Raw genomic sequence first — 56203 nt, 5'->3', positions numbered from 1 at the left:
ATGCTCAACCGCTACTACGGCTGGTACGTCGACTCCGGTGACCTCGAGACCTCCGAGGCCAAGTTCACCGCGGAACTCGACGGCTGGATGGAGCGCTACAAGCTGCCCATCATCATCACCGAGTACGGCGCCGACACCGTCGCCGGGCTCCACTCCATCTACGACCAGCCCTTCACCGAGGACTACCAGGTCGCCTACCTGGAGATGAACTCCCGCGTCTTCGACGCCTGCGAGGCCGTCGTCGGCGAGCAGATGTGGAACTTCGCCGACTTCCAGACCAAGTACGGCTTCGCCCGCGTCGACGGCAACAAGAAGGGCGCGTTCACCCGCGACCGCCGCCCCAAGGCCGCCGCCCGTTTCCTCCGCCGCCGCTGGCACGACATGGACGCCGCCCGCTACGGCCGTCGCGACCACCGGGCCCGCTGAACCCCGACAACTGAAAATGCCAAGGCACAACAATGACCACGCACACCACCTCCCCTGAGGTCGCGGCCACGGGCAAGATGCCCACCCACCGTGTGCTGTCCTACGCACTCGGTGACGTGGCGAACAACCTCTCGTTCCTCATGACCTCCATGTTCCTCATGGTGTTCATGACCGAGATCGCCGGAGTCTCCGCCGGCATCGCCGGCACCATCTACGGCGTGACCAAGATCTGGGCGGGCATCTCCGACCTGCTCGCCGGGCAGACCGTCGACCGGGCCGACACCCGCTGGGGTCGCCTCCGCCCGTGGATCCTCTTCGGATCCACCCCGCTGGCCGTCTTCTTCGTCCTGCTCTTCTCGACGCCCGCCGGTCTCTCCCCCACCATGACGGTCGCCTGGATCCTGCTTTTCGACGCCGCCTACCAGCTGATGTACTCCTTCGTGAACATCCCCTACGGCTCCCTGTCGGCGGCTATGACCCAGGACCCGGTCGACCGTTCCAAGCTGTCCGGCGCCCGCTCCATCGCCTCCTCGGTGACCGGCGTCATCCTCTCCTTCTTCGTCGCCCCGCAGTTCCAGGACACCACCTCCGACAACGTCCGCCTCAAGTTCACGCTGTCCTGCCTGGCGCTCGGCGTCATCGCCGTGGTGCTCTACCTGATCTGCTTCGCCAACTCCCGCGAGGTCGTCCCCCGCTCCCGGGGCCAGATCTCCTTCCGCTCCACGTTCCGGATGATCGGGAAGAACAAGCCCCTGCTCATCCTCTGCCTCGGCGCGTTCTTCCTGCTGGCAGCGATGTTCACCATGAACGCCGTCGCCATGTACTACGCCATCTACGTGCTCGGCAACGCCGGCTGGTTCGCCTACCTCATGCTGGCCCAGACCGTCGGCACCATCCTCATCGCCTCCCTCGTCCCGGCGATCACCATCCGCCTGGGCAAGCGCGACGGCTACGTCCTCTCCGCCGTCCTGGCGGTCCTCGGCTACGCCGTCATCCTGTTCCTGCCCTCCGGCAACCTGCCCATCGCCATCGTCGCCTGGTTCCTCCTCGGCCTGGGCACCGGCGGCACCAACGCCCTGATGTTCTCCATGCAGGCCGACACCGTCGACTACGGCGAATGGAAGACCGGCGTCCGCGCCGAGGGCGGCTCCTACTCCATCCTGTCCTTCATCCGTAAGGTCGGGCAGGGCATCGGCGGCTGGGCCGGCATGGCCGTCATCGGCGCCTTCGGCTACGTCGCCCAGGCCCCCGACCAGAGTGCCGACGCCCTGCAGGGCATCCGCTACGCCACCGGCCTCGTGCCCGCCGCCCTGGCCATCGTCGCCCTGCTGGTCATGCTCATGTACCCGCTGGGCGCAGAGCTCCACGCCCGCGTCGTCGCCGAGCTCAACGAGCGTCGCACCCAGTCCGCCGTCGCCGGCGCCAAGGGTGTCCCCGAGGAGCGCGTCCAGGTGCCGACCGTCGGCGACGGCCGTACCACCCTGCTGCGCAAGGTGGCCGAGGGCCACCCGCCGATCGTCACCGTCTTCGGGCTGCGCGGCTCCGGCGCCACCGACATCGCCCCACTCATCGCGGAGAAACTCGGCGTCCCCTACATCGGGCAGCGCTTCTCCTCCGCCGAGCTGGCCACCGTCGACCGGTCCGCGTTCATCTCCGACTCCGGCATCGAACGCTGGATGCGGGCCGTGTCGCTGACCGGTTCCCAGGACACCGACCTGGCGTTCGCCAGCAACCTGTCCGCCAACCACAAGATCGCCCAGAACAACACCCGCGAGGTCCTCAGCGCCGTGGAGAACGGCGGTGTCATCCTCGGCCGCAACGGTGCCCTCGTCCTGGGCCGCGTGGTCGGTGCGGTCCACGTCCGCCTCGTCGCCCCGCTGGGCAAACGCGTCGAACGCGTCATGCACCAGACCGGCCTCAGTGCCTCGCAGGCCACCGAGCAGATCGAGAACGAGGACCGTATCCGCGCCGAAATGTCCCGCGCCCTCTACCAGTGGGACCCGAACGCCGACGAGGACTACGACCTGGTGGTCAACACCGGATCCATGACCTACGAGCAGGTCGCCGCCATGGTCGTCGGCCTGTACGCCAGCAAGTACCCCGACGCCCGTCCCTGAAAGGAACAACCCCCATGTCCACCAAGATCGTCAACGCCGAGGTCTTCGTCACCTCCCCGTCCCGCAACTTCGTCACCCTGCGCCTGACCACCGACGACGGCGTCGTCGGCATCGGTGACGCCACCCTCAACGGCCGCGAACTGGCCGTGGCCTCCTACCTGCGGGACCACGTCGCCCAGCTCATGGTGGGCCGCGACTCCCGCAACATCGAGGACACCTGGCAGTTCCTGTACCGCGCCGCCTACTGGCGCCGCGGCCCGGTCACCATGGCCGCCATCGCCGCCGTCGACATGGCCCTGTGGGACATCAAGGGCAAGTACGCCGGCATGCCGGTCTACGACCTCCTCGGCGGTGCCTCCCGCCGTGGTTGCCGCGCCTACGGCCACGCCTCCGGCATGGACCTGGAGTCCCTCTTCGACTCCATCCGCTACGAGATGGAGGAGGGCTACAAGTCCATCCGCGTGCAGACCTCCGTCCCCGGCATCGAGAAGCTCTACGGCGTGGCCGCCCAGGCCCAGTCCTCCGGCGAACGTTATGACTTCGAGCCCGCCAACCGTGGTTCCTGGCCCGTCGAGGAGGACTGGGACACCCGCGCCTACCTGCGGCACGTCCCCACCGTCTTCGAGGCGGTGCGTAACGAGTTCGGCCCCGACCTGCCCCTCCTCCACGACGGGCACCACCGCATGACCCCGCGCGAGGCCGCCCAGCTGGGCAAGTCCCTCGAGCCCTACGACCTGTACTGGCTGGAGGACTGCACCCCCGCCGAGAACCAAGAGGCCCTGCGGTACGTCCGCAGCCAGACCACCACCCCCCTGGCCATCGGTGAGGTGTTCAACTCGATCTACGACATCAAGGACCTCATCTCCGAGCAGCTCATCGACTACGTCCGCTGCGCCTCCACCCACTTCGGCGGCATCACCCAGCTGAAGAAGGTCATGAACTACGCCGAGATGTACCAGGTCAAGTCCGGTTTCCACGGCCCCACCGACGTCTCCCCGATCGGGTTCGCCGCCCAGCTCCACGTCGGCATGACCATCCACAACTTCGGCCTGCAGGAGTACATGCCGCACTCCGAGAAGACGAAGGAGGTGTTCACGGAGTCCCTGGCCTTCGAGAACGGCTACCTCAACCCGGGCGAGACCCCCGGCCTGGGTGTCGAGTTCAACGCCGAGGCCGCCGAGAAGTACCCCTACGAGCAGGCCTACCTGCCCTACAACCGGCTTGCCGACGGCACCGTGCACAACTGGTGATGACGATGCGCAGACACATCGTGGTCATGGGGGTCTCCGGCTCCGGCAAGACCACCGTCGGCGAACTGCTGGGCGCCCGCCTGGGCCTGCCCTACCGGGACGGCGACGACCTGCACCCCCAGGCCAACATCGACAAGATGGCCGCCGGCGTCCCCCTGACCGACGAGGACCGCTGGCCGTGGCTGGAGCTGGTCGGGCAGTGGCTGGACGACCACCCCGACGGCGGCATCATCGGGTGTTCGGCGCTGAAGCGTTCCTACCGGGACCTCATCCGCCGGATGGCGCCGCAGGTGGTGTTCGTGCACGTCCACGGCACGCGGGACGTCCTGGACAAACGCATGTCGCGCCGCCCGGGGCACTTCATGCCGACGTCGCTGCTCGACTCGCAGCTCGCCACCCTCGAGCCGCTGGCCGACGACGAGGACGGCCACGTGTTCAACATCGCCTATTCGCCCGGTGAACTGGTGGACCAGGTGGCCGACTGGCTGGAGTGAACCCGACCTATGCTGGCGGTATGAACACTCCCAAGACCGCCCTTGTCATCGTCGACGTCCAGAACGACTTCTGCCCCGGCGGGTCCCTCGCGACCGACCGAGGTGATGAGGTCGCCCGGCTGATCGGCGAGTACCAGGACTCCCACGGCGACCGTTACGCCCACATCATCGCCACCCAGGACTGGCACATCGACCCCGGCTCCCACTTCTCCGACAACCCCGACTACGTCGACTCCTGGCCCGTCCACTGCGTCGCGGAGTCGAAGGGCGCCGCCCTGCACGAGGATGTCCGTGCCGACCGCATCGAGGCCTACTTCCGGAAGGGCGAGTACACCGCCGCCTACTCCGGTTTCGAAGGTGCCGCCGACGGCGTCAGCATGGCGGAGTGGCTGAAGGAACGGGGCGTCGAGAAGCTCGACGTCGTGGGCATCGCCACCGACCACTGCGTGCGCGCCACCTCGCTCGATGCCCTGGAGGAGGGCTTCGAGGTCCGCGTCCTCACCGACCTGTGCTCCCCCGTCGACGAGGCGCGCGGCGAGGCGGCGCTTCAGGAGCTGGTGAAGGCCGGCGCCCAGCTAAGCTGACACCCATGAGCCACCGCCTCGTCATCATGCGCCACGCGAAATCGTCGTGGAAGGAACCGCTGCCGGACCACCAGCGCCCGCTCAACAAGCGCGGCCGCCGCGACGGCAAGGCCGCCGGCGAGTGGCTGGCCGAACACGTCGGCACCATCGACCGCGTCCTCAGCTCCACCTCCACCCGCACCCGCCTGACCTGGGACCGCGTCGAGGCCGGCGGCGGGCACGCCGAGCACGTCACCTTCCACGACGCCCTCTACGGCGGCAGCACCGAGGACTTCCTCCGCCTCCTGCACACCCTCCCCGAGACCGTCGGCACGGCCCTGGTCCTCGCCCACTGGCCGGGCGTCGAGGAAGCCGTCCGCGAGCTCGCCCCGCGTGACGACAACCCCGGCTGGCAGGGCATCGACACCAAATTCCCCACCAGCGCCATCGCCGTCCTCGAGGTGCCCGGCACCTGGGCCGAGCTGCAGCCCGACGGCGCGCGACTGCTCGACTACGTGGTGCCGCGGGGTTAGTCAACTGGTCTGCTGACAGAAACTCCGGTTTCTGTGGATAGGTGGGGGTTGTCCACAGGCCGGGGTTGGTGCTTATCGACGTCGGCGTGGTGGGGGTTTATCGTCCGGGGCATGGACATTGACGCGGCGTTGGAGGCCCTGCGGGGCATGCGGGTGCTGGAGGCGATCACCTCCGGGCACCTGACCCGCGCCCGTCTTGACGCGCTGGGGTTCCGGGACGCGGGGGCATGGTCGAAGCTGGCCGAGGTGTATTTCGGCCCGACCCGGCACCGTCGACTGCAGAAGAAGGCCCGGCAGACAGCCGGGGATCTGTCGCTGGATGCGTTGGCGGTGATCGAGAAGCACACCCGCAAACTCCTCCGCGGCGCCGCCGTCACCGAGTGGGAGCTACGGGTGGAGTTGGTGGGGCTGCGCGGTACGGTCGCCGAGATCGACCGGGCGGCTGCGGCCCGGGTGTTGGAGCTCAATCGTGGGGTCGACGACGATGGTCGCCAGGCCTTCGGACGCCGGGGGATCAAGGGTGGGAAGAACACCGACGCGCAAGGGCTGCGCACCATCACGATCACGGGTCCGGCCCGCTACATCACCGGGTTCCTCGCCCGCCTGCGTCCTACGGCGCAGCAGTTGCGTCAGGTGGATCCGAAGCTGGGTTATGAGCAGGCGTTGTTCGACGCCCTGTTCACCGGAGACGCTGTCGGTGCGGGGGCTGGTCCGGTGGCCCCTGTCCCGTTGGTGGTGGTGGGATTGCCGGACTGGGCGAAGGTGCTGCGTCGGGAGGGTGATGAGACGATCTTCGGGATCGCCGACGGCACGACCATGACCGGTGCGCAGTTGTTGGAGGAGGTGACTGCGGAGTACTACTACGTGGGTATCTATGATCCGGTGGCTGGTCCGGTGGAGTTGTACCGGTCGAAGCGGACCGCGAGTCTGAAGCAGCGGATCCTGCTGGCTGCGGAGTCTTTGATCTGTGAGGGTCCGGAGTGTACGACGGCGGGTGATGAGTGCCAGGTGCACCACATCACCGCCTGGGACAAGGGTGGGAACACGAATGTCCAGGAGATGACGATGTTGTGTTCGAAGCACAACGGTCTCAACGATGATGATCCGGATGCCCCACCACGGAACGGGCGGGTGGAGCGGCGTCCGGGTGGGGTGGTGCACATCCCGCCGGATGGTGGGCCGCCGCGGGCGAATTCGCATCCGCTGCGGGCGTTGTCAGCCCGGGCCCTGGTCAGTACCTAGGGTGTCGGCACCCCGCCGTACATCTGCTCCATCTCCGCCATCTCGGCGGTCTGCACGTCGATCATCTCCGCTGCCATGTCCCGCAGCGGAGCGTATCCGCCGTTGTCCACCTGATCGCGGGTCATGGCGATGACCTCGGCGTGGTGGAAGTGCATGAGTTCGAGGAACCGGGTGCGCAACTCCTCGCCCTCCAGGGCGGCGTAGGTGTCGAAGACTCCCGGGGAGACCATGCCGTTGGCGATGTGGTGGGAGTGCAGGTCCATGTCGGCGTCGATGCGCCACTGGTCGGCCAGGGCGTTCATCTGGTCGTTCTCGCGCTGCTGGCCGTCGCGGATGCGCTGCGCGAGGTCGCGCACGCCGGGGTCGGTGACGTCGGAGGCGAGCAGGACGTCGGCCATGTCAATGGCCTGCTGGTGGTGCGGGACCATCATGCCGAGGAAGTGGACGTCGGTGTCGTTGGCCTCCGCCGGCATGGCGTCGGTCCGCTCGGAGATCATTGCTTCGCTGGGCGCGGGCTCAGTCGACGAGCACCCGGCGAGCAGCAGGGTGGCGGCGAGGAGCGGAGCAGCGAAAAGCGGCAGGGTGCGCATGATCCTGCAGACCTTAGCGTCACCCTGCCGGGAGGAGAAGTGATTTATGCGCGGCCGGCGAGGAGGCGCTGGATCTCCTTGAGGTCCTTGGTGCGCTTGCGGTTGCGCATGACCACGAGGGTGACCAGGCCGACGACGGCGACACCGACTCCGGCGAGGATCTTCTGCACCTGCGGGTCCTGGAGCTTGGCCTGTGCCTCGACCTTGGCGTCGGCGGCGAGGGCCTGCGGCTTGGTGCGGATGGCCAGTTCGTCGAGGGTGCTGGCCAGCTGGCGACGGGTGCGCTCGATGTCTCGCTGGATATCGTTGATGTCTCGTGCCACGTGGATCTCCCGGTTAGTTGATGGTCATCTGTTCTACTTCAGAGTAGTGTAACGCGATCTGTCGGTGGAGGGCGGTATGGTGTAGGACATGACTGTTTCCTCACGTCTTGCCGAAGGCGACACCGCCCCCGACTTCACCCTGCCCGACGACACCGGTCGGGAGGTCTCGTTGCAGGATTTCGCCGGACAGCGTGTGCTCGTCTACTTCTACCCGCGCGCGAACACCCCGGGTTGCACGACGCAGGCCTGTGATTTCCGGGATTCCATCGCGGATCTCAACGATCTCGATGTGACGGTCGTCGGCATCTCCCCCGACAAGCCGGAGAAGCTGGCGGCGTTCCGGGAGGATCACGGGCTGAACTTCATGCTGCTGTCGGACGTCGATAAGCAGGTGATGACGGAGTGGGGCGCGTTCGGTGAGAAGAAGAACTACGGCAAGGTCGTGCAGGGTGTGATCCGCTCGACGTTCCTCGTTGAGCCGGACGGCACCATCGGCCTGGCCCGTTACAATGTCCGCGCCTCCGGGCATGTCGCCCGGATCCTGCGAGAGGTCGCCGCCGCCTGATGAGCGACGACGACGGTCTGCTCGTCCCCCGTCGGCGGCCCGCCCAGGCCCGTAGCCGCGAGCGCTTCAACCGGATCCTCACGGCCGCGCGGAGCGTGCTTGTCGACGTCGGGTTCGAGTCCTTCACCTTCGACGAGGTCGCCCGGCGCGCGGAGGTGCCGATCGGCACCCTGTACCAGTTCTTCGCCAACAAGTACGTGCTCATCTGCGAGTTGGACCGCGTGGACACCGCGGAGAATGTGGCGGAGCTGCAGAAGTTCTCGGGTCGGGTGCCGGCGCCGCAGTGGCCGGACATTCTCGACGAGTTCATCGACCACCTGGCGCGTCTGTGGCGGGAGGACCCCTCCCGACGTGCGGTGTGGCATGCCGTGCAGTCGACCCCGGCGACGCGGGCGACGGCGGCGGCGACGGAGAAGCAGATGCTCGACATCATCTCCGAGGTCGTCGCCCCGTTGGCGGCCGACGCCACCCACGAGGAGCGCTATCAGCTGGCCGCGCTGCTGGTGCACACGGTGTCGTCGCTGCTCAATTTCGCCATCCGTGATGCGGAGCATGCGGATCATTTCGAGGTCATCGTGGGTGAGATCAAGCGGATGCTCGTGGCCTACCTCTTCGCCGTCGCCACGAGTTAATTCACGGCACCCTCCTGCCAAAGTGGAAAGTACTTTCCTGGACTTCCGGGTACAGACATCACCGACCCAGGGGCCATCATGAACACCCCCTCCGCACACGACGCCCGCACCCTCCTCGACCGCGCCGAGACCACCTCCCGCCAGGCCGCCGGCTTCTCCTTCGCCTGGCTGTGCTACCTCGCCCTGTGCGCGGGCGGCGCCATCACCTCGGTGGGGCTCGCCTACGCCAACGTCACCGACGCCGCCGTCCTCCCCGCCTGGCTGGCCGGCGGACTGTGGATCTTCGTCGGCGTCGTCTCCGTCGCAGCCGCCACCACCACCTCCCCACCGTCCCGCCGCGGCTTCGGCTCCCGCTGGACCATCATGATGGCGGTGTGGATCATCCTGTGGACGATCACCTCGGTCTTCTACGGGCACTTCACCCTCGGACTGGGCGTGGCGATGGCCTCCGCCTTCCTGGTGGCCGCCGTCATCGGCCTGGTGTGGGAGGTCGTCGCGCTGAAGAAGGGCGTGAAGTAGCCGTGGCCGACCATCCCCGCACACAGCTCAACCCGACGTTCACCAACCCGCTGCGCTTCTCCCTCATGGCCACGCTGGCCGGCGTCTCGGAGATCACCTTCAAGGACGCGAAGGAGTACCTGCAGACCACCGACCCCACCCTGTCGAAGCATTCCTCCGCCCTGGAGGAGCTGGGGCTGGTGGACGTGCGGGAGGGCTTCGTCGGTAAGCGACCGCAGACGCGGCTGTCCCTGACGAAGGAGGGGGAGGCGGGGTGGCGGGATCATCTCGCCGCTCTCCGCGCGATCACGGAAATTCCGTGACCGGCAACACATCAGGCGCGTAGAATAGGCACATGATCAACGACCCGAAGAACCCCAGCACCGAGCCCGCCCCGATCGCCGACTCCGAGGCCCCGCCGCAGCACCCGGACGACGACCACAAGGTCGCCGAGAATCCCCCGATCGACGATCCTGACTACCAGTCGGAGGAATCCTTCGAATAGACCAGACACGTCGCGATGGCGTAGTCCCCGTCGTGGCTGATCGACAGGCTCGTGGCCACGTCCCCGATACTGTCGGCCACGGCCTGCGCCACCGCCCCCCGCTTCTCGACGCCCACCCGGCCCCACCGGTCCGGGTGGATTTCTATGTCCCGGAAGTCGACCAGGTCGGGGCTGATGACGGGGGGCCGGCCGTAGATCGCCTGCGACCAGGCCTTGATGAAGGCCTCCTTCGCCGCCCACCGCCCCGCCAGGTGGAGCACCCGGTCGGGCTTGCGCGCCGCGACGCGCAGCTCGAGGGCGGTGAAGACGTCCTCGAAGCGGGAGCCGGGCCGCTCCAGCTGCTCGCGGAACCCGGGGACGTGCACGATGTCGACGCCGATGTGTTGCATGTCCCCCATTGTGCCCCAGACAGGCTAAAGGCCCGCACCCCCACCAGGGGAGTGCGGGCCTTCAGCGGTATCCGCTAGGAGCGGATCTCGTCGCCGGTGCGCAGGACACCGTCGACGAGGCGGGCGTCGTGATCCAGGAGGATCGCGGCCTCGCGGGGCTTGACGGCATCGCCGGTGCCGCCGAGGTTACGGTCGGCCGGACGCTCGTAGAGCGCGTCGCCGCCGTACATGGCGTCGACGATGCGGCGCAGGCCGTTCTCCTCGCGGGCCACGGACACGCGGACCCACTCGGCGGCGGCGTCCTGGCCACGCTCGTTGCGCAGGGCCTCGAGGAAGGCACCCGGGTGGACGATGGCGACCAGGGCGGACACGTGGCCGAAGCCGAGGGAGGTCACGAGGCCGGCCTTGGGGGCCTTGGCGGCCAGGTTGAGCGGGCGGCGCAGCCACACGAGGTGCTGGTGCTGCTCGAGAACCGGGTCGACGGTGTCCAGCGACATGTTCGCCGGGACGATGCCGGAGCGCAGGACCTGGGTGAGGCCGATCATCTGGAAGGCGGCGGCACCGCCCTTGGCGTGGCCGGTGAGCGTCTTCTGGGAGATGACGTACAGCGGGTTGCCGTCGGCGCGGCCGATGGAGGCGGCGATGCGCTCGTGGAGGTCGGACTCGTTCGGGTCGTTGGCGTTGGTGGAGGTGTCGTGCTTGGAGATGATGGCGACATCATTCGCGGACACCCCCACCGCGGCCAGCTGCTGCGCGAGGCGGGAGTCGGCGCCACCACGGGCGGCACCCAGGGCACCGAGGCCCGGTGCCGGGATGGAGGTGTGCGCACCGTCGGCGAAGGACTCGGCGAAGGCGACGACACCCAGGACCGGCAGGCCGAGGTCGGCGGCGACGGAGCCGCGGGCGAGCAGCACGGTGCCGCCACCCTCGGACTCGATGAAGCCACCGCGACGACGGTCGTTGGCGCGGGAGAAGTAGCGGTGCTCGATGCCCTTGTTCTCCATCTCGGTGGAGTCGGCGGTGGCCGCCATGTCACCGAAGCCGGTGATGCCCTCGATGGAGAGGTCGTCGAGGCCGCCGGCGACGACGAAGTCGGCCTTGCCGAGGGCGATCTTGTCGTATCCCTCCTCGACGGAGACGGCGGCGGTGGCGCAGGCGGCGACCGGGTGGATCATCTGGCCGTAGCCACCAACGTAGGACTGCATGACGTGGGCGGCGACGACGTTGGGCAGGGCCTCCTGCAGGATGTCGTTCGCGCGCGGCTCGGCGAGCAGGCCGTCGATGTAGAGGGAGCGCATGGACTCGACGCCGCCCATGCCGGTGCCCTGGGTGGAGGACACGCGGGCCGGGTGGACGTCGCGCAGCAGTTCCGCCGGGGTGAAGCCGGAGGAGAGGAACGCGTCGATGGTGCAGACGAGGTTCCACAGCGCCAGGCGGTCGAGGTTGTCGATCATGTCGGCGGGGATGCCGTACACGGACGGGTCGAAGCCCTCCGGGATCTGGCCGCCGACGAAGCGCGACATGGTGGTGCGGCGCGGGACGCGCACGGCGGAGCCGGCGTGGCGGACGACGGTCCACTCCCCCGCCTCCTCGTCGAAGAACGCGGAGGTGTGGTCGGGCTCGGAGTCGACGAAGGTCTTGGCCTCCTCCCTGGAGGCGACGGAGAAGGAGAGGTCCTTGTCGAGGTAGACGGTGGTCAGCTCCGGCGCGAGGTTGTCGACCATGAAGAAGTCGTCGTGGTAGCGGCGGACACCGACCTTGCCGAGGACCTCGTCGTGGAAGCGCTCGTGGATGTCCTCCTCGGCGATCTCCTGGTCGTCGGCGTCGTACCAGGCGCCGTTGTCCCAGCGGATAAGGCCCATGGTCCAGGCGAGCTCGATGACGCCGGCGGCGGTGAGGTCGCCGGAGAGCTCGGCGTCGAAACGCGTGCGGGCGGAGCCGTAGGGGCCCACCTCGCCGGCGCCGACGATGACGATCATGTCCTCCAGCTTCGTGGTCACGCCGCTGAAGTCCGGGGCGGTCCACTCGAAGCGGCGGTACGGGGTCGGCAGGGCGGTGAGGGTGCGGGGCTCCTCGGCGTCCTGCTTGTCGACGCCCGCCGCCAGCTCAGCCTCCGCCTCCGCCGCCGCTTCCGCGGCGAGCTGGGAGATGTTGACGTCGGACTCGCCGAGTCCACCGGTGTAGTCCACGATGACCGGGGCCTGGGCGGCCGCGGCGCGGACCTCGTCGGTGATCTGGGAGACGAGCAGTTCGGCCATCTCTTCGTTGGAGAAGGTCTTCACGCCCTTGGACTCGATGGTCTCGACGAGCGGGTCGTTGCCGCCCATGAGGCCGGTGCCGCGGACCCAGCCGATGAAGGCGTGGACGAGGCTGGTGCGGTCGCCCCACACCGGCTCGGCGTGCCAGCGGGTGACCAGCGCGTCGAGGGAGGCCTTGGACTCGCCGTAGGCACCGTCGCCACCGAAGCGGCCGCGGTTCGGGGAACCCGGGAGGACGACGTGGAGTCGCTTACCGACGTGGGTGTCGGTGCCGATCTCGGACAGACCCGCGATGAGGCGCTCGACGGCCCACAGCAGCAGGCGCATCTGGGACTCGGCGGCGGGGCCGGCGTCGGCAAGCGAACCCATGACGCGCGGGGCGGCGAACGGGAACAGCAGGGTCGGGATGAGGGCCTTCTTGAGGACCTTCTTCTGGCCGTTGACCGTGGCGGTCTGCTCGTTGCCGATCCACTCGATGACGCCGTCGAGGTCCGCGTAGGAGCTCAGGTTGGCGGGGACGACCCACAGTGCGGCGCCGCCGCGTGCCGACGTCGCGTACAGGTTCTTGTAGTACGTCAGGCGGGAGTGGGACAGGTTCGAGGTGGTGACCACGACGGTGGCGCCCCCCTGAAGCAGCTCGGCGACGACGCCGGCGGCGATGGAGTTCGGGGAGGCGCCGGTGACCACGGCAACATCGTCGCTGTAGGACAGGGTGTCCGTGTCACGGGCCTGGGCGGCCAGCTCGGTCAGGCCCAGGAACTCGGCCTGCTTGGCGACGTTCTCACCGGCACCCGTGACGTCGACGCCGGCGGCGTCGAGCTCACCGAGGGCGACGCGGGTGAGGTCCTCACGGGCGGAGGCCCAGCGGTCGTCGAGAAGCACGGCCTTGTCGGCGTCGAAGCTCGGGGCGACCTGGCGCGGCCAGTCGGAGCCCAGCTCGCGGGAGACGAGGTCGAACAGGGCGGCGTACTCGTCGCCCTCGTCCTCGAGGTTGTGGGACTCGACCTCGGAGATGCCCAGCTGGGAGAGGATGGTGCGGGCGGTCTCGGCCAGCACGCCCTCCTTGCCGGTGACCTGCTCCGCGAATTCGCCGAGGGCGGCGGAGTCGACGACCCCACCGGCACCCCCACCGGCGGACGGCAGGCCCACGGCGACACCGCGGCGGGCGGCGACGGCCTGGACGGCGGCGTCGATGAGCGCATCCAGGTCGGAGGCGCTCGACGGGGAGGCCGGGGTGAGGGTGGCCAGATCGCCACCCCGCAGGGAGGCACCCTCGCGGGCACCGATGACCACCTCGGCGACGACGTGGTCGGCCCAGCCCTGGCCGAGCTGCCAGGTGCCGGTCACGCGGTCGGCGATGTAGTTCGGCTTCTTGCCGGTGGGGCCGGTGATGCGACGCAGGGCGTCGGCGACGGAGTCACCGAGGACCGGGCCGAAGGCCTTGTAGCCCTTGGCCATCTTGGTGACCGTCTGCTTGAGGGCGGCCAGCTCGGCGTCGGCGGCACCGTCGATGGCGCCGAGGCCGAACTCCACGCCGAGGTCCAGCAGCAGCTGGTTACGACGCGAGGACACCCCCTCGACGAGGGTCTCGATGGAGTCGGTGGCACCCATCTGGTCCGGGCGCACCTTGGTCCAGATGGCGATGAGCATCTCGGTGGCGTCGGAGGGGGTGAACTCGATGTCGTCCGGGGTGCCGGCGCCGGCGGCGGCCACGGGCGCCGGGGCGGCGGCCGGGACGGTGTCGCCGGTGGGGGCGTTGGCGGTCACCGGGGCCGGGGCGGCGGTGGACTTCTTCTCGGCCGGTGCCTCCTCGGTGGCGGTCTCCGGGACGACGTCGGCGGCGACCTCACGGACGATCTCGTCGGTGGCGAAGACGACCGGGCGGTCGCGCTCGACGTTGAGGACCTCGATCGGGGTGCCGGCGTACTGCGGCAGGCGCAGGGTCTGGCCCATCATGTTGGCCAGGGTCGGGGCGGACCCGACACCGACCTCGACGAAGCGCTCGATGCCCAGGTCACGCAGGATGAGGTCCTGGGTCTCGATCCAGCGGACCGGGGAAGCGAACTGCCAGGCCAGGAGCTCGATGAGCAGGGTGCGGCCGAGCTTGACCGGGTTGGCGGCGGCGGCCTCGAAGTCCGCCAGGATGGTGTCGATGTACGGGGAGGAGACGACCTCGGCGATGGACTCGACGAACTCGCGGGTGAGCTCGAACGGGCGGGCCACGAGGTTCGGGATGTACCGGTCGACGAGGATGTCGAGGTTGATCTCCGCCGGGATGAGGGAGTCGAGGTGCTCGCGGAAGTCGCCCACGCCGTCGCGCAGGTGGCTGGAGTGGAACGGCACGTCGATGCCCGGGATCATGATGAACGCGCGCTGGCCGGGGGCCTTCTCCTCGGCGTCGGCCTTGAGGGCGGCGAGGCCGGCGCGGGTACCGGCGACGGCGTACTGGACGCCGGCGATGTTGTAGTTGACGATCTCCAGGAACTCGCCGGTCTTCTCCGACATCTCCTGCACGTAGCCGAAGACGTTGTCGGCGGTCAGGCGCATCTTGTTGGGACGCAGGGCGGCGAGGCCGTAGTTGGAGTTGCCCTCGGCGTCGCGCTCGACGAGGCGGTGCATCGTCAGGCCGCGGCGGTAGACGATCTCCACGACGGACTCGAGGGAGAGGACGCCGGAGTAGGCGGCCAGGGCGTTGTACTCGCCGACGGAGTGGCCGGCGAAGTAGGCGCGCTGGTTGAGGGCGTCGGCCTCGCGCATCTCGGCGATCTGGGCGCAGCCCAGGGTGGCCATGGCGACCTGGGTGAACTGGGTGAGGAAGAGCACGCCGTCCGGGTGGTGGAAGCGTTCCCCACCGACGACGACCTCGGTCGGGTTGTTCTTGACGATCTCCAGGACGGAGAAGCCCAGCTTGCCGCGGGTGTGGCGGTCGGCGCGGTCCCAGATCTCGCGGGCGGCCGCGGAGGAGGCACGGGAGTCCATGCCCATGCCCTGGGACTGGATGCCCTGACCCGGGAAGCCGTAGAAGGTGGTCGGCGCGGCCATGACGGCGGTGGCGGTGAGCACCATGTTGCCGCCCACGGTCGCGGTGACGGCGCGGACCTCACCGTGGCCCGGGCGGTTGTCGACGCCCGCGCGCTCGACGGTGAACTCGATCGTCTCGCCCGGCAGGACCGGGGCGAGCATGGTCGCGGTGTACTCGACGACGCGGCCCGGGGCGGTGGTGGCGGAGTCATCCTGGTAGCCGGCACCGGCGACGAGCTCGCCGATGGCGGAGGTCCACATGCCGTGGACGATGACGCCCGGCAGACCGGCCAGGCCGGCGGCGGTGTCGGAGACGTGGATCGGGTTGCGGTCGCCGGAGACGACGGCGAAGGGGTGCATGGACTCCGGCGCGACGACGCGGGCGTAGGCGCGGAAGGAGCGCGGGGTGTCCACGACGGACGGCAGCGCCGAGGTGTTGGTGCGCGCGGTCATGGTGCCGTTGCGGCCGCGGATGGCGAAACGCTCGGACAGCTTGGCCAGCGGCTCACCGTCGGCGGAGATCCGGGCACGGACGACGACGAGGCGACCCATGTCGGTGTCGGAGACCTCGTCGGCGGTGGCGGTGATCTGCAGGTCGACGGCGCCGTCGGCGAGCGACGGCAGCTCGCGCAGCATGGTGAGGTGGTGCTCGAGGTGGACGAGGGAGAGCATGCCCTCGACGACGGAGGCGGAGTCGGTGCCCGGGACGACCGCGGAGCGGACGGCGGCGAACACGGCCGGCCAGGCGCGGCCGACGAGGACGTCGGGGGCGGTGCCGTGGGCGGCCAGCTCGTTCGGCAGGTAGCCGGCGGTGACATTGTCGTAGTCGGCCAGGTGGCCGGCGTCGAGGGTGGTCGTCCAGGAGGCGGTGCCGTCGGCGGCGACCTCGGCGAGCTCGCCACCGGCGGCGACGCGGGTGAGCTCGGCCATGGCGGCCTCGGCATCCTCCGCGGTGACCTGCGGGTTGGCGGACAGCGGGGCGTCGGCCGGGACGGTGAAGCGGATGGTGAGGTCCGTGGTGGTGCCGGCGGCGGTGGAGCCGGCCAGCGGGACGGTGAGCACGGCGTGCTCGGCGTCCTCGGCCACGAGGCGGGCCCCGGTGGCGGCGTGGGCCGCGGACTGGCGGTCGTCGGCCAGGGTCCACTGGTCGGTGTCGCCGAGGCGCTCGATGTAGGAGGCCTGCTGGCGGCCGGCCCAGTAGGTGCCCGGGGCGGTGAGGACGCGCTCGACGATGGAGTCGGTGACCTCGACGGGCTGCTCGCCGGCGTCGAGAAGCGCGTCGATGGAGGCCTGGTTGAAGCGGCCGAGGAGCTCGGCGACCGGCTCGTTGGCGCGGGTGATGCCGGCGACGGCGGCGGTGCCCGGGATGATGCAGACCTCGTCGGCGTCGTAACGCTCGTCGTGGGCCTGCCACAGGGAGTCGGAACGCCACCAGCGGCGGACGTCGCCGTCGATGACGGGGACGAAGTTCGCCGGCTTGCCCGGGTTGAGCAGCAGCTTGGTGAACCAGGCGCGGTCGGCCGGGTGGAGGAGGTCGCGCTCGGCGAAGGGGTAGAGCTCCACGAGCTTCTCGACGGCCGCCGCCGGGTGGTCGGCGTCGACGTCGACCTGCGCCTCGAACTGGCCGTGGTCGAGGTCGGTGAGGCGGGCCTCGGCGCGCTCGACCATGTCGACGAAACGCTGGAACCAGGAGACGTCGGTCCAGGCACCCTGGTAGGGGCCGGAGACCTCGAGGTAGCGGTTCAGCCACTCGGCGTAGGTCATGGACTCGAGGTCACCGAAGTACGGCTTGCAGGTCTTGTCGATGGCCGCGATGATCTCGTCGCGGCGGGCGATCGCGGCGTCGTCGTCACCGGCGACCTCGTCGAGGAGGCGGCCGGCCTTGGCGAAGGAGTTCTCGATCTCGTAGAGGTCGGCGCCCAGCTGGGAACGACCGGAGGCGACGCCGCCGGCCTCCCGTCCCGCACCTGCCCACTCGTCGGTGCCCGGGGCGGCGACGAGTGCCTGCTTCACGGACTCGGAGGCGGTGGACTCGAGGGTGGCCATGGCGGCGGTGCCGATGAGGATGCCGTCGGTCGGCATGGCCGGCAGATCGTGCTTCCGCGCCCAGGTACCGGTGATGTACTCGGCGGCCCGCTCCGGGGTGCCGATGCCGCCACCGACCACGAGGATGACGTTGTCGCGCTCGCGGACCTCGGCGTAGGTGGCGATAAGCAGCTCGTCCAGGTCCTCCCAGGAATGGTGGCCACCGGCCTTACCACCCTCGACCTGAATGATGATCGGGATGTCCTCGACGGCGTCGGCGATCTTGAGCACCTGACGGATGTGCTTGACGGCACCCGGCTTGAAGACGATCCACGGGAAGTTGGCGTCACGCAGCTCGCGGACGAGGGAGACGGCCTCGTCGTGCGGCGGCATGCCGGCGGTGATGATGATGCCGTCGATGGGGGCACCGTTGGCGCGGGCGCGCGGCACGAGGCGCTTGCCCTCGACCTGCATGCGCCACAGGTAGGGGTTGAGGAACATGGAGTTGAACTGGGCGTTGACGCCCGGCAGCAGCATGTCCTGCAGCTGTGCGAGGTGCTCGTGGAGCACGTCCTCGGTGACCTGGCCGCCACCGGCCAGCTCGGCCCAGTGGCCGGCGTTGGCGGCCGCGGCGACGATCTTCGGGTCGACGGTGGTGGGGGTCATGCCCGGCAGGGTCATCGGGGTGTAGCCGGTGACCTCGGTGAACCTGGTCACCAGACGGACCTGGCCGCCGCGCTTCTCCAGGCGCGGGGCGAACTCGGACCAGTCACGGGGCAGCTCGGGGGCGAGGCCGGCGTCGAAAAGCTCGGCCTGGCCCTCGGTGTCGGAGACGACGAGGACGCCGACGCCGCGGCCCGCGACGATGCGGCGGGTGAGCGGGGTCATACCGGTCTCCGGGCCGACCTCGAGGATCCAGCGGGTGCCGGCGTCGACGGCGTCGCCCAGCTCGGCGGGGAAATCGACCGGGGTGGTCAGGACCAGCTCGGCGGCGACGCGGGCGATCTCCGCGTCGAGGCCGGCCTGACGCGCCCAGGTGACGGTCTGCTCGACGGCGGCCGCCATCGCCGGGTGGTGGAAGGCGGTCTGGATCGGCAGCGGGTTGAAGCGCGGGTTGAAGGGCTCGCCGCCGCGCTCCTTGTTCTCGATGGCCTTGGCGTCACGCTTGGCGAACTTGCCCAGGAGCTCCTGCACGAGCTGCAGATCGTGGGGGCGACCGACCATGACGAAGGTGTCGCGGGTGTTGCGCAGGCCGATGACCGGGCGGATCTCCTCCGGCACGTCGGCGCAGGCGTGGTCGATGGCCTGCTGCAGCTGCTCGCGGGAGACACCGATGACGGACACCATCGGGGACAGCTCACCCTGCTGGATGAGGCCCGTGATGCGTGCGGTGCGGGTCATGGCGGACCCGATGAGCTGGGCGATGGCCAGCAGGTCGTCGGACTCGGCCTGCCCCTCCAGCAGGAGGGTGGCCAGCTTGCCCTGGGAGTGGCCGACGGAGGCGACGGCCTTGTCCAGCTCGAGGCCCTGGCGGTCCAGGGACTCCAGCACGGCGAGCTGGGAGGTGAAGACACCCGGGACGCTCACGGCCGCCTGGGCGGTGTCGAAGGCCGGGTTCTCCTCGGCGCGTGCCCAGGCGACGGGGTCGAAGCCGTGGGGGCGGGTGCCGGCGAGCTCATCTGCGACAGGCGCGAGCTTCTTGGCGGCGCCGTCGACCAGGGAGGTGACGGCGTTGCCGACACCGGCGGCGACGGCCGCGCGCAGGGTCTTCAACCAGTCGAATCCCTGGCCGGAGAAGGCCAGGGCAAACGGCTCGCGGTCGAAGCGGTTGATCAGTCGATCCGTCCCGAAGGAGGTGCTGTATTCGGTCACGTGGAACTCGCTCCTGTGTTTCCTACTTTGTGCATGACGAAACTCAGGGCACAGAAGTGCCCACAAGTTTTGATAGCCAAATATGCCACAAAAACCTGAGGAAAGCGTCATCTTTGTGGCGGGTGTCGCTGCCCGGTGGGGCGGCAGAGGGTCACGGGACGGCTACGGTCCGGTAACTTTCGGTGGCGTCGGTTCGTGTGCAAAACCACCCGTGTGCAGTATCGCTGCCGGTCGCCGGGGTCGCCTCCCGGCATCCCGGAACGAAGCCCCGATGTGACTATCACCACTGCCCGGGATTCGGGAGGATGATTGTCACATCGGGGCTGTCGGGGCGCGTCAGTTGTCCTGCGCGGTGTCGCGGACGTTCCCCGCCGCCCGCTTCGTGTCCTCCTGGACATCGGCGACGCGGTGCTGCCCCTCCGCCTTCACGCGGTCGAAGCTCTCGGTCGCACTCCGGCGGACGTCGGCGACCGCCTGCTCCGCCTGCGGCTGCAGACTGTCCCCCATGTCGCGGGCGACGGACTTCGCCTCGTCGACGAGCGGCTCGGCGCGGCGGCGCACCTCCTCGGCGGCCTCCTGCTCCTGACGGCTCGACGGCAGCAGGGAGCCGAGCAACCAGCCGGCACCGAGGGCGATGGCACCGGCGGCCAGCGGGTTGCCGCGCACCCGACGCTTCACCGTACGCGGGGCGCGGCGGGCGGCGTCCCCCGCCTCGTCGGCGAAGCGGGACATGCGGCCCTGCTCATCCTCCTCGTGGCGGTAGTAGTTGAGCGGATCCTCGGTACCGGTGTCGTCGCTGCCGAAGATCGACTCGCGGACATCGGTCCAGCGCGACCTCAGCCGTTCGGTCTGGCGGTCGACGATGCGGTTGGGGTCGACCTTCTCGGCGAGGGCGTCGACGTCGCGCCCGAGGTCACCCCGGGTGCGCTCGATGTTGGCACGGATCTCCTCAGGGTTGTTCGTCATGGCGTCTCCTTGTTCGGGTTGAGGGTCGGCGGAATGTCACCGATGGTGTCCTGGGTCTGCGGCAGACCCTTCATGTTCTCGAGTTGCTTCTTGCCGGACATCGCCAGCGCGGCGGCGACGGCCGCCCAGATGAGGGCGACGATGACGGCGGCGAAACCGAGGTGCATCACCGCCCCCAGCGCCCACATGAGCGCCAGCGACAGGAAGAGCAGGGCCAGGAACCCACCGACGGCGGCCCCGGCGAGCATGCCCGCGCCGCGGCCACCCTGGCGGGCGGACTGCGCGGCCTCCGCCTTGGCCAGCTGCACCTCCTGGCGCATCAGGTCCGAGAGGTTGCGGGAGAAGCTGGCGAACATCTCCCCGAGGGATTCGGTGCGCGCCCGGACCTCGGCCTCGGAGCGGGGGACCTCCGCGCGGGAGGCGGCGTGGTGGGTGACACGGGGTGTCGGTTCAGTCATCGTCGTTCCTCCGGGAGGTCGACGTCGGTGAACGGGTGGCGCGACGGGGTGTCGTGGAGACGGTCGACGGCGGGGCCGGAGGTCTCGGGGAACTGGTCGAAGCTGGACACCGGGTCCGGGTCGATCGGGTGCGGGCCCTCCGGGTACGGGGTGGTCGTCTGTTGCGGCGCGCCCGGGGTGGCGGGCGGGCCGTAGGCACCCGGCGCGGAGGGCACGCGGTAGCGGCCGTCGAACTCGTGCTCGTCCTCCCGGTCCCGCAGGCCCCGGGTGAGGCGCCCGGCGACGAGGCCGACGCCTGCGGCGACCGCCAGGAAGGTGCCCGGGCGGCGGGCGGCGAAGCGGCGGACGTCGCGGAGGAGGTCCTCGGGGGACTTGGTCTCCAGGTCGGTGGTGAACTTCTCGACGCGCGAGCTCACCGTCCCCAGCACCTGGTTGACGAGGTCGGACTCGGGGCGCTCCCCGCGCGAGATGCGCTGCAGGTCATCGGACACGAGGCGGGACTGGCCGGCCAGCTTCTCCTGCTGCGTGGAGGCGTGCCCCATGGCCTCGTGGAGGGCGTTGTCATACAGGGCGCGGATCTGGTCGGTGGCCTCCCCGGCCACCTGTCGCGCCTCGCGCTTCGCGGATCCCGCCACGTCCTCCGCGGCGTGGCGGGCGTTGTCCGCAACGCGGTGCGCCTCGTCGCGCGCCTGATCGGAGGCGGTGGGGTCTCGATAGTCGGTCATCTGCGTTCCCTTCGTTCTCACATAAGCAATGGGTTGTGCTTACAGTGTTCCAGAACACATTTGGGCGCGCTTATACTTCGGCGCGCCACCCCTCCCCTACCGAGATACCCCCAGCTCACAGCCCTAAAAGCGGCCCGACGAGCACCTGAAAAATTCTCAGCCCCCGGCGGCGAGGGCCGACGGGGGCGTCAAAAAGCGGGACCTGCATACGGAACCGGAAGTATGCCCCGCTCCATCACAAAGTGCGCCCGGTGGGACTTGAACCCACACATCCGAGGACACTGGAACCTAAATCCAGCGCGTCTGCCAATTCCGCCACGGGCGCGTGTCCGCATCATGTTACCCTGCCCCGATCGGACACCCGAAACGCCCCGAACTCCACCTTTCGGATGATGCGGGGTATGGTGTTATTCCGTGAGCGAGAACAACAGCCCCCGGCGACAGCGCAAGAAGGTCCGCGTGACCCACGTGATCTTTCTCGCCGCCGCGGTGGTCTGCACCATCGCTCTGGCCTGGTGGCAGTGGACCCGTTTCCAGTCCGGTTCGGGCACGTTCCAGAACCTGGGCTACGCCTTCCAGTGGCCGCTCTTCGGCGCCTTCTTCGTCTACGCCTACCGGAAGTTCCTCCAGTACGAGAATGAGATGATCGACGCCGAGAACGCCGCCGAGGATCCCGACTTCCTCTACGAGGCCCCCACCCGGAAGCGCGACGAGGTCACCACCATCGACGAGGACTTCCTCCCCAGCCGTCCCACCCTGGACATCGACACGTACAACGAGCTGAACACGCCGAGCCGTCGGCGTCGGGAAGCAGACACCGACCAACCTGGAGACATCACCCCATGACCGCAACCCAGACGATCCACCCCGAGCGCCAGAAGCGCGTCGACACCGCCCTCAAGCTGTTCTCGGTCACCGCCTGGATCACGGGTGTGTTCCTCATCATCCTCGTGGTCCGCATGATCCTCGAGTACGTGCTCAAGGTGGAGATCCCCTCTTGGGCCACCATCGTCGCCATCGCCCACGGCTGGGCGTACATGGCCTACCTGCTGGCCGTGCTCAACCTCGGCCTCAAGGCCCGCTGGAAGCCGGTCACGTGGATCACCACGGCGCTCGCCGGCGTCGTGCCGTTCCTCTCCTTCTTCGTCGAGGCCAACCGCCGCCGCGAGGTCAAGGAGAAGTTCCAGCTGGCCTAAACCGCTTATCGACGACCCAACGGGGCCCCTGACGGGGCCCCGTTTCGTGTGTCCGTCAGTCGAAGACGACGGTGCGATTGCCGTAGACGAGGACGCGGTCCTCGAGGTGGTAGCGCAGGCCGCGGGCGAGCACCGACTTCTCGGCGTCGCGGCCGAGGCGCTGCATCTCCTCCGGGGTGTCCTTGTGGGTGACGCGGATGACGTCCTGCTCGATGATCGGACCGTCGTCGAGGTCCGAGGTGGCGAAGTGGCAGGTCGCACCGATGAGCTTCACTCCCCGCTTGTGCGCCTGGTGGTACGGGCGTGCGCCCATGAAGGACGGCAGGAAGCTGTGGTGGATGTTGAGCACGCGGCCCGCCCACATCTCGCAGAAGTCCGGCGGCAGGATCTGCATGAACCGCGCCATGACGATGGCGTCCGGCTCGTAGGAGTTGACGATCTCGCCGACCTCCTCGAAGGCCTTCCGCTTGCCGACGGCGTCCTTCGGGAACGGCACGTGGTAGAACGGCACACCGTGGTTGTCGGCGATGTACGCCAGGTTGTCGTGGTTGCCCACCACGGCGACGACCTCCATCGGGTAGTCGTTCTCCGCGACGCGGCCCAGCAGATCGTGCAGGCAGTGGCCCTCGCGGGAGACGAGGATGACGACCTTCTTCAACTCCGCCGTGTCCCACAGACGCCACTGCGCCTTGGGGCCGAACTCCTCGGCGACGGGGGCGAACTTCTCCCGCAGCTCGTCGATGCCCATGTCCACCGAGTCCGCGCGGATGGCCTGCCGGGTGAAGAACCAGTTGTTCTCCGGGTCCGTGAAGTACGCGGCCTCGGTGATCCAACCGCCCTGCTCCGCCAGGAACGTCGACAGCCTGGCGACGATGCCGGTCGTGTCGGGGCAACCCAGGGTGAGCACGTACTGGCGCTCGGTGGTGGGACCGCTGGGGCGGTTGCGGGGATCATCGATGTTGTGCGGGGTCATTCGTCGGATATTAGCCCACCGTGCGCGGGGGTTCACCTGCTGGGTGGCCGCTGCCGACCGCTCACCGGGGAGGTGGCGGGCAGAAGGTCGCGAGGGCGAGTGAGCGCCACCTCCTCCCCGCTACGCCCTCCCCGCGACCTCCAGGGCGCGGATGACCTCCACCAGCTGCTGCAGCGCCTTGCCGCGGTGGGACAGGGCGTTCTTCTCCTCCGGGCTCAGCTGCGCCGAGGACCGGCCCACGGCGACGTCGTCGGCGGGCAGGAACAGCGGGTCGTAGCCGAAGCCGTTTTCCCCCACCGGCTCGCGCAGGAGAGTGCCCTCCCAGCGGCCTTCCGCCACGTGCTCCTCCCCCTCCGGGGTGACCAGGGCACACACGGAGACGAAGGCGCAGGCACGACGCCCGTCGGGGACATGCGCCATCTGCCCGAGGAGGAGGTCGTTGTTCGCCCGGTCATCCCCGTGGGACCCGGCCCACCGCGCGGAGAGAACGCCGGGCATGCCGTTGAGCTCCTCCACCGCCAGGCCGGAGTCGTCGGCGATGCACACCAGACCGGTCTCCCGGGCCCCGGCGCGCGCCTTGATGAGGGCGTTGTCGGCGAAGGTCCGGCCGTCCTCGACCGGCTCGTCGTAGGCGGGGACGGCGCTGAGCGGGGTGACCTCCACGCCGTCGACACCGGCGGCGACGAGGATGCGCTCCAGCTCCGCCAGCTTCTTGGCGTTGTTCGATGCGACGAGCAGCTGCACGGCTACATCCCCAGGGCGGCGCGCTGGGCGGCGATGAGCTCGTGGCAGCCCTTCTCCGCGGAGTCCAGCATGAGGTTCAGCTGCTCTCGGGTGAAGTCACCGTGCTCGCCGGTGCCCTGGATCTCCACGAAGTGGCCGGCCTCGGTCATGACGACGTTGAGGTCGACCTCCGCGCGGGAGTCCTCCTCGTAGGGCAGGTCGAGGCAGACGTGGCCGTTGACAAGCCCGACGGAGACGGCGGCGACCGGGGGCAGCAGCGGCTGGCCGGGGACGACGCCCTCCGACTTGAGCACGGCGATGGCGTCGGCCAGGGCGACGTAGGCGCCGGTGATGGAGGCGGTGCGGGTGCCGCCGTCGGCCTGCAGGACATCGCAGTCGATGTTGATGGTGTTCTCGCCGAGCTGGCTGAGATCGACGGCGGCGCGGAGGGCGCGACCGACGAGGCGGGAGATCTCGTGGGTGCGGCCCTTGACCTTGCCGCGCATGGACTCACGCGGCATGCGGTCGTGGGTGGCGGCGGGGAGCATGGAGTACTCGGCGGTGAGCCAGCCCTCGCCGGAGTCCTTCTTGAAGCGGGGGACGCCGTGCTCGACGCTGGCGGTGCACATGACCCGGGTGTTGCCGTACTCGATGAGCACGGAGCCGGCGGGGTTGGATGTGAAGCCGCGGGTGATGCGGACGGTGCGGAGCTGGTCGAGGTCGCGGCCGTCGGCACGCTGGAAGGAGTTCTCGGAAGTCATGGCCCCCAGGCTACCGGGGGAGCTAGAACTCGATGACCTGACCCTGCTGACCGACCTCGACGGGGCCGTCGAACTCGGCGCGGGCCGCGGCGAGGGTCGCCTCCGGGTCACCCCACGGCGGGATGTGCACGATGACGAGCTTCTTCACCCCGGCCAGACGGGCGGCGCGACCGGCCTCGGTGCCGGAGAGGTGCATGTCCGGCGGGAAGTCACCCTCCCCGGAGCACCACGTCGCCTCGCAGAGGAAGACGTCGGCGTCACGGGCGCACTCGACGAGCTGCTCGGTCCAGCCGGTGTCACCGGAGTAGGCGATGGTCTTGCCGGAGGTGTGCTCGGTGATGCGCAGGCAGTAGGCCTCCACCGGGTGTACCGCCTCGAAGGGGGTGACGGTGAGGCGGTCGATGATGTGCGGCTCCCCGGTCCGCCAGGGCGCGAAGGCGAAGGTGTCGGACATGTCGTCGACCTCGCCCGGGCTGTCGGCGGAGAGCACGCCGAGGTGCCCGAGGGTCGTCGACGGGCCGAAGCACAGGTTGCGTCCCTTGGCGGGGGCGTACGGGTGGTAGCGGCGCCACACCATGAGGGAGGGGAAGTCGAGGCAGTGGTCGGCGTGGAGATGGGAGAACACCACGTGGGCGTCACAGGGGTCCTGGACCTCCTGGAGCTGTCCGAGCACTCCGGGGCCGATGTCCACGAGGAGGCCCGGGGAGTTGTCGACGTTCACCAGGTAACCCGAGGCCGGGTTCGTGGGGCCGCCGACGCTGCCGGAACTGCCGAGGATCGTCAACTTCATGTTGCCACTGTGCCACGTAGCGACGGTTTTCTCGAACGCAACGCACGTTTCGTCATCAGATTGTGAGTGACCTATCCGGACATCTGATGCACCTGTCCCAGGCCGGGGCCGAGGAAGCGCTCGGAGAGCTGGGCGAACTTCGCGGGGTCCCCGGTGGACTCGAAGAGACGGGTCGGTGCCGGATGGATCACCGGGTCGGCGAGCAGATCCTCGCGGGTGAGCACGCGGAGCACGTCCTTTGCGGTCTCCTCCGCCGAGGACACGAGGGTGACGTGGTCACCGATGGCCAGCTGGATGACACCGGAGAGCAGCGGGTAGTGGGTGCACCCCAGGACGAGCGTATCGACGCCCGCCGCCTGCAGCGGCTCCACGTAGGCTTCGGCCACCCCGAGGATCTGGCGTCCCGAAGTGATCCCGCGCTCGACGAAATCGACGAAACTGGGACACGCCTGGGCGTGCGCATCCACCCCCGGGTTGATGGCGAAGAGATCCTGGTAGGCACCGGAGTTGATGGTGCCCACGGTGCCGATGACGCCGACCTTACCGTTGCGGGTCGTGGCCAAGGCACGACGGACCGCCGGCTGGATGACCTCGACGACGGGGACGTCGTAACGCTCGCGCGCGTCATGGAGGAACGCGGCCGACGCCGTGTTGCAGGCGATGACGAGCATCTTGCAGCCGCGCTCGACGAGGTCGTCGGCGATGCGCGTGGCGTGCTGCCGGACCTCGGCGATGGGCAGCGGCCCGTAGGGGCCGTGCGCGGTGTCACCGACGTAGATGATGGACTCGTGCGGGAGCTGGTCCATGATCGTGCGGGCGACCGTGAGTCCGCCGACGCCGGAGTCGAAAATGCCGATGGGTGCTGCAGGTGTGGTCACGTCGACCATGCTAGCGCCCGACCTAGCGTCCGTTACGGCGGTCTCCCTTGCCCATGGCGGCGACGATCTTGCCCATCGCGTCGCCGAACTGCTGGCGCTCCTCGGGCTCGAGGTTGTCGAAGATGAGGCGACGGACCTCGGAGACGTGCCCCGGGGCGGCCTGCTCGAACAGGGCCAGGCCGGCGTCGGTGAGCTCCGCGAGGGTGCAACGCCCGTCATCCGGATCAGGCAGGCGGCGGACGAACTCCTGCTTCTCCAGGCGGGCGATGACGCGGGACAGGTGCGACAGGGTCATGTCGCACTCCGCGGCCAGTTCACTCATCCGCAGGACGTGCTCGGGCGCCCGCCACAGCTGGGTGAGGGCGAAGTAGTCGTAGTGACTGATGCCGGCGTCCCGCTTCAGCTGGGCCTCGAGACGGGTGGGCAGCCATACGTGAAAAGACCAGACATTCATCCAGGTCTCCGCTTCCTGTTCGGACAGCCACTCCACATTGCGCTTGTTCATGCGTCCAATACTACGTGTACTACTCGCAGAAACTGATAATTAGTATGTGAATTTCTTAGGTATTCACGGTTCTTGCGTCAACCACACCCCCGTTCACCAGCCGAAACTACCCCCGTCAAGCTTTTTCCGGGCCCGCCGGGCGCGCAGCTGCGGCGGGTCATCGGACGTGATGAACATGCCCGCCGCGACGCCGCCGACAGCACCGAACAGGTGCGCCTGCCACGACACACCCGGAACCCCGGGCAGAACCCCCCAAATCAGGCCGGAGTACGTCACACCCAAGGCGATGCCGATGAGGATCTGGACGATGCTGCGGTTGAAGATGCCGCGGACGAGCAGGTACCCCAGCCAGCCGTAGACCAGCCCGGACGCGCCGATGTGGTTCGTGCCCACCCCACCGAGCAGCCACACGCCGAGACCGCCGAGGATCACCACGATCGCCGTCACCTCCCACCACACGCGGGCCCGCGACATACCTATGAGGAAGCTGAATATCGCACCCGGAATGGTGTTGGACAGCAGATGTTCAATGTTGGCGTGGAGCAGCGGGGACGTGAAGATGTGCCACAGGGAGGACACGTCGAGCGGATGGATGCCGAAGAAGACCAGCCGCCCGCCGAAGAGGAATATGTTCACAATATGCACGGCCCAGATGACCACCACGTAGGCGGCCGCGAACCAGAGACCCGAGCGGAAGGCGGAACCGGCGCCCCGCCGCGCGGGCGGACGGGCGGAACCGGAGGGGGAACCGTAGGGGGAGGTCGGATACACAGGTGGTTGACTCATCCCCCACCACTCTAATCAGTCGGCGAGAATCGCGGACCACACGCCGAGCCCGTGACCGGGGGCGGCGGAGACCACCGCATCGACGATCGCCGCCTGCACCGCGTCGGCCGCCGCAGCCGAGAGGTCGTGGAGCGTCTCGACGCCCACCCCGGTCGTCTGCCCCGCCGTCGCCGCCGTCGACACCGCGAACAGGGTGTCCCCGTCGAGCGGCGAGTGCGCCGGACGCACGGCCCGGGCGATGCCGTCGTGGCCGACCATCGCCAACCGCGTCACCTGGGCCACCGTCACGGGGGCGTCGGTGGCGATGACGCCGATGGTGGTGTTGAGCGACGACGCCGGGTGCTCCAGCGCCCCGAAGGCGGCGAGGTCCACCGGCGGGCGGGCAGGGTCGCCCCACAGCCTCCCCGTCCCCGGGTCGATGACCGATCCCACCGGGTTGGCCACCACCAGCGCGGAGACGGTGTACTCCCCGACCACCACCGAGGCCTGGCCCACACCCCCGCGCAGGACGCCGGCCGTGGCACCGCACCCCGCCCCGACGCTGCCGCTGGTCGGCACCGCCGCGCCCCCGTCGAACGCCGAGCGCACCGCCGCCGCCCCGTCCGCAGCGGTGGGCCGGTGCATCGCGTCGCCGACGAAGAGGTCGAAGATGACGGCCGCCGGGACGATGGGCACCCGGGGGCCGGGCCGCCCCTCCCCCAGCACGGGGAATCCCCGCCCGGCGCGCTCCAGTTCGGCCATCGCCCCGTCCGCGGCGGCCAGCCCGAAGGCGGATCCCCCGGAGAGCACGATCGCGTGGACGCGTTCGACGGTGTTGTGGGGAGCGAGCAGATCCGTCTCCCGGGTACCCGGCCCGCCCCCGCGGACATCGACGCCGGCCACCATGCCGGCGGGGTCGGCGGAGACGACGACGGTGACGCCCGTGTCCCCGGCGGAGGTGTGGCCGACGAGGAGCCCCGGGACGTCGATGAGCATCGCGTCAGCCCATCATCGCGGTGAGCAGGCTGTCCTGGTTGAAGCCCAGCCACTCGACGAGGGTGTCGGCGTCCTCCCCCGCGTCCTCCGCGGAGGCGAGGTAGAGGCGCAGATCGTTGAGGCCGGCGAGGAAGGCGTGCGCCTCCTCCTCCGTCAGGGTGATCTCCACCCCGCCGTCGGGCCCGACCTTCTCGGCCACGACCTGCAGGTTCTGCAGCTTGGCGCGGCAGATGTCGTTCTCGTGGAGGCTGCGGAGCAGGGAGTTGTCGCCCTCGTACTCCTCGTCGCCCTCCCGCTCGAAATCGGGCAGCAGGCGCGCCATGCCCGGGTCCTCGGGGGCGTCCTTGTGGCCGGTGGGGATGCCGGTGAGCTCGGCGAGCTCGTCCTTGGGCGCCGACTGCGCGCGCCGGATGATGGCCTCACTCACCCCGGACACGAGGTTGCCCAGCACCTCCCGCTCCATCGGTTCCAGCACCGTGTGGAATCGGGCCGCCCGCATGAGACCCTTCTTCTTCCGCCAAGCCTGCACGTGCGCTCCTTATCCCGCCTGCTGCATCGTGGCCCACAGGCCCGCGGTGTGCAGCTTCTTGACGTCGCCCTCGACCTTGTCCTTCTCCCCGGAGGAGACGACGGCCTTGCCTTCGGTGTGGACCTGCATCATCAGCTCCGTCGCCCGCTTCCGGCCGTACCCGAGCACGGTCTGGAAGACGTAGGTGACGTAACTCATCAGGTTGACCGGGTCATCCCACACGATGCACAGCCACGGCAGATTCTCCGCGGTCGCGACATTGACCTCGATCTGTTCATCGAGCTCCGGGGTCGCCATGGGGGATCCCATCCCGGGCGCGCTCATCGACGGGATCGTCTGGGGCGATGCTGGACCAGTCATGCCACACAGCCTAGTCAACCCTCCCCCGGCTCGGGAGTATCCCCGGTATCCGTGGTCCGCCCGGATCGCCCGGTGGTGCCGGCTCACCCGAGCGGGTAGGTTAACTACCCAGCCGACCCACTCGACGCACCCCAGGATGTGATTCCATGTTCCGCCAGTCCCCCGCCCCGTGGTACACCCCGCAGGGTCTGAGGGATCTGCTGCCGAGTGCGAGCGTCCTGCTCACCGTCGCCGGGCTGCTCATGTCCCTGCTCATGGCGGTGCTGCCGGGCAACCCCGAGACCGAGGACCCGGGCGATCCGGACACCGGCTACGTCCAGCCGGCCCCCGACGTCCAGGCGGGCCTGGAGAATACCCGCACCGACATCAACGCCGCTCTCATCGAGCTGCGCTACAAGGAGGGTGTGCGGCCGCTGTTCCCCGCCCCGCACCTGCAGCTGGCCGCGCAGCGCCTGGCGGAGCGTTCCGCGGTGGCCGGCCAGCAGCTGCCCTCGCCGAACAACGTCACCATGGTGCAGCACCACCTGCCGGTCGAGTCCGCCTCCGGCCACGCCTTCCTCGAGGCGTGGCTGCACTCCCCCGCCCACACCGCCCCGCTTCTCGACGCCCGCTACGCCTTCTCCGCGGTCGGCGTCGCCGTCGGTCACGGTGAGGTGTGGGTGGCGGTCCAGCTCTCGGCGGAGTAGCTCGCGGCGGATATACAGTGGGCGGTGTGAACCAGAACGCACCTAACCCCGGGGCGGCGTCTGTGCCGCCGAATCGCTCGACGTCCCTGCTGACGGACATGTACGAGCTCACCATGCTGCAGGCGGCCCTGCGCGACGGCACCGCCCACCGGCAGTGCACGTTCGAGGTGTTCGCCCGCCGCCTGCCCAACGAGCGCCGCTACGGCGTCGTGGCCGGCACCGCCCGCGTGCTGCGCGCGGTGCGGGACTTCGTCTTCACCGAGGATCAGCTCTCCCACCTGGAGTTCCTCGACGAGGAGTCGAAGGAGTTCCTGCGCAACTACCGTTTCACCGGGCAGATCGACGGCTACCGTGAGGGCGATCTGTACTTCCCGTACTCGCCGCTGCTCACGGTGCGCGGCACGTTCGCGGAGTGCGTCATCCTGGAGACGGTCATCCTGTCGATCATGAACGCGGACTCGGCGATCGCGTCGGCCGCGGCACGTATGGTCACCGCCGCCGACGGCCGCCCGATCATCGAGATGGGGTCCCGGCGCACCCACGAGTACGCGGCGGTCACCGCGTCCCGCGCCGCCTACCTGGCCGGTTTCACGGCCACCTCCAACCTGGAGGCCTCGCACCGTTACGGCATCCCGGCCTCCGGCACCGCCGCGCACGCCTGGACGCTGCTGCACATCAACGAGGACGGCACCCCGAACGAGGAGGCCGCGTTCCGTTCCCAGATCGACTCCCTCGGGGTGGACACGACCCTGCTGGTCGACACCTACGACATCACCCAGGGTGTGAAGACGGCGATCGAGGTCGCGGGCCCCGAGCTCGGCGGCGTTCGCATCGACTCCGGTGACCTCGGTGCCGTCACCCGGCGCGTCCGTCGGCAGCTCGATGATCTCGGCGCGCACAACACCCGCATCGTCGTCTCCTCCGACCTCGACGAGTTCGCCATCGCCGGTCTGCGCGGCGACCCGGTCGACGTCTACGGCGTGGGCACCTCGGTGGTGACCGGTTCCGGTGCCCCGACTGCCAGCATGGTGTACAAGCTGGTGGAGGTCGACGGGCACACCGTCGCCAAGCGCTCCCGCGGCAAGGGCATGACGGGCGGCACGAAGCAGGCCGTGCGCACCTACCGCTCCTCCGGCGTCGCCGTCGAGGAGCTGGTGTTCCCCTTCGGCGCGGAGGCCCCGGACACCGGTCACCTGTCCTCCACGCAGCTGACGGTGCCGCTCATGCGCGACGGTGTCGCGGTGGACGGTCTGCCCTCGCTCGAGGAGTCCCGCGCCTACCTCGCGGACCAGCTGCTCACCCTCCCGTGGGAGGGCCTGGCGCTGTCGCGGGATGAGCCGGCGATCGGTACCCGTTTCGTCGGTTTCCCGGAATAGGCGGCCACTTCCGCCGCGGATAGAGTGGGTGGGGTGAGTCAGCAGGAGGAACCGTTGTCGCAGTCCACCGAGTCGCTTCTCGACGCCGCCGTCGCCGCCCTCGGCGGCTCCCGCCGGGACGGTCAGGTGGCCATGGCGCAGGCCGTCACCCGCGCCCTGGAGAATGAGCGGCACCTCGCGGTGCAGGCGGGCACCGGTACGGGTAAGTCGCTGGCCTACCTCGTCCCGTCGATACGTCACGCGCAGGCCACCGGCACCGCGGTCATCATCTCCACGGCGACGATCGCGCTGCAGCGCCAGCTCGTCGAACGCGATCTGCCGCGCCTGGCCGATGCCCTCGAGCCGGTGATGGAGCGCCGCCCCACGTTCGCCATCCTCAAAGGCCGGTCCAACTACGTGTGCCTCAACCGGATCGGCGCGGCGGAGGACCCGGAGGACGCGCTGCTCGACGAGGCCGACGTCTCCTGGCTCGGCCGCCACGTCGCCCGCGTCCACGAATGGGCCCAGGAGACCGGGTCCGGGGACCGCGACGACCTGGAGCCTGGCGTGCCGGATCTGGCGTGGCGGCAGGTGTCGGTCACCTCACGCGAATGCCTCGGTGCCACCCGCTGCCCCCACGGCGAGGAGTGCTTCGCGGAGGCGGCGCGGCGGCAGGCGCACGAGGTGGACATCGTGGTGACCAACCACGCGCTGCTCGCCATCGACGCCCTCGCGGACATCGACATCCTCCCCGAGCATGACGTCGTGGTCATCGACGAGGCCCACGAGCTCGACGGCCGGATCACCTCCGTCGCCACCAACGAGCTCTCCCGCACCGCCCTCACGCTGGCCGCCAAGCGCGCCGGCAAGCTCGGTGCTGACGGCCGCGACGACAAACTCGTCGAGCTGGCCGACGACTGGATCGCCGCCGCGGCAACGCTTCCCGACGGCCGGTGGAACGACATCGACGACACCGCCCGGGGGCCGCTCGTCGGCCTGCGCGACGGGCTGTGGTCGGTGCGCGACGCCATCGCCCGCGCCCCGGAGGGCGAGTCCGCCAACGACCCGGAGAAGTACGCCGAGCGCCAGAACCTGGCCAATCACCTGCAGGAGCTGCACGACGCGATCGTGCGGGTGCTCACGGTGTTCGACGAGTCCGACCCGGCGTCGCAACGCGATGTCGTGTGGCTCGCCCGCGACGACCGGCGCGGCGATGTCCTCACCGTCGCTCCCCTGTCGGTCGCCGGGCTGCTCCACGACCGCCTCTTCGGGGAGCAGACCGTGGTGCTCACCTCGGCGACGCTCACCATCGGCGGGCGTTTCGACCCCATGGCGGCCTTCCTCGGTATCCCGAAGGGCACGTGGGACAGCCTCGACGCCGGCACCCCCTTCGACCCGCGGAAATCCGGCATCCTCTACACCGCCCGCCACCTGCCCGATCCCGGCCGCGACGGCCTGTCCGCCGAGACGCTCGACGAGATCCACGACCTCATCATGGCCGCCGGCGGTCGTACCCTGGGTCTGTTCTCCTCCCGGCGCGCCGCCGAGCAGGCCGCCGAGGCGATGAAGCTCCGTGTGCCCTTCGACGTCTACTGCCAAGGTGAGGACACCACCGGCGCGCTGGTGGAGAAGTTCGCCCGCGACGAGAACGCCTGCCTGTTCGGCACGCTGACGCTGTGGCAGGGTGTCGACGTCCCCGGTCCGGCCTGCTCCCTCGTCCTCATCGACCGCATCCCCTTCCCCCGCCCCGACGACCCGCTGCTGCAGGCCCGCAAGGAGGCCGCGGAGGCCGAGGGACGCAACGGGTTCATGGAGGTCGCCGCCACCCACGCGGCCCTGCTCATGGCGCAGGGCGCGGGTCGCCTGCTGCGGTCGGTCACCGACCGGGGCGTCGTGGCCGTGCTGGACAACCGCCTGGCGACGAAGCGCTACGGTTCCTTCCTGCGGGCGTCGATGCCCGCGTTCTGGGAGACGACCGACCCGGCCGTCGTCCGCGGGGCGCTCAAGCGCCTGGTCACTCAGGGCCGGTAGAGCATCCGGTCGCCGCTGCCCTGCAGGCTCGCGTGCGCCATCATCATCGCGACGAGCGGGGTGGTGATGAAGATGCCGATGACCGTGATGCTGCCCACCGCCCCGAGGAGCAGCGAGAACAGGACCAGCAGCAGGCTGGCGCCGAGGTTGTTCCGGGCGATCTCCACCGAGCCGCGGAAGATGCCCGACAGTCCGGTCTCCGGGCGGCTGAACGCCAGGTAGGGCACGAACATGAGCAGGAACGCGACCACCAGGCCCGGGATGATGAGCAGCAGCATGCCGAGGAAGGTCGCCAGTGCCACGAGCAGGTACGCCACGAAGGGGATGCCGAGATCACGGAACTGGAAGAAGCTGCCCACCGTGACGCTCTCGCCCTGCACCTGGCGTACGGCGTTGCGGTAGACGTTGAGCGACCACACCACCCCGATGGCGAAGGCGATGAGGTAGGCGATGATGAGTGCCGCCACCGTCGCCGGGGCGAGTGCCACCGCCTGGTCCTCCGACACCGTCTCGCTGAGCGCAACGGGGACGACGGCGACGACCATGATCACCACGAACACCGCGAGGAAGATGAGCATGGCCAGCACCCACGGCAGCAGGTTGGAGGCCAGCGCCTTCCATCCCTGGGTGAGGCTGGCGACCGCGTCGACGGGGCGGGGCGGGCCGGGCGGGATCATGTGCGGGGTCGGCGGCTGGTGGCCGGCGTAGCCGGGATAGGGATCGTGTGGCTGGGTCATGGGACTCCCCTTTCGGAAGTGGTTTCCTGACCCACAGTCTCCCACGATCGCTACGCTGGGGTCATGTCCCACCACCCCGTCCACCGCGGTTGCGCCCGCCCCCACCACTGTTCCCCGGACGTGCGGATGCAGGTGATGGCGCGCTCCCCCCTCACCCGCGCCCTGACGCGGGAGCAGCGGGAGGAACTGGACGGTCACCTGCAGGCCCTGTCCTGGGCGGCGGGTGATCCGCTCATGGTCGCCGGTGACACCCCGGGCGGCGTGTACCTCGTCATGTCGGGACGGGTGCGCATCACCCGCGACACCGTCGACGGCGACGAGATCACCGTCGACCTCGCCGCCCCCGGCGATGTCGTCGGCCCGCTCGACACCACCGTGGTCCCCACCCCGGATTCTGCGTGGGCGATGGAGACCACGTGCGCGCTGTTCCTGCGGACGGAGTCGCTGGCGGAGGTCGTCGAGACGTTCCCCGCGCTGGCGCTCGCCCTCCTGCGACTGCAGCAGGAACGGCTCACCCGCGCCCGCGAGCGGGAGGTCGCCCGCACCACCCGCACCGTCGAGCAGCGCGTCGCGGGGGTGCTGCTCTCCCTCGCCGACAGCCTCGGGCAGGAGCGTTCCGACGGCTCCGTGCTCCTGCAGGTCCGTCTGCGCCGCGACGACATCGCCGGCCTCGCCTCCACCACCGTGGAGTCGACCTCCCGCGCGATGTCGCGGATGAAGCGGAAGGGGCTCATCGATTCCGGTCGCGAATGGGTCGCGCTTCTCGACGTCCCCGCCCTCGCCGCCCTGTAGATCAGGACCGGGTCGGCGGGACGGCCAGCACGGTCAGTGCGTCGGGGGCCACCTCGGTGAACCCGGCGTCACGCACGGGGAGCGCACCCGGGCTGTCCAGGTGAGCGACGAACTCCGCGTTGGGTATCTCCCGAACCGCGAGCGCGAAACCGCTGTCCGCCCACTCCCGCACCTCGTCGAGGGTGAGGCGGGCGGCGAGCAGCATGCTGGCGTGGCCGACCTGGGCGGCCGCCTTGCCGGTGCTCATGCGCAGGTCGGCGTCGATGAGGATGACCGGCCACCGGGGGTCCGCCGGGCCGGGCTCGTCCTGCGGCAGCTCGGTGCCCTGGATCTGCAGTTTCCGCACCGGGGCGGGGACCGCGGCCACCGACGACGGCACGAACGCCCGGGCCTGCGCACCGCGGACGTCGACGGTGATGCCGGGGACCGCCTGGACGTCGTCCCACGCCTTGTTCCGGGCCCGACGGGCGACCTTCCGGATGAGGTGGTCGTACCACCCCTCGAGCCCGGCCCGCCACTGCGGATCGGTGGCGACCTGCGGGGCCAGACAGACGGCGACAACCGCCCGGGCCGCGGCCTCGAGGAGGTCGGTGCGGCGGGGCGGTTGCGGTTTCGGCACGTGCAGGGCGATCTGCATGGCCTGGACCGTCTCCGGGCGGGAGGGGTCCTCGTGGCGTTCGTGCCGGTTCTCGCTCACCCGGGCACGCAGGAGGGAATGCGCCGCGGCGAGCGGATCGGTCACCTCCACTAGCGGGCGGTGGCCTCGAGCGGGACGCGCCGGTAGGTGCCGTCCTCGAGGTCGGACTCGTCGATCTCCTCGCGCGGGACACCCAGAATGTGGAGGACCTCATCGAGGAAGGGGTGGTTGACGGAGGTGTCGGCGATCTCGCGGAGGGCCGGCTTCGCGTTGAAGGCGATGCCGAGGCCGGCAGCAGAGAGCATGTCGATGTCGTTGGCACCGTCACCGACGGCGACGGTCTGGTACATCTGCAGACCGGAATCGGCGGCGAACTCGCGCAGGAGCTCGGCCTTGCGGGCCCGGTCGACGATGTCGCCGATGACGCGGCCGGTCAGCTTGCCGTCGACGATCTCCAGGGTGTTGGCGCGGACGTAGTCGAGCTCGAGGTCGGCGGCCATATCCTCGAGGACCTGGATGAAGCCGCCGGAGACGACCGCCGTGCGGTACCCCATTTTGTGGAGGGTGCGGATGGTGGTGCGGGCACCCGGGGTGAGGACGATGTCCGCGGCCACAGCGTCGATGACGGAGGCGTCGAGACCCTTGAGGGTGGCGACGCGCTCGCGCAGGGACTCCTCGAAGTCGAGCTCGCCGCGCATGGCGCGCTCAGTGACCTCGGCGACCTCGGCCTCCTTGCCGGCGTGGGCGGCCAGCATCTCGATGACCTCGCCGGTGATGAGGGTGGAGTCGCAGTCGAAGCACACGAGGCGCTTGGAGCGGCGCAGCAGGCCGGCGCGCTCGATGGCGATGTCCACGCCCAGCTCGGTGGTCAGCTCGGCCAGTGCCTTACGCATGGCCATGCCGCCGCCCGGCTCCGGGTTGGCGATGGTGATCATGATCTCCAGGCCCGTGATCGGGTAGTCGGCGATGCCGCGGATGCGGTCGATGTTCGCCCCGTAGTTGGCCAGGGTCTGGCCGATGGAGGAGACGTCCTTGGCGGTGACCGGGTTGCCCAGGACCACGGCGACGTGGGTGGAACGCGGGGAGGAGGACAGGGCGTCCGACGCCAGGTCGAGGGACACGGACTGGCCGTGGCCGCGGAGGGTCTCGTCCAGGCCCTCGCGGAGACGCTCGACGCGGGCCGGGTCGACGCCGACGTAGGCGGCGAGGTTGAGGTAGCCGCGGAACTGGGACTGCTCGACGTCGAGAAGCTGCACGTTGTGCGCGGAGAGGACGCGGAAGAAAGCGGCGGTCACGCCGGGGCGGTCACGGCCGGTGAGGGTGATGACGGCGGACTCGAGGCCGGGCTGCAGGCCGACCTGCAGGGTGCCGGTGTTCTCGTCGTTCTCGTCGCTGACGGGGTTCTGGTCAAGATCTGCCACGGGGATCAATTCTTTCATGGAGGGGGTGGGGTTCAGACATGCCACAACCCCCGGCAGAGGATCTGCCGGGGGTTGTGTCAGTCGGAGGTGACTATGTCAGACCCTTGGTGTCTAGCGGACTTCAGCCGGAGACGGGGACTGGGTCTTCTCTGCACGCTCGTCGTGGTGGCCGGTGTGTGCCTCGCGGCGCATACGCTCGACCATGTGCGGGTAGTGCAGCTCGAATGCCGGGCGCTCGGAGCGGATACGCGGCAGGGAGACGAAGTTGTGGCGCGGCGGCGGGCAGGAGGTGGCCCACTCGAGGGAGTTGCCGTAGCCCCACGGATCGTCGACGGTGACGACCTCGCCGTAACGCCAGGACTTGAAGACGTTCCAGATGAACGGGATGACGGAGGCACCGAGCAGGAAGGAGAACACGGTGGAGATCTGGTTCAGCAGGGTGAAGCCGTCGGAGTCCAGGTAGTCGGCGTAACGACGCGGCATACCCATGTTGCCCAGCCAGTGCTGGACCAGGAAGGTGCCCTGGAAGCCGATGAAGGTGATCCAGAAGTGGATCTTGCCCAGACGCTCGTCCAGCATACGACCGGTCATCTTCGGGAACCAGAAGTAGACGCCGGCGAAGGAGGCGAACACGACGGTACCGAACAGGGTGTAGTGGAAGTGAGCGATGAGGAAGTAGCCGTCAGCCAGGTGGAAGTCCAGCGGCGGGGAGGCCAGCATGATGCCGGTCAGGCCACCGAAGAGGAAGGTGGCGGCGAAGCCGACCGCAAAGATCATCGGGGTCTCCCAGGTGATGTGACCCTTCCACATGGTGCCGACCCAGTTGAAGAACTTGACGCCGGTCGGGACCGAAATCAGGAACGTCATGAAGGAGAAGAACGGCAGCAGGACGGCACCGGTGACGAACATGTGGTGTGCCCACACGGCCATGGACAGGGCGCCGATGGCCAGGGTCGCGAAGACCAGGCCGATGTAGCCGAACATCGGCTTACGGGAGAAGACCGGGATGACCTCGGAGATGACACCGAAGAACGGCAGGGCGAGGACGTAGACCTCGGGGTGGCCGAAGAACCAGAACAGGTGCTGCCACAGGATCGCGCCACCGTTGGCGGTGTCGTAGATGTGCGCGCCGAGCTTGCGGTCGTACAGGACGCCGAGGGCGGCGGCGAGCAGCAGCGGGAAGATCATCAGGGCGATGACGGAGGTGACGAAGATGTTCCAGGTGAAGATCGGGAGACGGAACATGGTCATGCCCGGGGCACGCATCGTGAGAATGGTGGTGAGCATGTTGATGGCGGAGGCGACGGTACCGATACCGGTCGCGCCGACGCCGATGATCCAGAGGTCAGCACCGACACCCGGGGTGTGGACTGCATCGGACAGCGGGGAGTACATGGTCCAGCCGAAGTCGGCTGCGCCACCCGGGGTAAGGAAACCGGACAGCATCGCGACACCACCGACGGTGGTGATCCAGAAACCGAAGGCGTTCAGGCGGGGGAAGGCCACATCCGGTGCGCCGATCTGCAGCGGCAGGACGTAGTTCGCGAAACCCCAGACAATCGGCGTACCGAACAGCAGCAGCATCACGGTGCCGTGCATGGTGAACAGCTGGTTGAACTGCTCGTTCGACAGGAACTGCAGACCCGGGGTGAAGAGCTCCGCGCGGATCAGCAGGGCCATCAGGCCGCCGAGGAAGAAGAAGCTGAAGGACATGATGATGTAGTAGATGCCCAGCTGCTTGTGGTCGGTGGTGATCAGCATCTCCCAGGCACGCGAGCCCTTACGCTCGTTGCCGGTCGGCTGAGGACGAGTCGGCTCGATGTAATCATCAAGCCTTGGCGCCACTGCGGTCATAGTTCCTCCTGACTACGAGACAGTCCGCACAACACGGACTGCCAAGCTTTTACTGCGCCTCATCTTAAAGGACGCGTAAGAGAGATTTCCAGCCCATCTGGACTGGAGACGTAGTTCAGTCTAACCCCATGTCTCACACAAAACTCAAGGGCAGAGGGTTTTCTCTGCGAATCACCCCTGAATCGCCGGACACCCCCCTGGGTTTGTGACTGGTGCCACACTTGTGAACTGGGGGATTAACATTCTCGGCCATGACCGGGAACTCTCCACCACCCCCGGTCGATATCAACCTTTCGGTGGAGACGGCGGGTCGGGAACCTTTATCGACGTCGAACCGTATGCCGGCCCCGCTCTCCCGGGTGTCGACCATCGCGTGCACCGCCGACGATTCCTTATATATAAGGTGCGTTTTCGACGCCGCGTTCCCCCGGCGCAGGCCAGCCACCGTCCCGCCACCCCCGGAACCAGAAGACCGTGGCCCGAAACTGTCCCCTATCCGGTCCCCCGATTTGGAGGATGCGCCTGCATTCGTCCCGCTCCCGGGTTTAGAATGACTAATAATGCCGTACTCAGGATACGAAGGACACCAACTGCGATGACCGAGACTCCCCGTACCCCGGCCGCCCCCCTGTTGGACAACGTCCTCGCCGAACTCGGACAGGACATCATCTCCGGCACGCTTCCTGAGGGGCGCACATTCACCCTCCAGGACCTGTCGGACCGCTTCGACATCTCCCGCACCGTGGCCCGCGAGGCCATGCGCGCCCTGGAGCAGCTCGGCCTCGTCTCCTCCTCCCGCCGCGTGGGCATCACCGTCCGCCCCCGTTCCTCGTGGGCGGTTTTCGACCAGTCGATCATTGACTGGCGCCTGGCCTGCCCGAACGACCGCAACTCCCAGCTGCGCTCCCTCAACGAGCTCCGGACCGGCATCGAACCGCAGGCCGCCCGCCTCGCCGCACTCAACGCCGACCAGGGGCAGCGCGAGGAGCTGCTGTCGCTGGCCGGTCGGCTGCGGGAGCTCGGCGAGTCCGGGGCCGGCGCCTCCCAGGAGTTCCTGGAGGTGGACAGCCGCTTCCACAACCTGCTGCTCGAGGCCTCGGGCAACGAGATGTTCGCGGCGCTGGCCCCGCCGCTGCTCAGCGTGCTGCAGGGGCGCACCCGCTACGGGATGCAGCCGGCGGACCCGGCACCGGCCGCGATGTCCGCCCACGAGCAGCTGGCCCGCGCCATCGCGGACGGTGACGACGCCGCGGCGGAGGAGCAGTCGCGCCTGCTGCTCACCGAGGTGGCCCAGATGTTCGTCGACGACTACTGATCCCCTCCTCGCCCTCCGGAATCGCCGCAGGGCGCGGTCCCCTTCCCCGGGGAACCGCGCCCTGCGGCGTCACCGACTGTCTCCTACAGCATGCAGGAGACGCAGCCCTCGATCTCCGTGCCGGTCAGCGCGACCTGGCGGAGACGGATGTAGTACAGCGTCTTGATGCCCTTGCGCCAGGCGTAGATCTGGGCGCGGTTGATGTCGCGGGTGGTGGCGGTGTCCTTGAAGAACAGCGTCAGCGACAGGCCCTGGTCCACGTAGCGGGTGGCGATGGCGTACGTGTCGATGATCTTCTCGTAGCCGATCTCGTACGAGTCCTGGAAGTAGTCCAGGTTCTCGTTGTCCATGTGCGGCGCCGGGTAGTAGACGCGGCCGATCTTGCCTTCCTTGCGGATCTCGATCTTCGAGGCGATCGGGTGGATCGAGGAGGTCGAGTTGTTGATGTAGGAGATCGACCCGGTCGGCGGGACGGCCTGCAGGTTGCGGTTGAACAGGCCGTGCTCCATGACCTCGGCCTTGAGGTCGGCCCAGTCCTCGGCGGACGGGATGTGTGCGGAGGAACGCTCGAACAGCCCCTTGACCTTCTCGGTCTTCGGCGCGAAGTCGGCCGGGTCGAAGCCGTCGAAGTAGGTGCCGTCGGCGTACTTGGAGCGCTCGAAGCCGGAGAAGGTGGTGCCCCGCTCCTTGGCGATCTTGTTGGAGGCGCGCAGGGCCTGGTACAGCACGGCGGCGAAGTAGGCGTTGGTGAAGTCCAGTCCCTCCTCGGAGCCGTAGTAGATGTGCTCGCGGCCGAGGTAGCCGTGGAGGTTCATCTGGCCGAGGCCGATGGCGTGGGAGGCGTTGTTGCCCTCGCGCACGGACGGCACGGAATCGATGCTGGTGAACTCGGCGACGGCGGTCAGTCCGCGGATGGCGGTCTCGATGGTCTTGCCGAAGTCCGGCGAGTCCATGGCCATGGCGATGTTCATGGAGCCGAGGTTGCAGGAGATGTCCTCGCCGATGGTCTCGTAGGAGAGGTCCTCGTGGTAGGTCGAGGGGGTGTTGACCTGCAGGATCTCGGAGCACAGGTTGGACATGTTGATGCGGCCCTCGATGGGGTTGGCCGCGTTCACGGTGTCCTCGAACATGATGTACGGATAGCCGGACTCGAACTGGATCTCGGCGAGGGTCTGGAAGAACTGGCGCGCGTTGATCTTCTTCTTGGCGATGTTCGGGTCGTCGACCATCTCGTCGTAGAGCTCGGTGATGGAGATGTCGCCGAAGGGCTTGCCGTACTTGCGCTCCACGTCGTACGGGGAGAACAGGTACATGTCGTCGTTGCGACGGGCCAGCTCGAAGGTGATGTCAGGGATGACCACGCCGAGGGAGAGGGTCTTGATGCGGATCTTCTCGTCGGCGTTCTCGCGCTTGGTGTCGAGGAAGCGCATGATGTCCGGGTGGTGCGCATTGAGGTAGACGGCACCGGCACCCTGGCGGGCACCGAGCTGGTTGGCGTAGGAGAAGGAGTCCTCGAGGAGCTTCATCACGGGAATGACGCCGGAGGACTGGTTCTCGATGTGCTTGATCGGCGCGCCGGACTCACGCAGGTTGGACAGCAGCAGGGCGACGCCACCGCCGCGCTTGGACAGCTGCAGGGCGGAGTTGATGGCGCGGCCGATGGACTCCATGTTGTCCTCGATGCGCAGGAGGAAGCAGGAGACGAGCTCGCCGCGCTGGGCCTTGCCGGCGTTGAGGAAGGTCGGGGTGGCCGGCTGGAAGCGGCCGGTGAGGATCTCGTCGACGAGGCTCTCGGCCAGCGCGCGGTCGCCGTTGGCCAGGAAGAGGGCGGTCATGGTGACGCGGTCCTCGAAGCGCTCGAGGTAGCGGCGGCCGTCGAAGGTCTTGAGGGTGTACGAGGTGTAGTACTTGTACGCGCCGAGGAACGTCGGGAAGCGGAACTTGTAGGCGTACGCGCGCTGGAAGAGCTCCTTGATGAACTCGTAGTCGTAGGCCTCGAGAACCTCCGGCTCGTAGTACTTGTTGTCCACGAGGTACCGCAGCTTCTCGTCCAGGTCGTGGAAGTACACGGTGTTCTGGTTGACGTGCTGCAGGAAGTACTGGTTCGCGGCCTCGCGGTCCTTGTCGAACTGGATCTGACCGTTCTCGTCGTAGAGGTTGAGCAGCGCGTTGAGAGCGTGGTAGTCGAGCTGCTCCTCCTGGGAGATGGCGTGCTCGGTCGTCGTCGTGGTCAAGGTATCCGGTGCCTTTCAGTTCAGGTGAAGTGTGGTGTCAGCAGGAGGTCGTCTGGGGTTCGAGCCCCAGGGCCTCCGCGTTGGTGAGAAGCCCTTCCCGCAGGATACGCACATCCTCGGGGTTGCCCATCAGCTCGAAGCGGTAGACGTAGGGGACGTGGCATTTCCGTGCGATGATCTCCCCCGCCAGCCCGAAGTCGGAGCCGAAATTCGAGTTGCCGCCGGCGACGACCGCGCGGATGAGGCTGCGGTTGTGCTCGTTGTTGAGGAAGCGGATCACCTGCGAGGGGACCGGGCGGGAATTCTGGTGGGTGAGACCCGCGCCGCCGCCGTAGGTGGGACAGACGAGGACGTAGGGCTCATCGACGATGAGGGGTTCCTCGTGCTTGTACAGCGGGATGCGGACGTTGGGGAGGTCCAGCTTCTCGACGAAACGACGCGTGTTCTCCGACACGGAGGAGAAGTACACGACGAGCATCGTTGGTTCACGTCCTTAAACGAAACGCCGCCCGGCGTCTCGTGGGCGGCGTGGGGATGGGGATTGTCGTCGGCCCTGACTCCCGGCGGGGCCGATCAGGGGCGGGCAGTGCGTTAAGCGACGACAGCGGTGAGGCTGTTGATGCGCTCCGGGCGGAAGCCGGACCAGTGCTCGCCGTTGGCCTCCACGACCGGGGCCTGCAGGTAACCGAGGGCCAGGACGTAGTCGCGGGCCTCATCGTCGAGGCTGATGTCCACGGTGTCGTACTTCAGGCCGGCGCGGTCGAGGGCCTTCTCGGTGGCCTTGCACTGGACGCAGGCGGGCTTGGTGTAGAGGGTGATGGACATGGGAGTGGTCCTCATTCTTCTCGGCGAACGGGTCGTGGTCTGTAGATTCAGCAGGCCGCGGAGAGGGTGGTGGAGATGATTCCTGCCCCGTCCGGCGGCGACACCAACGACACTATACTTTGTGGTCGTTACCCGCAACCAGCACTACATTTAGTAGTTACACACGTGATATTCCCAGGATGACACTCCCCCGCCGCCCACATGTTGACCCCCTTCGCGGCGCCGAACAACACCGGCGGAACCACAACGCTGTGATTTCCCCAGCTCGCCCGACTTTCCCGTTATCCAATCGTTATACATAGACATGTGGCACCACCCCACCAACGGAGAACCGCCCGTCCGGAGAGTATCCGGACGGGCGGCAGCTCGTCGATAAGCGGAGAACGCTCAGCCCTGGCGGGCCTTGAAGCGCGGCTCCTTCTTGTTGATCACGTAGACCTTGCCGCGACGACGCACAACCTGGGCGCCCGGCTTGTTCTTCAGCGACCGAAGCGACTTGCGGACCTTCATCGGGCGCTCCTTTCTGTATGCGCGAATTCAGTTACGATGCGACTTTTCCAACATGGCCATACAGCCATGACACGAGGGAGTATGTTACCCCACGCCGCACGCAACCTCCAAAACGATCCCCGGGTGGCACTCGTGGCGAAGAACCGGGATCGCTGTCCATGTCCCCGAACGTGCCTCCCCTCGTCCCGTCACCACCCCGACCCGCGCGTGCGGCGGGGAGCAGACCAGCTGGGACTATGTGGGACCCAGGTACCGGCTCGGCGGCCGGCCGAAATCCCTGTGCCCGTGGTGTATCGCCTCTTCCCACACTGGTCGAGCACGGCTGGACCGCCACGCTCCTGTTCCGCTGTCTGCCCTGTGGCACGCTCGTGGCCTACTACGACATGGGTTAGCGCTCACCCACGCGGCTAGGATCGGTGCCATGACCCAGCCTGCCTCGCTCCAGAACGACATCATCGACGCGCTTCACGTCCAACCGCTTATCGACGCCCCCGCGGAGGTCACCGCCCGCGTCAACTTCCTCGTCGACTACCTCCGCGTCACCGGCATGAAGGGTTACGTCCTCGGGATCTCCGGCGGGCAGGACTCCACGCTGGCGGGCCGGTTGGCGCAGCTGGCCGTCGAGAAGCTCCGCGCGGAGGGCGGACAGGCCGAGTTCTGGGCGGTGCGTCTGCCCCACGGCGTGCAGGCCGACGAGGACGACGCGCAGATGGCGCTTGACTTCATCAACCCCGACCACCGCCTCACCGTCAACATCGCCGGCGCCACCGGCGAGATGGCCGGGGCCGTCACTGCGGCCCTGGGCAGGGAGGAACTCGGCGACTTCAACGAGGGCAACGTCAAGGCCCGCCAGCGCATGATCGCCCAGTACGCCCTCGCCGGTGAGGTCTCCGCCCTCGTCATCGGCACGGATCACGCCGCGGAGAATCTCACCGGGTTCTTCACCAAGCACGGCGACGGGGCCGCAGATGTCCTGCCGCTCGCCGGCCTGAACAAACGCCAGGGGGCGCAGCTGCTCGCGGAGCTCGGGGCCCCGGAGGCCACGTGGACGAAGATCCCCACCGCCGACCTCGAGGACGACCGGCCGGCGCTGCCCGACGAGGAGGCACTCGGCGTCACCTACGCCCACATCGACGACTTCCTCGAGGGCCGCGACGTGCCCGACGAGGCACGAGCGCGCCTCGAGCACCTGTGGCGCATCGGTGCCCACAAGCGGCACCTCGCCCCGGGCCCGCACGACACCTGGTGGCGTTAGCCCAGTTTCTCCAGCGTCTCCCGCGCCGCTGTCACCAGCGGCCGGGCGTAGCTGCGCCCGTGGGTGAGGGTGTGCACCGCCAGGGGGTGGAGCTGGTGCAGGGGGAAATACTCCCGGAAGTCCTCCGGCAACGGCGTGACCTCCTGGTAGCCGCGCCACACGTCCTCCCGGAACGGCACACCGAACAGGGCGAGCATCGCCAGGTCAGTCAGGGGGTGCCCGCCGTGGGCGGCCGGGTCGATGAACACGGGGCCCTCGTCGGAGAAGAGCAGGTTGCCCGCCCACAGGTCACCGTGGATGCGGGCGGGTGCGACGTCCCACCGCGTCACGACCACCGCGGCGCACGCCTGCGCCACCAGGGCCATCCCCTCCGCGTCGAGGTTCCCGGCCTCCACGGCGCGGCGGGCGAAGGGCAGGACCCGCTGGTTGACGTAGAACTCACCCCAGTGCTCGTGCGGGGTGCACTCCTGCTCCTGCGTGCCGATGTAGTTCGGCCCCTCCCAGCCCGTCGGCGGGGCTCCGAAGGCCCCGGCGCCCGCGGTGTGGATGCGGGCCAGCTCCCGGCCGGCCTGGCGCGCGGCGTCCTGGGAGGGGCTCACCTCGTGCACGCGGCGGGTCTGCAGGATATTGCGCTCCGCGTCGAGGCCCACCACCTCTGCCACGCAGTCGGAGGCCTCCCGGAGCCACCGCAGCCCCGCGGCCTCCGCTTCTGCGGATCGGGGCTCACGGGGCTGCTTGGTGAATACGTCAGTCATACACGCCAGACTAGTAGCGCTCCGGCTCCTCGCCGACCTCGAACTCGCGGCCGGAGATGTCGGAGGCGTTGATGCGCACCCAGTTGTACTTGAGGGTCGGGGCCCACGGCTTGAGGCCCAGGGTCTCGGCGTGGTCGATGTCGGCCGGCTTCTCCAGGACCTCGGCGGTGCCCTTGATGATGACGGACCAGGCGGTCTCGCCCTTGAGTCCGTCGGCCTCGAAGAGGACGTCCTGGTTGAGGCTCAGGGTGAACAGCTTGGAACCCTCCGCGGTGCGGAAGTAGATGGACTCACCGTCGACGACGAAGTTGATGGGGAAGATCTCGATGTCCTCCTTGCGGCGCATCACGATGCGGCCGGGCTGCACGTCCTCCAGGTAGGCGAGGGACTGCTCGGTGCTCAGGGTGCGGAAGACATCATCGTTGAAGGACATGGGTACGGAAACTCCTCGGTCGGTTCGACGCAGGTGCGTTCGTGGATACCTCTTACATTACGTCGCCGCGGAATCCGATGAGCAATGAGTACAAAAAGAGGCCCACCCGAAGGTGAGCCTCTTTTCACGAGTGGAGCTAAGGGGACTCGAACCCCTGACCCCCACACTGCCAGTGTGGTGCGCTACCAGCTGCGCCATAGCCCCGTGATGGTTATTCAGTTGTGTAGTGGAGCTAAGGGGACTCGAACCCCTGACCCCCACACTGCCAGTGTGGTGCGCTACCAGCTGCGCCATAGCCCCTTGGAACTTGCTTCAATGTACACGCCCACGCGCTTCAGAACCAAATCCCCTGGTCAATTGCTTGTCGACGTCCCGCGCGGGACGTCGACAAGCAATCGGACATTAACCGAGGACGACGTCCATCCACTGGTTGATGTCGGCGACCTCGACGTCCTGGCCGTCCTGGATGACGCGCGGCGAAGACACGGAACCGGTCTCGGTGTTGAGCTTGTCGGCGTTGGCGGTGGCCAGCGCGTTGGTCGGCTCGACGTTCTCGCCGGAACGGATCTTCTCGACGGTCTCGTCGGAGGCACCGAACTGCTTCGCGGCGTCGGCGAAGTCGTCGTTGGACCACTTGTTGTAGATGTCCTGCTGGTCCTCCATCAGGTAGGCGCGGAGGTTCCAGTAGGCGTCGGTCTCGCCGGCCTCGGCCAGGGCCAGGACAGCGGCGGCGGCGCGGGTGGAGTGGCCGTCGATGCTGCCGCGGTCGAGGAAGTTGAGGGTGCGGACGTTGACCACGAGGTCGCCCTCCTCCACGGCGGCCTGCATCTGCTCGTCGGTGTTGACGGCCAGCTGACCACAGTAGGAGCAGGAGAAGTCCTCGTAGAGGTCGACGACCTCGGCGTCCGCCTTGGCGTCGGCGGAACGCAGGGTGACGGCGTTGTCGGAGAACTCGGACTCGAAGGCGACGTCGATGGTCTCCCGCTCGGCGAGGTGCTCGGTCTTCTTGCCCTGGCCCGACATGACGATGTAGCCGATGACCACGGCCGCGATGGCGACGACCGCCACGATGGCCCAGATGAAGCCGCTGCCGCCCTTGGAGTTGGGGTTGCTGACCTTGGTGGACTTGCTCACAGTTGCTGTTCCTTGCTTATTCAGGGTGAATCAGGGGTAAAGGGCGAAACGCTTGAACGGACGGTAGACCGTCCACAGCGACAGCGCCAGGAAGACGAGATCACGCAGGATGGTGATGAGGTAGTCCATGGCCTGCCCGTCGGTGTTGGGCTCGATGTTGAAGCAGCCGCAGTCGATTGCCAGGCCGCGCGCCCATGCGGAGGCGACGCCGACGATGAACAGGACCATCACCCAGGACGCCACCTTGCTCGACTGGCGGAGGAAGATGCCCAGCAGCAGCAGGACACCGCCGGCGATCTCCAGCGGGCCGATGAGGCGCGCCAGCAGATCCGACCAGTAAGGGGTGAAGATCTCGTACGCGGCGATCGCCTGCGTCATGTTCATGTGGTCGTTGAGCTTGGGGATGCCCGCCGAAATCCACACGTACGCCATGTAGAAGCGCGCGAAGGCGCTGATGGCGTCGAGGATGCGCTGCCCGGTGCGTCCCGACCAGAAGCCGGCGCCGGGGGAAGAGGAGACGTCGGCCTCGGCGCCCGGGTTCTCCCGGGTGCCTGCCGACGTCATCAGGGCCTGTTCAGTAGTGGACACATCCCCAGACCTTAGTGCACGCACCTACCTGCAGCCCATATGAATTTCACCATATCGGCGAATATCACAGGGTCCTACTGGCCGAGCACCTGGGAGACCACAGCCTGCGCCTCCTGCTGCACCTGGCGGAGGTGCTCCTCACCCCGGAAGGACTCGGCGTAGATCTTGTACTTGTCCTCGGTGCCGGAGGGGCGGGCCGCGAACCAGGCGTTCTCGGTGGTGACCTTGAGGCCGCCGATCGCGGCGTCGTTGCCCGGGGCGTTGGTGAGCTTCGCTGTGATCGGCTCGCCGGCCAGCTCGGTGGCGGTGACCTGCTCCGGGGACAGCGCCTTGAGGATGGCCTTCTGCTCGCGGTTGGCCTCGGCGTCGGTACGCGCGTAGGCGGGGGCACCGTACTCGGCGGCGAGCTCGGCGTAGCGCTGCGACGGGGTCTTGCCGGTCACGGCGGTGATCTCCGCGGCGAGCAGGTCGAGGATGAGGCCGTCCTTGTCGGTGGACCACACCTGGCCGTTGCGGCGCAGGAAGGAGGCGCCCGCGGACTCCTCACCGCCGAAGCCGACGGAGCCGTCGATGAGGCCCGGGACGAACCACTTGAAGCCGACCGGCACCTCGACCAGCTTCCGGCCGAGCTTCGCGACGACGCGGTCGATCATCGAGGAGGACACCAGGGTCTTGCCGACGGCGGTGTCCGCCGCCCACTCCGGGCGGTTGGCGAAGAGGTACTCGATGGCCACCGCCAGGTAGCGGTTGGGGTTCATGAGGCCGTGGTCCGGGGTGACGATGCCGTGGCGGTCGGCGTCGGCGTCGTTGCCCGTGGCGATGTCGTACTTGTCACGGTTGGCGATGAGGGAGGCCATGGCGTCCGGGGAGGAGCAGTCCATGCGGATCTTGCCGTCGGTGTCCAGGGTCATGAAACGCCAGGTGGCGTCGACCTCGGGGTTGACCACGGTGAGGTTGATCTTGTGGGTGTCGGCGATGGCACCCCAGTAGTCCACGGAGGCGCCACCCATCGGGTCGGCGCCGATGGACAGGCCGGAGTCGCGGATGGCCTCGATGTCGACGACGCTGGGCAGATCCCGGACGTAGGTGTCCATGAAGTTGTACTTCTCGGCGCGCTCGTCGAGGACGCCGGTGACCGGGGTGCGCCGGACACCCTCGAGGTCGGCGCGCAGGTACTCGTTGGCGCGCTCGGCGATCCAGTCGGTGGCGTCGGTGTCGGCCGGGCCGCCGGACGGCGGGTTGTACTTGAAACCACCGTCGCGCGGCGGGTTGTGGGACGGGGTGATGACGATGCCGTCGGCACGTTTCGGGTCGGTGCCGGTCACGCCACCGGCGAGGCCGGCGTTGTGGGCGAGAATGGCGTGGGAGACGGCCGGGGTCGGGGTGTAGCGGCCCCGGTCGTCGACCAGCACGGCGACGTCGTTGGCGAGGAGCACCTCGAGGGCGGAGACCATCGCCGGCTCGGAGAGCGCGTGCGGGTCGCGGCCGACGAAGACCGGGCCGCCGATGGAGTTCTCACGGCGGTAGTCGACGATCGCCTGGGTGGTGGCCCAGATGTGCTGCTCGTTGAAGGCGTTGTCGAGGGAGGATCCGCGGTGACCGGAGGTGCCGAAGGCGACCTGCTGGTCCGGGTTGTCGACGTCGACCTCGCGGGTGTAGTACGCGGTGACCAGTTCCGCGATGTCGATGAGGTCCTCGGGACGGGCCGGCTGGCCTGCGCGCTCGTGTGCCATGTCTCTCCTTGAAAACGGTGTTCGCCAACAGTCCCCTCCCATTGTCGTCGCCGGCCCCGGTCCCCGCACGGGTGCGCCCGCCCCCTGCCCGTCTGCCACCCCCGGCAGGGGGCAGTGCCCCTCCACCCTTTGAATGACATTACGAGCACACCGCTCCCCGATGTGGCCGGCGCCACACTCTGGTAGTACCTTGAGCGCATGGAATCGCTGCAGAACGCCTTCGACACCGCCGGTGGTGTCGTCTGGGGACCGTTCGTCCTCATCCCCCTCCTCCTCGGCACCGGCCTGTACCTCACCGTCCGCCTGGGCGGCATCCAGTTCCGCACCCTGGGACGAGCGATGCGCCACGGACTCATCGACAACTCCGACACCGACGGCAAGGGTGACATCTCCAACTACCAGGCGCTGACCACGGCGCTGGCCGCCACCGTCGGCGTCGGCAACATCGTCGGTGTGGCCACGGCCATCTCCGTCGGTGGCCCCGGTGCGCTGTTCTGGATCTGGGTGACCGGCCTCGTCGGCATGGCCTCGAAGTACACGGAGGCGTTCCTCGGTGTGCGCTTCCGCACCACCGACGCCAAGGGTGAGATCTCCGGTGGCCCGCAGTACTACCTCAAGCGCGGCATCTCCGGCCCGCTGGGCAAGATCCTCGGCGTCTCCTTCGCCGCGTTCGCGGTCATCGCGTCCTTCGGCATCGGCAACATGACGCAGGCCAACGCGGTCGCCTCCAACATGGAGGGCACCTTCGGCATCGATCCGATGCTCACCGGCGTCATCATCTTCATCTTCGTCGGCGCCGTCCTGCTCGGCGGCATCCAGGCCATCGGCCGCATCACCGCCGCCTTCGTCCCGATGATGATCATCCTCTACGTCACCGCCGGCATCGTCGTCCTCATCCTGCAGGCCGGCCAGATCCCGGCCGCCCTGGCGCTCATCTTCACCGACGCCTTCACCGGCACCGCAGCGACCGGTGGCTTCGTCGGCGCCGGCATCATGCTGGCCATCCAGTTCGGTGTCGCCCGCGGCATCTTCTCCAACGAGTCGGGCATGGGTTCCGCCGCCATCGCCGCGGCCGCCGCGAAGACCTCCCACCCCGTGCGTCAAGGCCTCGTCTCCATGACGCAGACCTTCATCGACACCCTCATCGTCGTCACCATCACCGGCCTGGTCATCGTCACCGCCGGTGTGTGGGACACCGGCCGCGAGACCGCCGGCGTCATGACGGCCAACGCCTTCTCCACCGCCCTGCCGGGCGAGTGGGGCGGCACGATCGTGTCCCTGTCGATCATCTTCTTCGCGTTCTCCACCCTCATCGGCTGGTCCTACTACGGCGAGCGTTCCCTGGAGTCCCTCGTCGGCCGCATCGGCACGATCCCCTACCGCATGTTGTTCACCATCACCGCCCTCATCGGCGCGACCGTGGAGCTTGACCTCGTGTGGTCCTTCTCCGACCTGGCGAACGGCCTCATGGCCCTGCCGAACCTCGTCGGCCTGCTCATCCTCTCCGGCCTCGTGGCCCGCGAGACGAAGGCGTACCTCAAGTTCGACCCGAAGCTCCGAGCGACGCCGGAGGAGGTCGCCGCCTTCCTGCGTGCCCAGGGCAGTGACTGGAAGTAGCGTGCTCCGCGACGCCGCCCTCACCGGCCTCGGTGCCGCCCTCGGCGCCGTGGCCCGCTTCGCCCTCGACGGCGTTCTCCCCCTCCTCGGGGTCAACGTCGTGGGGGCGTTTCTCATGGGCCGGCTGCGCCCCGGCGTCTTCTGGGGGCCCGGCGTCCTCGGGGGTTTCACGAGCTTCTCGACGTTCGCGTACCTCACCGCCGACCTCCCCCTCCCGGAGGCGGCCGGCTACGTCGCCGCCACACTGTTCGGGTGTGTGGCCGCCTGGTGGCTGGGGGATGTGCTGGCCGGGAGGCACCCATGAGCGCGGTTCTGGCAGTGGCGCTCGGCGGTTTCCTCGGCGGGGCGCTGCGGTCCCTGCTGGCCGGCTGGCCGGGCGGTCTGTGGGGCACGTTCACCGCGAACCTCGTGGCGGTGGTGGTGCTCGGGCTGACCCTGGGATACGGCGGGCTGCCTGCGCTGGCCGCCGGGGTCGGCTTCGCCGGGGCCCTGTCCACGTGGTCGACGCTGGCCCGGGAGATCGGGGATCTGCTGCAGGCGCGTCGTCACGCTCTCGTCGCCGGATACGCGACAGCCACGCTCACCGCCGGGCTGGCGGTGGCGTGGCTGCTCATGGCGCGCCCCTAGTCGGAGATGGCGTCCAGCGGCGGGGTCTTGGCCGCCCGGTTGGCCGGCCAGATGGCGGCGACGACGCCCACCACCGCGGAGCCGGCGAGCATCCAGGCCAGCTGTCCCCACGGCACGGACAGTGTGTCCAGGCCCTCGTCCTTGAGCACCTCGAGGAAGGCCCAGCCCAGGCCGAGGCCGATGAGGATACCCATGACGGCGCCGAACACGGCGATCTGCACGGCCTCGAGGGTGATCATGGTGCGGATCTGGCGTCGCTGCGAGCCGACGGCACGGAGCATGCCGATCTCCTGGCGACGCTCGATGACACCCAGGGTGAGCGTGTTGACGATGCCCAGCACCGCGATGATCACCGCGAGTGCCAGCAGGGCGTAGAGGATGTTGAGCATGAGGTCGATGGCCTCACCCGCCTGGCCCGCCATCTCCTCGGTGCTCATCACCTGCACGACGATGAGTCCCTTGACGGCCTCCTCGAGGTTGGCGCGCAGCTCGTCCTCGCTGACGGAGCCGTCACCGTTGACGCCGACCATGGCGACGCTCATCGCCCCCGGCGGGAGCATGCCGTCGACGTTCTGGTCGGAGATGACCATGTTCTGGATCATGTTGTTCGGTTCGAAGATGCCGACGACCTCGATGTCGCGCGGGTCTGCCCCGACTCCCGGGGCGGTGAGTTCGAGGGTGTCGCCCAGCGACCATCCCTGACGCTCCGCGAAGACGGTGGTCACCAGGACACCCGGGGTGGACTCGAGGTCGGAGGTGCCCTCGGTGACGTCGATCTGCGCCATCTCGGAGACGTCCCCGTCGATGACCATGGTCATGGAGTGCGGGCCCATGGCCTGGGAGGCGGCCCCGTCGACAAGCACGGGGGCGGTGGACATCGTGAGCACCTTCTCCACGCCCTCGACGTCGCGGACCGCATCCGGGGTGCCGGCGGGCGTCGGGAAGTTGGAGTTGGTCGGGCCGGAGAGGACGAAGTCCGCGTTGGTGTTGTTCTCCACGACGTCGGAAATCGAGGCCTTCATCGTGTCACCGAGCATGCCGATGGCGGTGACCAGGGCGACGCCCAGCGTGAGCGCGAAGGCGGTGGCCGCGGTGCGGCGCGGGTTGCGGCGCGAGTTCGTCGACGCCAGCTTGCCGACGGCCCCGAAGGGCAGGCCGATGATCCGGCCGAGCGTCGGCACGATGGGCAGTGACATGGCGGGGCCGGCGAAGAAGAAGCCGACGATGACGCCGACGGCACCGACGCCGACCAGCGACGCGCGGGTGGAGGTGGACGAATCCCCCATGACCGCGCCCGCGACGGCGGCCGCGATGCCGACACCCATGAGCAGCAGTCCGATGATGGTGCGGGTCTTGAGCGGCTGATCCGTCGACGCCTCGCTGGAGCGCATCGCCTCGACGGGCTTGACCTCGCCGGCGCGGCGGGCGGGGATCCAGGCGGAGATGATGGTGACCAGGGTGCCCAGGATGATGGGCACGATGACGGCGGACGTCGACAGGCCGAGCCCGGAGTCGGGGAGCTCGAGGCCCTGCATCGACATGATCGCCTTGATGGCGGCCACCAGGCCGATGCCGGCGAGTACGCCGATGGCGGAACCGATGAGGCCGACGATGAGCGCCTCGAAGACGACCGACCGGGTGATCTGCTGCCGGGCGGCACCGAGCGCGCGCAGAAGCGCGAACTCCTTGGTGCGCTGCGCCACGATCATGGAGAACGTGTTGGCGATGAGGAACGTGCCGACCAGCAGAGCAACGAGGCCGAACGCGATGAGGAAGTAGTTGACGAACGACAGGGCATCGGACATCACCTCGGTCAGCCGCTCGGCGAGAGCGTCCCCCGTCTCAACCTCGATGCCCTCGTAGTTCTCCTCAAGGTGGGCGACCAGATCGGTGTCGCTGGTGCCCTCCGCGGCGGACAGGATGAGCTGGTTCGTCGTGCCCTCGAGGGTGTAGCGGTCGAGGAAGTCGGCCTCGGGCATGTACGCGGCGAGAACGTTGCGGGAGTCGAGCTCCACCTCGTAGATGCCGGTGACCACGACGTCGTGCCGCTCCTGCGGATCGACGAGCAGGAGCTCATCGCCGACGGAGATCCCGAAGTTCTCGGCCCCCTCCTTGTTGATGACGATCTCGTTCGCCGCCTCCGGGGACTCGCCCTCGACGATCGCGTGCGGGGCACCGACCACCTCCTCGGACTCGTACCAGGGAGCCAACGATGAGGTGCCGCCACCGACCTGGAAGGGCTCCTCCCGGTCGTTGGCCATGACGACGCTCTGCGACGCCGTGAGGTTGACGTCATTGACCTTGTCGTCGGCGGCGATGTCCTCGCGGAGGGACGCCGGGATGCCCGGGAGGTCCTCGCCCGGGCTCACGACGGCGTCGACACCGTCGTAGGCGCTGCTGACCGCCGACTTGAACGTCGAGTCGAGGGAGTTGGTGAACATGAACGCGCCGGAGATGAAGGCCGTGCCGAGCACGACCGCCAGGACCGTCAGCGCGAGGCGCAGTTTGTGCGCCGCGATGTTGCGCAGGCTGACCTTGCGCATGGTGGAGTTCTTCGCCACGAGTACTCCCCCGGCCTAGCGCTCGACGCCGGCCATGGCGGCGAGGATGTCGTCCATGGTCGGGTCGATGAGCTCGTTGACCAGCCGCCCGTCGGCGAGGAAGACGACGCGGTCTGCGTAGGAGGCGGCCTTGGCGTCGTGGGTGACGATGACCACCGTCTGGTCATCCTGGTCCACCGCAGTCCGCAGGATGGTGAGCACCTCGGCGGCCGAGTTCGAGTCGAGGTTACCGGTGGGCTCATCACCGAAGATGATGTCCGGGCGGGACACCAGAGCGCGGGCACACGCCACACGCTGCTGCTGGCCGCCGGAGAGCTCCGCCGGGCGGTGGGTCAGGCGCTCGGCCAGGCCGAGGCGGGTGGTGATCTCCTCGAACCACTGCTTATCGACGTCGCGTCCCGCGATATCGGACGGCAGCGTGATGTTCTCCGCGGCCGTCAGCGTGGGCACAAGGTTGAAGGACTGGAAGATGAAGCCCAGCCGATCGCGGCGCAGATCCGTCATCTCCTTGTCCCGCAGGCGGGACAAATCGGTGTCTCCGATGAGCGCGGAACCGGACGTCGCCGAGTCGAGGCCGGCCATGCAGTGCATGAGGGTCGACTTTCCCGAACCCGAGGGGCCCATGATCGCCGTGAACTGATTCCTGGCGAACGCGACGTTGACGTGGTCCAGCGCGGTCACCGCGGTCTCACCCTCGCCGTACAGCTTGTGCAGATCAACTGCGCGGGCGGCGTATTCGACGCCCCCTGCCGGCTGGCCGGCCTGCTCAGCGGCGGCCACGTTGTCGGCGTTGTCCACGGTCTCCGGAGACCCGTTCTCTGTCATGATAAAAAGTCTTCTCCTGCACTAGTTAGTTCTTGAAGAACCACGTTAACCGCATAAAGCATACGGAACATCGGGGTCTTCCCCGATCTTCGGGGTGAATCCCCGGTGCGCCAACGTAGAGATAACTGGCAACCGAATAGACGGTACCCGTTGCCGGATGTATTGGGAATCCGGAATCGTGAAAGAAACACCCCGGTCAGACGTGGTGTCTGTCCGGGGTGCTCCGTGTGTTATTGAGTTGTTGTTGTTTTTAGTGTCGGCGGTAACTTACTCTCCCACACCCTCCCGAGTGCAGTACCATCAGCGCGGGCAGGCTTAGCTTCCGGGTTCGGAATGGGACCGGGCGTTTC

Annotated in this window: 55 protein-coding genes, 3 tRNA genes and 1 rRNA gene (1 of these 59 cut by a window edge); 23 read left to right on the top strand and 36 right to left on the bottom strand. The window is 68.5% G+C overall.

Going from position 1 to position 56203, the window contains the following annotated elements; genetic code table 11:
• From uidA to B9Y70_RS00260, 7 genes are all read left to right on the top strand, one after another.
• Nucleotides 1-426 carry the 3' end of a beta-glucuronidase gene (gene uidA / locus B9Y70_RS00290; protein ID WP_085548272.1) on the top strand. Its footprint begins 1392 nt before the window's first position, so 426 of the gene's 1818 nt are visible here — the last part of the coding sequence; its start codon lies off the left edge, out of view; it ends in the stop codon at nt 424-426.
• Between the two features lie 32 nt (nt 427-458).
• Nucleotides 459-2543 carry a cytidylate kinase family protein gene (locus B9Y70_RS00285; RefSeq protein ID WP_420838416.1) on the top strand — a complete coding sequence of 695 codons (2085 nt, stop codon included), beginning with the start codon at nt 459-461 and terminating at the stop codon, nt 2541-2543.
• 14 nt (nt 2544-2557) lie between these two features.
• Complete coding sequence (gene manD / locus B9Y70_RS00280; protein ID WP_085548271.1) at nt 2558-3793, top strand: D-mannonate dehydratase ManD; 1236 nt, start codon at nt 2558-2560, stop codon at nt 3791-3793.
• Nucleotides 3793-4287 carry a gluconokinase gene (locus B9Y70_RS00275; RefSeq protein ID WP_085548270.1) on the top strand — a complete coding sequence of 165 codons (495 nt, stop codon included), beginning with the start codon at nt 3793-3795 and terminating at the stop codon, nt 4285-4287. Before manD ends, B9Y70_RS00275 begins: the two co-directional genes overlap by 1 nt.
• Nucleotides 4288-4307: 20 nt before the next feature.
• On the top strand, nt 4308-4871 hold the full coding sequence (locus B9Y70_RS00270) for a nicotinamidase (RefSeq protein WP_085548269.1): 564 nt from the start codon (nt 4308-4310) through the stop codon (nt 4869-4871).
• A gap of 5 nt (nt 4872-4876) precedes the next feature.
• Entirely contained in the window at nt 4877-5383 is a 507-nt protein-coding gene (locus B9Y70_RS00265; RefSeq protein ID WP_143337415.1) for a SixA phosphatase family protein, read from the top strand.
• Nucleotides 5384-5494: 111 nt separating this feature from the next.
• A complete protein-coding gene (locus tag B9Y70_RS00260; protein WP_085548268.1) occupies nt 5495-6625 on the top strand; it encodes an HNH endonuclease signature motif containing protein in 1131 nt (376 codons plus the stop codon).
• Here the strand turns inward: B9Y70_RS00260 and B9Y70_RS00255 are convergent.
• Both B9Y70_RS00255 and B9Y70_RS00250 read right to left on the bottom strand, forming a co-directional pair.
• Nucleotides 6622-7215 carry a DUF305 domain-containing protein gene (locus B9Y70_RS00255; protein WP_085548267.1) on the bottom strand — a complete coding sequence of 198 codons (594 nt, stop codon included), beginning with the start codon at nt 7213-7215 and terminating at the stop codon, nt 6622-6624. The genes B9Y70_RS00260 and B9Y70_RS00255 overlap by 4 nt on opposite strands.
• A 44-nt stretch (nt 7216-7259) precedes the next feature.
• Nucleotides 7260-7538 (bottom strand): DUF3618 domain-containing protein, encoded by a 279-nt coding sequence (locus B9Y70_RS00250; protein WP_085548266.1) that lies wholly within the window; start codon nt 7536-7538, stop codon nt 7260-7262.
• 88 nt (nt 7539-7626) lie between these two features.
• On the opposite strand from B9Y70_RS00250, the gene bcp reads away from it, so the two are divergent.
• The 5 genes from bcp to B9Y70_RS12695 all read left to right on the top strand — a co-directional run bounded on the left by bcp (nt 7627) and on the right by B9Y70_RS12695 (nt 9738).
• A complete protein-coding gene (gene bcp, locus B9Y70_RS00245; RefSeq protein ID WP_085548265.1) occupies nt 7627-8103 on the top strand; it encodes a thioredoxin-dependent thiol peroxidase in 477 nt (158 codons plus the stop codon).
• Nucleotides 8103-8735: a TetR/AcrR family transcriptional regulator gene (locus tag B9Y70_RS00240; RefSeq protein ID WP_085548264.1), complete on the top strand. Its 633-nt coding sequence runs from the start codon at nt 8103-8105 to the stop codon at nt 8733-8735. The genes bcp and B9Y70_RS00240 overlap by 1 nt, the downstream gene beginning before the upstream one ends.
• A gap of 78 nt (nt 8736-8813) precedes the next feature.
• Complete coding sequence (locus tag B9Y70_RS00235; protein ID WP_085548263.1) at nt 8814-9254, top strand: hypothetical protein; 441 nt, start codon at nt 8814-8816, stop codon at nt 9252-9254.
• A gap of 2 nt (nt 9255-9256) precedes the next feature.
• Nucleotides 9257-9556, top strand: a complete 300-nt coding sequence (locus tag B9Y70_RS00230; protein WP_240309071.1) for a transcriptional regulator — start codon at nt 9257-9259, stop codon at nt 9554-9556.
• A 32-nt stretch (nt 9557-9588) separates the two neighbouring features.
• Nucleotides 9589-9738 (top strand): hypothetical protein, encoded by a 150-nt coding sequence (locus tag B9Y70_RS12695; protein WP_159449752.1) that lies wholly within the window; start codon nt 9589-9591, stop codon nt 9736-9738.
• On the opposite strand, the gene acpS is transcribed toward B9Y70_RS12695, so the two are convergent.
• From acpS to B9Y70_RS00200, 6 genes are all read right to left on the bottom strand, one after another.
• Entirely contained in the window at nt 9711-10127 is a 417-nt protein-coding gene (acpS, locus tag B9Y70_RS00225) for a holo-ACP synthase AcpS (RefSeq protein WP_240309070.1), read from the bottom strand. The genes B9Y70_RS12695 and acpS overlap by 28 nt on opposite strands.
• 74 nt (nt 10128-10201) lie before the next feature.
• A complete protein-coding gene (locus B9Y70_RS00220; RefSeq protein WP_085548261.1) occupies nt 10202-19303 on the bottom strand; it encodes a type I polyketide synthase in 9102 nt (3033 codons plus the stop codon).
• A 336-nt stretch (nt 19304-19639) separates the two neighbouring features.
• Nucleotides 19640-20269 (bottom strand): DUF3618 domain-containing protein, encoded by a 630-nt coding sequence (locus B9Y70_RS00215; RefSeq protein WP_085548260.1) that lies wholly within the window; start codon nt 20267-20269, stop codon nt 19640-19642.
• Nucleotides 20266-20727: a phage holin family protein gene (locus tag B9Y70_RS00210; RefSeq protein WP_085548259.1), complete on the bottom strand. Its 462-nt coding sequence runs from the start codon at nt 20725-20727 to the stop codon at nt 20266-20268. The genes B9Y70_RS00215 and B9Y70_RS00210 overlap by 4 nt, the downstream gene beginning before the upstream one ends.
• Nucleotides 20724-21452 carry a hypothetical protein gene (locus tag B9Y70_RS00205; protein ID WP_085548258.1) on the bottom strand — a complete coding sequence of 243 codons (729 nt, stop codon included), beginning with the start codon at nt 21450-21452 and terminating at the stop codon, nt 20724-20726. Before B9Y70_RS00205 ends, B9Y70_RS00210 begins: the two co-directional genes overlap by 4 nt.
• Nucleotides 21453-21695: 243 nt before the next feature.
• Nucleotides 21696-21777, bottom strand: a tRNA-Leu gene (locus tag B9Y70_RS00200).
• Nucleotides 21778-21866: 89 nt separating this feature from the next.
• Here B9Y70_RS00200 and B9Y70_RS00195 point away from each other — a divergent pair.
• Together B9Y70_RS00195 and B9Y70_RS00190 are read left to right on the top strand one after the other, a co-directional pair.
• Complete coding sequence (locus B9Y70_RS00195) at nt 21867-22298, top strand: hypothetical protein (protein WP_085548257.1); 432 nt, start codon at nt 21867-21869, stop codon at nt 22296-22298.
• Entirely contained in the window at nt 22295-22648 is a 354-nt protein-coding gene (locus B9Y70_RS00190) for a DUF3817 domain-containing protein (protein WP_085548256.1), read from the top strand. The genes B9Y70_RS00195 and B9Y70_RS00190 overlap by 4 nt, the downstream gene beginning before the upstream one ends.
• A gap of 55 nt (nt 22649-22703) precedes the next feature.
• Here B9Y70_RS00190 and purU read toward each other — a convergent pair whose 3' ends face one another.
• The 10 genes from purU to clpS form a co-directional block, all read right to left on the bottom strand.
• Nucleotides 22704-23621, bottom strand: a complete 918-nt coding sequence (purU, locus tag B9Y70_RS00185; protein ID WP_085548255.1) for a formyltetrahydrofolate deformylase — start codon at nt 23619-23621, stop codon at nt 22704-22706.
• 120 nt (nt 23622-23741) lie between these two features.
• Complete coding sequence (gene rdgB, locus B9Y70_RS00180) at nt 23742-24365, bottom strand: RdgB/HAM1 family non-canonical purine NTP pyrophosphatase (protein WP_085548254.1); 624 nt, start codon at nt 24363-24365, stop codon at nt 23742-23744.
• A gap of 2 nt (nt 24366-24367) precedes the next feature.
• Nucleotides 24368-25105, bottom strand: coding sequence for a ribonuclease PH (gene rph, locus B9Y70_RS00175; protein WP_085548253.1), 738 nt, complete (start codon nt 25103-25105; stop codon nt 24368-24370).
• A 22-nt stretch (nt 25106-25127) separates the two neighbouring features.
• A complete protein-coding gene (locus B9Y70_RS00170) occupies nt 25128-25895 on the bottom strand; it encodes an MBL fold metallo-hydrolase (RefSeq protein WP_085548252.1) in 768 nt (255 codons plus the stop codon).
• 71 nt (nt 25896-25966) lie between these two features.
• On the bottom strand, nt 25967-26782 hold the full coding sequence (gene murI / locus B9Y70_RS00165; protein ID WP_085548251.1) for a glutamate racemase: 816 nt from the start codon (nt 26780-26782) through the stop codon (nt 25967-25969).
• A gap of 13 nt (nt 26783-26795) precedes the next feature.
• The gene (locus B9Y70_RS00160; RefSeq protein ID WP_085548250.1) at nt 26796-27278 is read right to left on the bottom strand and encodes a MarR family winged helix-turn-helix transcriptional regulator; all 483 of its coding nucleotides are present in this window, start codon (nt 27276-27278) and stop codon (nt 26796-26798) included.
• A gap of 93 nt (nt 27279-27371) precedes the next feature.
• Nucleotides 27372-28064 (bottom strand): rhomboid family intramembrane serine protease, encoded by a 693-nt coding sequence (locus B9Y70_RS00155; protein WP_085548249.1) that lies wholly within the window; start codon nt 28062-28064, stop codon nt 27372-27374.
• 15 nt (nt 28065-28079) lie between these two features.
• Nucleotides 28080-29039, bottom strand: coding sequence for a P1 family peptidase (locus tag B9Y70_RS00150; protein WP_085548248.1), 960 nt, complete (start codon nt 29037-29039; stop codon nt 28080-28082).
• Nucleotides 29040-29043: 4 nt separating this feature from the next.
• Nucleotides 29044-29568, bottom strand: coding sequence for a DUF2017 domain-containing protein (locus B9Y70_RS00145; RefSeq protein WP_085548247.1), 525 nt, complete (start codon nt 29566-29568; stop codon nt 29044-29046).
• A 9-nt stretch (nt 29569-29577) separates the two neighbouring features.
• Nucleotides 29578-29928, bottom strand: coding sequence for an ATP-dependent Clp protease adapter ClpS (gene clpS, locus B9Y70_RS00140; protein ID WP_420838415.1), 351 nt, complete (start codon nt 29926-29928; stop codon nt 29578-29580).
• A 146-nt stretch (nt 29929-30074) separates the two neighbouring features.
• On the opposite strand from clpS, the gene B9Y70_RS00135 reads away from it, so the two are divergent.
• From B9Y70_RS00135 to B9Y70_RS00125, 3 genes are all read left to right on the top strand, one after another.
• Nucleotides 30075-30614 (top strand): hypothetical protein, encoded by a 540-nt coding sequence (locus B9Y70_RS00135; RefSeq protein WP_085548246.1) that lies wholly within the window; start codon nt 30075-30077, stop codon nt 30612-30614.
• Between the two features lie 62 nt (nt 30615-30676).
• The gene (locus B9Y70_RS00130; RefSeq protein ID WP_162494802.1) at nt 30677-31990 is read left to right on the top strand and encodes a nicotinate phosphoribosyltransferase; all 1314 of its coding nucleotides are present in this window, start codon (nt 30677-30679) and stop codon (nt 31988-31990) included.
• Between the two features lie 33 nt (nt 31991-32023).
• A complete protein-coding gene (locus B9Y70_RS00125) occupies nt 32024-34000 on the top strand; it encodes an ATP-dependent DNA helicase (protein WP_085548784.1) in 1977 nt (658 codons plus the stop codon).
• Here B9Y70_RS00125 and B9Y70_RS00120 read toward each other — a convergent pair.
• Nucleotides 33988-34737: a hypothetical protein gene (locus B9Y70_RS00120; RefSeq protein ID WP_085548244.1), complete on the bottom strand. Its 750-nt coding sequence runs from the start codon at nt 34735-34737 to the stop codon at nt 33988-33990. The two genes, B9Y70_RS00125 and B9Y70_RS00120, sit on opposite strands and share 13 nt — an antisense overlap.
• A gap of 63 nt (nt 34738-34800) precedes the next feature.
• On the opposite strand from B9Y70_RS00120, the gene B9Y70_RS00115 reads away from it, so the two are divergent.
• Nucleotides 34801-35529: a Crp/Fnr family transcriptional regulator gene (locus B9Y70_RS00115; protein WP_085548243.1), complete on the top strand. Its 729-nt coding sequence runs from the start codon at nt 34801-34803 to the stop codon at nt 35527-35529.
• Between the two features lies 1 nt (nt 35530).
• Here the strand turns inward: B9Y70_RS00115 and B9Y70_RS00110 are convergent, their stop codons facing one another.
• From B9Y70_RS00110 to ctaD, 3 genes are all read right to left on the bottom strand, one after another.
• Nucleotides 35531-36271, bottom strand: a complete 741-nt coding sequence (locus B9Y70_RS00110) for a peptidyl-tRNA hydrolase (RefSeq protein ID WP_240309068.1) — start codon at nt 36269-36271, stop codon at nt 35531-35533.
• A 5-nt stretch (nt 36272-36276) separates the two neighbouring features.
• The gene (serB, locus tag B9Y70_RS00105; RefSeq protein ID WP_085548782.1) at nt 36277-37587 is read right to left on the bottom strand and encodes a phosphoserine phosphatase SerB; all 1311 of its coding nucleotides are present in this window, start codon (nt 37585-37587) and stop codon (nt 36277-36279) included.
• A 111-nt stretch (nt 37588-37698) separates the two neighbouring features.
• A complete protein-coding gene (gene ctaD / locus B9Y70_RS00100; RefSeq protein ID WP_085548242.1) occupies nt 37699-39441 on the bottom strand; it encodes an aa3-type cytochrome oxidase subunit I in 1743 nt (580 codons plus the stop codon).
• A 595-nt stretch (nt 39442-40036) separates the two neighbouring features.
• On the opposite strand from ctaD, the gene B9Y70_RS00095 reads away from it, so the two are divergent.
• Nucleotides 40037-40756: a FadR/GntR family transcriptional regulator gene (locus B9Y70_RS00095; protein ID WP_085548241.1), complete on the top strand. Its 720-nt coding sequence runs from the start codon at nt 40037-40039 to the stop codon at nt 40754-40756.
• 83 nt (nt 40757-40839) lie between these two features.
• Here the strand turns inward: B9Y70_RS00095 and nrdE are convergent, their stop codons facing one another.
• From nrdE to ykgO, 4 genes are all read right to left on the bottom strand, one after another.
• Nucleotides 40840-42990, bottom strand: coding sequence for a class 1b ribonucleoside-diphosphate reductase subunit alpha (gene nrdE, locus B9Y70_RS00090; RefSeq protein ID WP_085548240.1), 2151 nt, complete (start codon nt 42988-42990; stop codon nt 40840-40842).
• A gap of 37 nt (nt 42991-43027) precedes the next feature.
• Entirely contained in the window at nt 43028-43468 is a 441-nt protein-coding gene (nrdI, locus tag B9Y70_RS00085; RefSeq protein ID WP_085548239.1) for a class Ib ribonucleoside-diphosphate reductase assembly flavoprotein NrdI, read from the bottom strand.
• 113 nt (nt 43469-43581) lie between these two features.
• Nucleotides 43582-43815, bottom strand: coding sequence for a glutaredoxin-like protein NrdH (gene nrdH, locus B9Y70_RS00080; protein WP_085548238.1), 234 nt, complete (start codon nt 43813-43815; stop codon nt 43582-43584).
• 387 nt (nt 43816-44202) lie between these two features.
• Nucleotides 44203-44325 (bottom strand): type B 50S ribosomal protein L36, encoded by a 123-nt coding sequence (gene ykgO / locus B9Y70_RS00075; protein WP_005511141.1) that lies wholly within the window; start codon nt 44323-44325, stop codon nt 44203-44205.
• A gap of 421 nt (nt 44326-44746) precedes the next feature.
• Here ykgO and nadE point away from each other — a divergent pair, with 421 nt between their 5' ends.
• Nucleotides 44747-45580, top strand: coding sequence for an ammonia-dependent NAD(+) synthetase (nadE, locus tag B9Y70_RS00070; protein WP_085548237.1), 834 nt, complete (start codon nt 44747-44749; stop codon nt 45578-45580).
• On the opposite strand, the gene B9Y70_RS00065 is transcribed toward nadE, so the two are convergent.
• The 7 genes from B9Y70_RS00065 to pgm all read right to left on the bottom strand — a co-directional run bounded on the left by B9Y70_RS00065 (nt 45577) and on the right by pgm (nt 50223).
• Nucleotides 45577-46335 (bottom strand): fructosamine kinase family protein, encoded by a 759-nt coding sequence (locus B9Y70_RS00065; RefSeq protein WP_085548236.1) that lies wholly within the window; start codon nt 46333-46335, stop codon nt 45577-45579. The genes nadE and B9Y70_RS00065 overlap by 4 nt on opposite strands.
• Nucleotides 46336-46345: 10 nt before the next feature.
• Entirely contained in the window at nt 46346-46768 is a 423-nt protein-coding gene (locus tag B9Y70_RS00060) for a pyridoxamine 5'-phosphate oxidase family protein (protein WP_085548235.1), read from the bottom strand.
• A 131-nt stretch (nt 46769-46899) separates the two neighbouring features.
• Nucleotides 46900-46972: transfer RNA gene (locus tag B9Y70_RS00055), tRNA-Ala, on the bottom strand.
• 23 nt (nt 46973-46995) lie between these two features.
• Nucleotides 46996-47068 (bottom strand) — tRNA-Ala (locus B9Y70_RS00050).
• 102 nt (nt 47069-47170) lie between these two features.
• A complete protein-coding gene (locus B9Y70_RS00045) occupies nt 47171-47902 on the bottom strand; it encodes a DsbA family protein (protein WP_085548234.1) in 732 nt (243 codons plus the stop codon).
• Between the two features lie 30 nt (nt 47903-47932).
• Nucleotides 47933-48490: a DoxX family protein gene (locus tag B9Y70_RS00040; protein ID WP_338025207.1), complete on the bottom strand. Its 558-nt coding sequence runs from the start codon at nt 48488-48490 to the stop codon at nt 47933-47935.
• 74 nt (nt 48491-48564) lie between these two features.
• Nucleotides 48565-50223 carry a phosphoglucomutase (alpha-D-glucose-1,6-bisphosphate-dependent) gene (gene pgm / locus B9Y70_RS00035; RefSeq protein WP_085548232.1) on the bottom strand — a complete coding sequence of 553 codons (1659 nt, stop codon included), beginning with the start codon at nt 50221-50223 and terminating at the stop codon, nt 48565-48567.
• Between the two features lie 198 nt (nt 50224-50421).
• Between pgm and B9Y70_RS00030 the strand changes: the two genes are divergently transcribed.
• From B9Y70_RS00030 to B9Y70_RS00020, 3 genes are read left to right on the top strand one after another with little or no spacing between them, the layout of a single operon-like run.
• On the top strand, nt 50422-51840 hold the full coding sequence (locus B9Y70_RS00030) for an alanine/glycine:cation symporter family protein (RefSeq protein ID WP_085548231.1): 1419 nt from the start codon (nt 50422-50424) through the stop codon (nt 51838-51840).
• Between the two features lies 1 nt (nt 51841).
• Nucleotides 51842-52144 (top strand): fluoride efflux transporter family protein, encoded by a 303-nt coding sequence (locus B9Y70_RS00025; RefSeq protein ID WP_085548230.1) that lies wholly within the window; start codon nt 51842-51844, stop codon nt 52142-52144.
• Entirely contained in the window at nt 52141-52467 is a 327-nt protein-coding gene (locus B9Y70_RS00020; RefSeq protein WP_085548229.1) for a fluoride efflux transporter FluC, read from the top strand. The genes B9Y70_RS00025 and B9Y70_RS00020 overlap by 4 nt, the downstream gene beginning before the upstream one ends.
• Here the strand turns inward: B9Y70_RS00020 and B9Y70_RS00015 are convergent.
• From B9Y70_RS00015 to rrf, 3 genes are all read right to left on the bottom strand, one after another.
• Entirely contained in the window at nt 52464-55010 is a 2547-nt protein-coding gene (locus B9Y70_RS00015; RefSeq protein ID WP_205410399.1) for an ABC transporter permease, read from the bottom strand. The two genes, B9Y70_RS00020 and B9Y70_RS00015, sit on opposite strands and share 4 nt — an antisense overlap.
• A 33-nt stretch (nt 55011-55043) precedes the next feature.
• On the bottom strand, nt 55044-55853 hold the full coding sequence (locus B9Y70_RS00010; protein ID WP_085548227.1) for an ABC transporter ATP-binding protein: 810 nt from the start codon (nt 55851-55853) through the stop codon (nt 55044-55046).
• Nucleotides 55854-56107: 254 nt separating this feature from the next.
• Nucleotides 56108-56203, bottom strand: a 5S ribosomal RNA gene (gene rrf, locus B9Y70_RS00005); the annotation flags it as partial.

It is taken from the genome of Corynebacterium pollutisoli (assembly GCF_900177745.1).
GTDB lineage: Bacteria > Actinomycetota > Actinomycetes > Mycobacteriales > Mycobacteriaceae > Corynebacterium > Corynebacterium pollutisoli.
The sequence above is the reverse complement of the archived record's forward strand: the minus strand, read 5'-3'. Positions and strand labels throughout refer to the sequence as shown.

Excerpts from the sequence above, each read along its gene's own strand:
- B9Y70_RS00215 (WP_085548260.1), bottom strand. The coding sequence starts at position 20,269 with ATGACGAACAACCCTGAGGAGATCCGTGCCAACATCGAGCGCACCCGG.
- pgm (WP_085548232.1), bottom strand. The coding sequence starts at position 50,223 with ATGGCACACGAGCGCGCAGGCCAGCCGGCCCGTCCCGAGGACCTCATC.
- B9Y70_RS00060 (WP_085548235.1), bottom strand. The coding sequence starts at position 46,768 with ATGTCCTTCAACGATGATGTCTTCCGCACCCTGAGCACCGAGCAGTCC.
- B9Y70_RS00020 (WP_085548229.1), top strand. The coding sequence starts at position 52,141 with ATGAGCGCGGTTCTGGCAGTGGCGCTCGGCGGTTTCCTCGGCGGGGCG.
- nrdH (WP_085548238.1), bottom strand. The coding sequence starts at position 43,815 with ATGTCCATCACCCTCTACACCAAGCCCGCCTGCGTCCAGTGCAAGGCC.
- B9Y70_RS00135 (WP_085548246.1), top strand. The coding sequence starts at position 30,075 with ATGTTCCGCCAGTCCCCCGCCCCGTGGTACACCCCGCAGGGTCTGAGG.
- bcp (WP_085548265.1), top strand. The coding sequence starts at position 7,627 with ATGACTGTTTCCTCACGTCTTGCCGAAGGCGACACCGCCCCCGACTTC.
- B9Y70_RS00010 (WP_085548227.1), bottom strand. The coding sequence starts at position 55,853 with ATGACAGAGAACGGGTCTCCGGAGACCGTGGACAACGCCGACAACGTG.
- B9Y70_RS00275 (WP_085548270.1), top strand. The coding sequence starts at position 3,793 with ATGACGATGCGCAGACACATCGTGGTCATGGGGGTCTCCGGCTCCGGC.
- rph (WP_085548253.1), bottom strand. The coding sequence starts at position 25,105 with ATGACTTCCGAGAACTCCTTCCAGCGTGCCGACGGCCGCGACCTCGAC.
- purU (WP_085548255.1), bottom strand. The coding sequence starts at position 23,621 with ATGACCCCGCACAACATCGATGATCCCCGCAACCGCCCCAGCGGTCCC.
- B9Y70_RS00160 (WP_085548250.1), bottom strand. The coding sequence starts at position 27,278 with ATGAACAAGCGCAATGTGGAGTGGCTGTCCGAACAGGAAGCGGAGACC.
- B9Y70_RS00095 (WP_085548241.1), top strand. The coding sequence starts at position 40,037 with ATGACCGAGACTCCCCGTACCCCGGCCGCCCCCCTGTTGGACAACGTC.
- manD (WP_085548271.1), top strand. The coding sequence starts at position 2,558 with ATGTCCACCAAGATCGTCAACGCCGAGGTCTTCGTCACCTCCCCGTCC.
- B9Y70_RS00235 (WP_085548263.1), top strand. The coding sequence starts at position 8,814 with ATGAACACCCCCTCCGCACACGACGCCCGCACCCTCCTCGACCGCGCC.
- B9Y70_RS12695 (WP_159449752.1), top strand. The coding sequence starts at position 9,589 with ATGATCAACGACCCGAAGAACCCCAGCACCGAGCCCGCCCCGATCGCC.
- B9Y70_RS00065 (WP_085548236.1), bottom strand. The coding sequence starts at position 46,335 with ATGACTGACGTATTCACCAAGCAGCCCCGTGAGCCCCGATCCGCAGAA.
- ykgO (WP_005511141.1), bottom strand. The coding sequence starts at position 44,325 with ATGAAGGTCCGCAAGTCGCTTCGGTCGCTGAAGAACAAGCCGGGCGCC.
- B9Y70_RS00210 (WP_085548259.1), bottom strand. The coding sequence starts at position 20,727 with ATGACTGAACCGACACCCCGTGTCACCCACCACGCCGCCTCCCGCGCG.
- acpS (WP_240309070.1), bottom strand. The coding sequence starts at position 10,127 with ATGCAACACATCGGCGTCGACATCGTGCACGTCCCCGGGTTCCGCGAG.
- B9Y70_RS00190 (WP_085548256.1), top strand. The coding sequence starts at position 22,295 with ATGACCGCAACCCAGACGATCCACCCCGAGCGCCAGAAGCGCGTCGAC.
- B9Y70_RS00255 (WP_085548267.1), bottom strand. The coding sequence starts at position 7,215 with ATGCGCACCCTGCCGCTTTTCGCTGCTCCGCTCCTCGCCGCCACCCTG.
- B9Y70_RS00030 (WP_085548231.1), top strand. The coding sequence starts at position 50,422 with ATGGAATCGCTGCAGAACGCCTTCGACACCGCCGGTGGTGTCGTCTGG.
- nadE (WP_085548237.1), top strand. The coding sequence starts at position 44,747 with ATGACCCAGCCTGCCTCGCTCCAGAACGACATCATCGACGCGCTTCAC.
- nrdI (WP_085548239.1), bottom strand. The coding sequence starts at position 43,468 with ATGCTCGTCGTGTACTTCTCCTCCGTGTCGGAGAACACGCGTCGTTTC.
- ctaD (WP_085548242.1), bottom strand. The coding sequence starts at position 39,441 with ATGACCGCAGTGGCGCCAAGGCTTGATGATTACATCGAGCCGACTCGT.
- B9Y70_RS00150 (WP_085548248.1), bottom strand. The coding sequence starts at position 29,039 with ATGCTCATCGACGTCCCGGGGCTCCTCGTCGGCCACACCTCCGCCGGG.
- B9Y70_RS00205 (WP_085548258.1), bottom strand. The coding sequence starts at position 21,452 with ATGACCGACTATCGAGACCCCACCGCCTCCGATCAGGCGCGCGACGAG.
- B9Y70_RS00170 (WP_085548252.1), bottom strand. The coding sequence starts at position 25,895 with ATGAAGTTGACGATCCTCGGCAGTTCCGGCAGCGTCGGCGGCCCCACG.
- B9Y70_RS00120 (WP_085548244.1), bottom strand. The coding sequence starts at position 34,737 with ATGACCCAGCCACACGATCCCTATCCCGGCTACGCCGGCCACCAGCCG.
- B9Y70_RS00270 (WP_085548269.1), top strand. The coding sequence starts at position 4,308 with ATGAACACTCCCAAGACCGCCCTTGTCATCGTCGACGTCCAGAACGAC.
- B9Y70_RS00015 (WP_205410399.1), bottom strand. The coding sequence starts at position 55,010 with ATGCGCAAGGTCAGCCTGCGCAACATCGCGGCGCACAAACTGCGCCTC.
- B9Y70_RS00240 (WP_085548264.1), top strand. The coding sequence starts at position 8,103 with ATGAGCGACGACGACGGTCTGCTCGTCCCCCGTCGGCGGCCCGCCCAG.
- murI (WP_085548251.1), bottom strand. The coding sequence starts at position 26,782 with ATGGTCGACGTGACCACACCTGCAGCACCCATCGGCATTTTCGACTCC.
- B9Y70_RS00260 (WP_085548268.1), top strand. The coding sequence starts at position 5,495 with ATGGACATTGACGCGGCGTTGGAGGCCCTGCGGGGCATGCGGGTGCTG.
- B9Y70_RS00115 (WP_085548243.1), top strand. The coding sequence starts at position 34,801 with ATGTCCCACCACCCCGTCCACCGCGGTTGCGCCCGCCCCCACCACTGT.
- B9Y70_RS00155 (WP_085548249.1), bottom strand. The coding sequence starts at position 28,064 with ATGAGTCAACCACCTGTGTATCCGACCTCCCCCTACGGTTCCCCCTCC.
- B9Y70_RS00285 (WP_420838416.1), top strand. The coding sequence starts at position 459 with ATGACCACGCACACCACCTCCCCTGAGGTCGCGGCCACGGGCAAGATG.
- B9Y70_RS00265 (WP_143337415.1), top strand. The coding sequence starts at position 4,877 with ATGAGCCACCGCCTCGTCATCATGCGCCACGCGAAATCGTCGTGGAAG.
- clpS (WP_420838415.1), bottom strand. The coding sequence starts at position 29,928 with ATGACTGGTCCAGCATCGCCCCAGACGATCCCGTCGATGAGCGCGCCC.